A 56,090-nucleotide genomic window follows, 5' to 3' on the forward strand; every position below is an offset into this window, starting at 1 on the left:
ATGCAATTATTCATGGATACGATGGAAATGCAGAAGGTGTTGTTTATATTTCTGTAATTTTGGAAGAAGCAATGGTGAAACTCACGATTCGAGATGAAGGGATTGGCATCTTTGATTTAGATGAAGCAAGACAACCCCTTTTTACAACTAAACCTGAATTAGAGCGTTCCGGAATGGGATTTACTATCATGGAAAATTTTATGGATGAAGTAGAAGTTATTTCAAACGAATCTTTCGGGACAACAATCCATTTGACAAAATACTTATCAAATAGTAACGCTCTATGCAATTAAGGAGAATAGCCTATGGACATAGAGGTCAAAAATGAGAAGAAGAAACCTCAGTTAAAGGACCACGAGCTAAAAGCGTTAATTCAACAAAGTCAAGATGGAGATCAACAAGCGAGAGATACAATCGTTCAAAGTAATATGCGTCTCGTATGGTCGGTTGTGCAGCGTTTTCTTAATCGAGGATACGAACCAGACGATTTATTTCAAATTGGATGTATTGGGCTCTTAAAATCGGTAGATAAATTTGATTTATCTTTCGACGTGAAATTTTCAACATATGCAGTTCCAATGATTATTGGAGAAATACAACGATTTTTACGTGATGATGGATCAGTGAAAGTAAGTAGATCTTTAAAAGAAACAGGAAATAAAATTCGAAAGATGAGAGACGAGCTTTCGAAAGAATTCGGAAGGGCACCAACGATTAACGAAGTAGCCGAAGCGTTAGAACTAACGCCAGAAGAAGTGGTCCTGGCGCAAGAAGCGAGTCGTGCTCCTTCATCTATACATGAAACGGTGTATGAAAACGATGGAGATCCAATCACTATTTTAGATCAAATTGCTGATCAATCTGAAACGAAATGGTTTGATAAAATTGCTTTAAAAGAAGCAATTAGAGAATTAGATGATCGAGAACGTTTAATTGTATATTTACGCTACTATAAAGACCAAACCCAATCAGAAGTAGCGGAGCGCATAGGTATTTCGCAAGTACAAGTTTCAAGACTTGAAAAGAAAATATTAAAACAGATGAAAGATCGAATAGATGAGTAGCTATCTATTCGATTTTTTTTATGACTTTAATTTAGTAGGGATTGTAAACTTTCGTAAAAATTAACAGAATTTATTGATAATTTAGTAAATTTAAAATATAATCCAAGTATGAACTTGTCACAAAGGGGGAAGGAAATATGGAAACGAGGCAACAATGGGGAACGAGGGCCGGATTCATTTTCGCAGCGGTCGGCTCTGCCGTTGGATTAGGAAACATATGGCGTTTTCCTTATACAGCGTATGAAAATGGGGGAGGCGCATTCTTTTTACCGTACTTATTCGCATTATTAACGACTGGTATTTCATTATTGGCGTTTGAATTTGCTCTTGGGCATCGTCACCGTGGTTCCGCGCCACTTACGTTCTTCCGTATTAGTCCGCGTGCTGAATTTATCGGATGGTGGCAAATGTGTGTAACGTTTATCGTTTCAACATATTATGCAGTAATTATTGCTTGGTCTATTTCGTATACGTACTTTGCAATTACTGGAGCATGGGGGAAAGATACGCAATCATTTTTATTTAAAGAGTATTTGCATGTTGCAGATAAGCCTGGACAGTTTGGAGGGCTCGTACCGGAAGTATTAATTCCATTAGCTCTCGTTTGGATTATTGTGCTTGGTGTTGCATTCAAAGGAGTTAAAAAAGGAATTGAAGTGGTTAACCGCATTTTCATCCCTTTACTAGTTGTTATGTTCCTTATTATCGTAGTTCGTGCAGTGACGATGGAAGGTGCGATGCAAGGATTAGATGCATTCTTCAAACCAGATTGGAGTCGTATTTTTGATGGAAAGGTATGGCTTGCAGCTTATGGTCAAATTTTCTTTAGCTTATCTTTAGCATTTGGAATTATGATTACGTATTCTAGTTATTTACCGAAAAACTCAGATACAACAAATAATGCCTTTATTACTGGGTTTGCAAACTCAGGATTTGAATTATTAGCAGGGATTGGGGTCTTTGCAGCTCTTGGATTTATGGCAAACAATATGGGAGTGCCAGTTGATAAAGTAGCAAGTGCTGGTGTAGGACTTGCATTCGTAGTATTCCCGCAAATTATTAATGAATTACCGATGTCACCGTTATTTGGCGTATTATTTTTCTTATCATTAACGGTTGCCGGAATTACATCTCTCATCTCGCTTGCGGAAGTATGTTTTGCTGCCGTATCTGAAAAGTTCAGCTTAAGCCGCCAAAAAACAATTGGAATTATGGGGACGCTTCTCGTACTAGTTTCTCTTGTTTTTGCAACGCGTGGCGGGCTTATGTTCCTAGATGTTGTTGATTATTTCGCTAATAACTTCGGATTAATTTCAATTGCATTAGCGGAAGTAGTTACGATAGGGCTCATTCTACGACGTTTACCAGTTTATCAAAATCACGCAAACTTCGTATCTGATATTAAATTGGGAACGTTTTGGAGAGTGAGTTTACTCGTTATTACCCCGCTTATGTTAGGGTACATGTTAATTGATGGGACAATCCAAAATATTAAAAAGAACTACGGAGATTATCCAACGGAGTTTGTCGTAACGTATGGTTGGTCAATTGCAGCAGCATTCCTTATCGTTGCACTAATCATTAGTATAAAGAAATGGAATGCACAAATACATTCAGATTCTGCTAAGCTTGAAAAAGAATGGAAAGATCGGGGTGTTTCATAATGAGCGGATCAGCGATTATGATGATGGTGATTGGTATAGTAGTTATTTGGGGAGGACTCGCATTAAGTATTGCAAATTTATTTAAGAAAAAGGCATAAAAAAACATCTGTACCGAAACGGTACAGATGTTTTTTTATGAAAAAATTGTATTAGAAAAAAATTCAATAACCATACTACAACTACGAGGAAGAGTGAAGAGGTGAATGGAAATTGGAACAAACAATTTATATTAAAATGCGTAATCGATTAAAAGTTTCTCCTACGTATGAAGTGAAACTGGGTGATGTTGCTCAACTTGCGGGAGATGCTCTGGTAGTTCAGTCGTTACAAGATGAGGTAGTTTACAAAATAACAGCGCATGATAAGACGCATGTCGTAATTGATGTTATGAAAATAATTGAGATCATTAGGAAAAAAGGGGCTCATATACAAATTAATTTACTCGGTTCTGGACAAACTCTTGTTGAAATTATATATGAAAAAAAGAAAGTACATCCGATTTTCTTCGGGCTTGTATGGTTGTTACTTTTTATTGGAGCGGCTCTTGCGATCATTTACTTCCATGAAGATGTAAGCATGCAACAAGTGCACCAGCGGTTATATTACATGATTACGGGAGAATTTAAGGCACAACCACTTCTATTTCAAATTCCTTATTCAGTAGGTCTTGGGTTAGGTATGATCTTATTTTTTAATCATGTATTTCAAAAGCGAATTAATGAAGAGCCGAGTCCGTTAGAAGTGGAGATGTTCCAATATCAGCAGTCACTTGACCAATATGTAATTGTTCATGAAAACAAGGATAATATGAAACAACTTGCCGATGATTGAGTCTGGGCTTGTTATTTTAATTGGTTTAGCGGGAGGAATTGCAGTGGGTAGCGGATATGTCGCATTTTTAGCTGTACTTGGTATAATCCCCCGTCTAGCTCAATTAACGAGAAGTGGAAAGCACATTCAATATTTTGAGTGGGCAGTTATTGCAGGTACGTTAACAGGAGCTTGGTGTAGTTTGAAAAACATTACATTTCAAACGTCGCAATATTGGCTTGTTATATTAGGAATATTTTGTGGCACATTCATTGGAATGCTTGCAGCCGCATTAACAGAAGTTTTAAATGTTTTACCTATTTTAGCGAAACGAGTAGGGGTAGAAGGGAAAATCGTTGTTTTACTCGTTGCTCTTGTACTTGGCAAAGTAATAGGCTCATTGTTTCACTGGATTTATTTCGTAAAGTAGGAGGCAGTATATAAATGACAGGGCGAAAACTAAAGGATGATTACATAAATAAAGTGAAGGAGTACCATCCAAAACCAAACTATTTCCTAAATTGTGTCAAGGCATTTCTTGTAGGTGGATTCATTTGTACTGTCGGAGAAGTATTGATGAAATTTTATATACATTATTTTCATTTCAGTGAACAAGAGGCAGGAAATCCGACAGTTGCAACGCTTGTATTATTATCGGCGATTTTAACAGGTTGTGGTGTATATGATAAAATCGGTCAATTTGCTGGAGCGGGTTCGGCCGTACCTGTTACGGGATTTGCGAATTCTATGGCGAGCGCTGCGCTAGAACATAAGAGTGAAGGAATTGTGCTTGGGGTTGCTACAAATATGTTTAAGCTAGCGGGAAGTGTTATCGTTTTTGGGGTCGTTGGTGCATACGTTATTGGGTTAATAAGATATACTTTTAACATTTTTATGTCGTAAAGGAGGGGCTAGTATGAGGTTGACTGGAAAACAAACGTGGGTATTTCAAAATGATATTTATGTGAATGCAACCGGTACTGCTGTCGGTCCAAAAGAAGCTGAAGGCCCTCTTGGAAAGGATTTTGATATTTCATACGATGATTTACATTGCGGAGAGGAAAACTGGGAACTTGCTGAACGAAGATTAATGTCAGATTCAATTCAACAAGTCTTGCAAAAAGGAAATGTAAAAACATCACAAATTGATTTCTTTTTAGCGGGTGATTTATTAAATCAAACAGTGACAGCAAATTATGTTGCGCGTAAGTGGGGGATTCCCTTTTTAGGGATGTTTAGCGCTTGTGCAACCTCGATGGAGACTTTAGCGGTTGGGTCAGCCTTTATAGATGGTGGATTCGCAAATCGTATTTTAGCGACAGTAAGTAGTCATAATGCGACGGCTGAAAGACAGTTCCGTTATCCAACAGAGTATGGAGGACAAAAACCAGGAACAGCAAATTCCACTGTTTCAGGTGCGGGATCCATATTAATTAGTAAAGAAAAAAGTGCTATTAAAATTACGGCAGCTACGATTGGGAAAGTGCAAGATTTAGGGATTGCAAATCCTTTAGATATGGGATCGGCGATGGCACCTGCTGCTGCTCACACAATTCAACAACATTTTGAAGATTTGAAGAGAAGTGCAGCAGATTATGATTTGATTGTTACCGGTGATTTATCAGCTATTGGGACACCAATCGCGAAACAACTGTTACTGGAAGAAGGTTATGATCTTGGGCATATATATAATGATTGCGGATTAATGATCTATAATTCCGATCAAGAAGAAGTATTTGCCGGTGGTAGTGGCTGTGCTTGTTCAGCTGTTGTCACATATGGTCATTTATTAAGCGAGATGCAAAAAGGGAATTTACAACGGATTTTTGTTGTTGCTACTGGTGCGTTATTAAGCCCGATGATGATGCAGCAGAAAGAAACCATTCCAACAATTGCACATGGTGTTGTATTTGAGAGAGTGAAGGGAGAGTGAATTGTGGATTTTATATATGCATTTCTTGTAGGAGGCGCTATTTGTGTAGTTGGACAAGTATTGTTAGATTTTGCAAAGCTAACACCAGCCCATTTAATGGCTACCTTTGTAGTACTAGGAGCAGTTTTAGATGGATTCGGATTGTACGATAAGCTTATAAAGTTTGCTGGTGCTGGTGCGACAGTTCCTATTACAAGTTTTGGACATTCACTATTACATGGGGCAATGCATGCGGCAGAAAAACATGGATATATTGGGATTGGTATGGGTATGTTTAGTTTAACGTCTGCAGGCATTTCTGCAGCGATATTATTTTCATTTTTTGTAGCACTTATATGTAAACCGAAAGGATAAATCAAATGAGACGAAGGGTTGTTTTGGTCACAGATGGAGATGAATATGCAAAGCGGACAATTGAGCTTTTAACGAAGGAATTTGGGGGAAGGTGTATTTCAGCATCACAAAGTAATCCAACCAAATTGACAGGGAAGAAAGTTGTTGAGCTTATTATGCAAACGCCATATGACCCTGTATTTGTCATGTTTGATGACAGTGGATTTATTGGAGAAGGATCTGGTGAAAAGGCTTTAAAATATGTAGCTACACATAAACAAATTGATGTACTGGGGATTTTGGCAGTAGCGTCTAATACACATCATTGGGAATGGGCACGTGTAGATGTCAGTGTAGATCGGAACGGGAATTTAACCGAATACGGTGTTGATAAATTTGGACTTCCAGATGGTGAAATTGGCAGAATTAGCGGAGATACAATTTATTGTTTAGATGATCTGAATGTTCCTGTCATTGTGGGAGTTGGTGATATTGGTAAAATGTGTGGAAACGATGAATGGGAGAGAGGATCACCTATTACTAGAAAAGCGATTCAATTAATTTTGGAAAGGAGTGGTTTTTATGACCAAACCTAAAAAAGTGGAAATCCCTATTTCATCTTTCATAAGTGATAATGAAAATTACTTAAAGCAAACAGCTGGACTGGGTGTTACATACGACGTTGGCATTCGTAAATTTCAAATTTTAAATAAAGAAATTGGTGTGTTATTTGTAAACGGACTTTGTGATACGAATTATATTATCCCTATTTTAGAAGAAGCTGTGGATACAAATGAGATAAGGGATGTAGAAGAAGATACAGTGAAGCTTTTAGAGAACCGTTTAATCCATCAACAAGTAAGCAAAGTGAAAACGATGGATGAGGTAATGCTTCAAGTATTATCAGGACTCATCGTTATATTTGTGGAAGGTGAAACGGAAGCGTTCGCAATAGATGTTCGTAGTTATCCGGGCCGGACGCCGACAGAACCAGATACAGAAAAGGTAGTACGTGGTGCAAGGGATGGATTTGTTGAAAATATCGTTGTAAATACAGCGTTAATTCGTAGAAGGATACGTGACCCACGTCTTCGAAATGAAATGATTCGAGTAGGAGATAGATCACAAACGGATGTTTGTATTACATATGTACAAGATGTTGCAAATCCGGATTTAGTTAAGATTATAAAACAAGAATTAAATAACATTGAAGTAGACGGGATTACGATGGCGGATAAAACGATAGAGGAATTTGTAGTTAAACAAGGCTATAATCCCTTCCCGCTTATTCGATACACAGAAAGACCAGATGTAGCAGCAAATCATCTACTAGAAGGACATGTGTTAGTACTCGTTGACACATCACCAAGTGCTATGATTACACCGACAACATATTTTCATCATTTACAGCATGCAGAAGAGTTTAGGCAAAATCCAGCTGTAGGTACATTTTTACGTTGGGTACGTTTTTTAGGTGTTATATTTTCACTGTTCTTATTGCCATTTTGGTTAGTGTTTGTTTTTGATCCAACTCTTTTACCGGAAAGTCTTGCTTTCATTGGACCGAACAAGATGACGCATTTACCAATTTTATTACAAATTTTGATGGCCGAAATCGGACTCGAATTTTTAAGGATGGCTGCCATTCATACACCGACATCGTTGTCGTCTGCAGCAGGATTAATTTCTGCCATATTAATTGGTCAAATTGCCATTGATGTAGGTTTGTTTGTACCAGAAGTAATTTTATACGTAGCAGTTTCTATGATCGGAGCATATGCAACACCGAGTTATGAATTAGGGCTTGGGAATAAAGTTGGAAAGCTATTTGTCATTATTTTGACAGGTATATTTCATGAAATGGGATTTGTAGTTGGAATGACGATATTGATTTTATTTTTAACGTCTATAAAAAGTTTACAAACACCGTATTTATGGCCGTTTTTACCATTTGATTGGGGAGCGTTAACAAAAATTCTACTCCGTCCAACGATGTCTAGTTTAAAAGTGCGCCCAAGTATTGTAAAACCTCAAAATGTAAGAAGGCAAAAATAAGCAGGATGAATCTCCTGCTTATTTTTTATCGAAAATTTATTGTTTTTTAACAAAAATCAAACATTTTTTGTGTACACTTAGAGTAGATATTGTGTATGGAAGGGGAAGAGGACATGATTAAATTATTTGTAAGTGATTTAGATGATACGCTCGTTTACAATGTGAATCATATGCAAAAAGAAGATGAACGTGCACTTTGTTGGTTAGCTGAAAAAGGGACAAATATTTGTTTTGCCTCTGGCCGCTTTACTCATCGAATTGATGAAGTCGTAAATAGGTTTGCATTCCCGTATTACACAACTAGTTTAAATGGAGCGATGATGTTACTGCCGGATGGAAAAATATTTCATGAATCAAGTTTTGAAGATGGGATTGCCCAGGAAATATATCGATATATCCATAAAAAGGGACTAGCAGATATTGTTTGTGCAAATGAGCAACGGTATACAAAAAGAAAGAATGAACATCATCACAATTTTGAAACGTATATGGGCGTACATATTGCTGAGATAGAAGCATTAGAAGAGGAATTTGGTAAGACTGTACATCCTGCGAAATTGTTTGTTTTTGGAGAAGAAGAGACAATTGCAGCATTAGATCAAGAGTTACGAGATACATTTCAGAGCGAAGCAGAAGTTTTTATGTCTGGTAAACGATATGTTGATATTATGCCAAGGGGAGTAAGTAAAGGGAGTGCTTTAAGGCGACTAATGGAACATTTACAAATTGAAGCAAATGAAGTTGCATGCATTGGAGATTCTTTCAATGATATTTCTATGTTTGAAGTAACTCCGCATTCATTTACTCTACATCATGCTCATCCATATGTGAAGGAGAAGGCGAATCATGTTGTTCGGTCGGTAGAAGAAGCTATTATGAAATTGCCATTACTTGTATAAAAAAAGAAGTTCGTCATTGACGAGCTTCTTTTTACTTGAATAACGATTTAACAAAATCAATGATACTTGAGAAGAAATCTTTAACTTTATCTAGGAAACCTTGCCCTTCTTCAGATCCTAAAAAGGCAGAGACGTGTTCTTTTGCTTTATTTAACTGACTGCCAACTTGATTCCAATCGATATTAAGATTTTTCATTTTATCAAATAGCGCAACTAAGTTATCTAACTGTTCATCCGTTAATGTAATACCAAGTTGATCCGCAATTTTTTTAATCAATGAACGTAAATCTTCAGTCGTTTTTGGTTGTTCTTTGGCAATTTCTTCTTTAATTTTTGCAACAAGTTGAACTGCTTTTTCTTCACCAATTTTATCGCCGAGCTGGGCTGTTTGCACCATTTCTTCATTGGCTACTTTTTTTACTTCTTCAGGAATTGCTTTGTTCGATGCTGTTTCATAGGCTTTCATTAAACCGGTTAAAGCAGCAGTTCCTGAAACTTTAAATGGTGCAGTAATTTGAATTTCTGCATCTTTCACACCTGCTGTAATAAGTGCGTTTGTGTACATTGCATCTGTTATCGAATTAATGTTTTTTGAACGTACAATGAGACCAGACCCTGGCTTTGTGTATGTAATCATAGAAGAGGAAATTGCTCTCGTACCAATTTGCGCTTTTGGAACAACCCCTTCTAGAAATTTATGTTCTTCCGCATTAGACACAGTAATGATTGTAGCATCTTTTGGTGCTTTCATTTCTTTTAACAGATCTTGTTTTTGTTGTTCAGACAAGTTTTCTCCTAGTGTAACAATTGATTCTCCTTCGATGATGTCTGCAAACGAAGCTGTTGGCATCATAAATACCGTTACAGCCAATAGCAGAGCTAGTAATTTCGTTTTCACGAAAAATCGCTCCCTTTCTCTTTCTAAAATTTTCGGGCAACACAGTTATTATAGTATATATTTATTATTTGTCACCTAGCTTTTTCCACATTTCGAAAAAGAAGTATGTAGATTGTCGGATTCTTTTTGTTTCTAGTCATGAATGTGGTAATATAGTGCTGAGATAGTTGAAAGGAGACATATACGTATGAAAACTTTAGGATACATATTAATGGAAAATGGTGAAAAAATCGATTTAGAATTTTTCCCAGAAGAGGCACCAAAAACAGTAGAAAACTTTAAAAAACTAGCAGAGCAAGGATTTTATGATGGTGTGACATTCCACCGCGTTATTCCTGGCTTCGTAAGCCAAGGTGGAGATCCAACAGGAACAGGTGCAGGTGGCCCAGGTTACTCTATCCCATGTGAAACTGATGGAAATCCTCATAGACACCTTGTAGGTTCACTTTCTATGGCTCATGCTGGCCGTAATACAGGCGGTAGCCAATTCTTTGTTGTTCATGAGCCACAACCGCATTTAGATGGTGTACATACTGTATTCGGTAAAGCAACAAGCGGTATTGAAACAGTATTAAACATGCGTCAAGGCGATGTAATGAAAGAAGTTAAAGTTTGGGAAGAATAAGTTAATGAGAAAAGAGAGCTATTGCTCTCTTTTTTGTTTTTTTAATAGGAATGGGTATTTCGTTTACAGTACATGATACAAGTAGTACTGTAATTGTAGCGAAAATATGGCGCTTATAAGAACAAAATTTTAACAAATCACATAGAATACATTAGATTACATGTTTCAATAAATATTTTTATTACATTAATTTTGCTAGAATTCATTTGCTCTCGGGTGATGAATATTGCAGTGATAATGAGAGATGGATGTTTCTTTTCGCTTTCATATAACAACGTTTCTCCTTCTATCTACTTAGAAAAAATAGTACTGAAACATATATTTGACTTTCTTCTTTTCGCTTTGTATGATTATCAAGTTGTTTTAAGCCCTTCTCACTCTGTTGAAAATATTGTAAAATGAATGTGATATGAAAAGAGTGGTTGAGGGGATTAATAGTTTGTAACTTTTGTAAGAAGGGATAAGGGTTATGTTAATTCGTTTTAAAAAAAGTTATGAAAAGATTGCAATGGGGCTTCTTTCATTTATGCCAACTGAAAAAGATGTGAAAACATTACAATTGACTATGAAAGATTATGAAGCAAAAGATGATTGGCAATTGTATTTGTGGAAGCAAAACGAAGATTTTGTTGGGATAATGGGGATTGTAAAAAAAGAGAATCAAGTGTTGGAAATTCAGCATTTGAGTGTGAACCCGTCTCACCGTCATATGGGTATTGGGACGAAGATGGTTCAAGAGTTAAAGAGTAAATTTCTTGAGTTTACAATTTGCGGAAATGAGCAAACAGCAAGTTTTTGCAAAAAGTGTAAAGGGCTAGAACAAAATATACATTCGTGAAAGCAGAGATAAGTAGTTTATTATCTCTGCTTTCTTTTTTGTAATTGTTCGTTTCGTTCAGCGATGACCTCTGTTCGATCACGTAATGTGTGCTTATGTATTATATATTCATTAGAAGTAGCATTCACGTCTTTCCATGGAAGGTTTTGTTTCTGACATAATTCCATGCAGTGCTTTTCTAATGCTGTATCCGATAACGGTAAAAATAGCGGTGTAAAACTCTCTTCTTTCTGTATAGATTGCAATCTATCCTGGAGTAAGCATAGAAGTTGTGTCTGATTTATTCCTAAACGTAGTAAAGGTGCACTGTTTTTTTCTAAAATCGTTATGGCGCTTTTCATCATCTTCTCTGCGCCATTCCAGTTAGAGCGTCTTTGATGGTATAAAGAAACTGCAATTTGAATAAGACCGACTAAATAATTATCACGATTTTCTCTCGGTTTTGTTTTCCAATATTCTTCCAGTATTTCGTGGCATTCAAAATAATCATAATCTCCGTGAAAATGAATTAAAAATTGGATGTATTCGGTAGGATACATTTTCTTCACCCCTGTTTAACGGTTATAAATACAAGTGTATCATAGAAATATAAACAATAAACGACTAGGGAATTTTCCCTAGCCGTTATTGTTCATATTAGCAGAAGCAAGCTGCCCCTACAATAATTAGTAAAATAAACAATACAACAAGTAATGCGAACCCACCGCTAAAACCGCAATCAACGTGACCCATAGTTTTTTGACCTCCTACATTGTTCTTACTACACTGTTATCATATGAAGCGGTGGGCATGATGATATAGGCATAGGTCTATTTTTAATTAAATTTCTTAAAAAGGTTGGATAGAACATGAGTATGCTCTATACTTATGTTGTTATAGAAAAAATGTGGTGGGATGCTTTGTGCAGTATAATTTTAAAGTAGAGGCTTTTGAAGGGCCTTTAGATTTATTGTTACATTTAATACATCGTTATGAAATTGACATATATAATATTCCTGTAGCGGAAATTACAGAGCAATATTTATCTTATGTTCATACGATGAAAGAACTACAATTAGATGTTGCAAGTGAGTATTTAGTAATGGCTGCGACTTTATTACAAATTAAAAGTAAAATGTTGTTGCCGAAACATGAAGAAGATGTACTTGATAACGGTGATGACTTTATAGATGATCCTCGTCAAGAATTGATGGAGAGGTTAATTGAATATAAGAAATATAAGCAAGTTGCTACTGAGCTAAAAGAAAGAGAACAAGAAAGAGCACAGCTATATACACGTCCGCCAATTGATTTTACATCGTTACAACAAGAAGAGGAGACAAACTTGCCTCTTGATGTTACGTTATATGATATGCTAGCGGCATTTCAAAAATTAATGCGCCGTAAAAAAGCAAAGAAACCTGTAACAACACGTATTACTCGTCAAGAAATACCAATTGAAAAGCGCATGATTGATATTTTAAAACAGTTAGAAATACAAGGTGGTCGTCAAAGTTTTTATGATTTGTTTGTTGATGATGAACGGGAAATAATGGTTGTAACATTTTTAGCGGTTCTTGAGCTTATGAAAAATCAACAAATCATAATTGAACAAGAACATAATTTTGATGAAATTTTCGTATCAAGCTCTACTAAATCTGCATAGATTTAGTATGGAAAATGGGATGGAAATAATATATCTCATGCTAGGTTTGAATGTATCGTTTGGAACAAGAGAAAAAATATTGAACCGAACGCATTGATTGTGATTCGGTTTTTTGATGTGTATTTTTATGGAGAAAATTGGAGGAAGGAGCTCGTAAAATGGATAGAAAAGAACAGAAATCAATCATTGAAGGGCTTTTATTTGTTTCTGGTGATGAAGGGATTTATCCAGAACAAATAGCGAAAGTGCTTGAAATTGAAGGAAATGAAGTAATCGATATTTTAGAAGAAATGCAAAAAGAATGTGAAGGTGCACACCGCGGTTTGCAAATTGTACAGTATGCAAAAGTATATCGTTTTGCTACAAAGAAAGAACATGCTTCGTACTATCAAAAATTAATAGATATCCCAACAGCTGCTTCACTTTCTCAGGCTGCTTTAGAAACGTTAGCGATTGTGGCATATCGTCAACCTATTACAAGGACTGAAATGGAAGAGATTAGAGGGGTGAAAACCGATAAGGCGTTACAAACGTTAGTTTCACACTTACTTATAAAAGAAATGGGAAGAGCAGAAGGGCCAGGGCGTCCTATTTTATATGGAACAACGAAAGAATTTTTGGATACATTTGGATTGAAAACATTAGATGATTTACCGGTACTTTCTGAAGAGAATGAACAAATGAATGAAGCAGATTTATTCTTTGGTTCTTTACAGGAGATATCGAAATAAAAGCTTAGCATTTTGCTAAGCTTTTTTTGTATATCAATTATATACCGTGCCATACTAATTGAAAAAAGGAGACGAGTTATGAGAAGTATGCGAGGTATTTTATTGTTAGTTTCTGTTTTGTTATGCTTTTCTTTAAATAGTGCATCGGCTAAAAGATATATGATGTCTATTCATACCGCGTCTCCTTTACATATGCAGCGGCAACATTTTGGTAAAATGAAAGTGAGTTTTTTAAAAGTTGGACAAGGTGATGCGACACTTATTACATTGCCAAATGGACAAACGATGTTAATTGACGGGGGACCTTATGAAGCAGGTGAGGTTATCATTCAAAAACTAATCGAAAAAGGGATTAACCATTTAGATGCTATCGTCAGTACGCATCCTGATATGGATCACATTGGAGGACTCATTCCGATTGTAGAGCAAATGCCGGTATCACTTATATTAGATAGTGGAAAAACATATAGTTCTTTTACGTATCACACATACCGGAATCATATTAAAAAAAGAGGAATTCCTTTCGTTTCAGTAAAAGAGGGACAATACATACCGCTAGATCCGCATGTTTCCATACAAGTATTAAACAATGGGAAATCAAAAGATGAAAATAATGAATCTTCAATTGTGTTAAAGGTACGATACGGAAAAGCGGATTTTTTACTAATGGGTGATGCTGATGTGCGGACGGAAACTGAAATATTAAAGCAATTTGATGTACATGCAGATGTGTTAAAGGTGGGACATCATGGCTCCTATACTTCAACAAGTGAAATGTTTATAAAGAAAGTAGAACCACAGTTTGCAATTCTTTCATACGGAAGCAGAAATCCGTATGGACATCCGCATCAAAGTGTAGTGAGACGCTTAAAACAGCATGGTATAATGATGTATGGAACAAATAAACGTACAGTAGAAATGGAAACAGACGGCGAGCATATTACAATAGGCTCTAGTGGATTAATGCCATTACTTAAGTGAGTAATATGATAGGGGATATTCTCCCTTTTTGGAAAACTGAATAACATATATTATAATTGCAAGAGACGTACTAAGTTTCCTCTTTGTTAAACAAAGAGGAAATTTTATTCGAATGTCTAGACAACTACTCGTGCATATATTAAGATGGAATTAGGCGAATAAGGTAATAATAACAAGTAGGTATTTCATGGGAAAGGATCGATGAAAATGAAAACGCAAGTTGTCATCAATGCCAAAATTTATACAGGTCAAGAAGTAGTGGAAAACGGATTTATTCGTTACGCAGAAACAATTAAAGAAATTGGTTTGATGGCTCAATATGTATCACAAGAAAATGAAGCGGTTTTAGATGCAGCAGGGAAGATTGTGATTCCAGGTATGATTGATGTTCATATTCATGGTGGATACGATATTGATGCGATGGATGCAAATAGCGATGGATTAGTAACTCTAGGTAAAGAAATGTTAAAAGAAGGAGTTACAACTTACTTTCCAACAACAATGACACAAGCTCCAGAAGCAATTGAAGCGGCACTACATGCTGCGAAGGAAGCGAAAGAAAAAGGAGCACATTTCGAATATATTCACTTAGAAGGACCGTATGTTTCAAAAAAACGTGCAGGTGCACAACCACTTGAACATATTGTTCCTGCCAATATTGAACAATTTAAACAATGGCAGGAAGCAAGCGGGAATCTAATTAAATTAGTAACATATGCACCTGAAGAAGAAGGTGCGTTAGAGTTTGAACAGTATCTTGCTGAAACTGGTGTTGTTGGCACAATGGGGCATACAGATGCAATTGATGCGCAACTAAAAAATAGAAACATTACACATGCAACGCATTTATACAATCAAATGCGTGGATTACATCACCGAGAACCAGGAGTTGTTGGTCATGTGTTATTAAATCCAGATGTAATGGTTGAAGTAATTACAGATGGTATTCATATTCACCCTGATATGGTGAAATTAGCATATAAATTAAAAGGACCGAAAAAAGTAAGTGTTATTACTGACGCAATGCGTGCAAAAGGTCTTGAAGATGGATTATATGAGCTTGGCGGACAGCCAGTACATGTAAAAGATGGTAGTGCTCGATTAGAAGATGGAACGTTAGCTGGTAGTATTCTAAAAATGGATCAAGCTTTCCGAAATGTAATTGAATTTACAGGTTGTTCAATCGAAGATGCAGTACTGATGACATCAGTTAACCAAGCAGAAGAGTTTGGGTTAAATCATAAAGGTGCATTAGCGGTAGGAAAAGATGCAGACTTTGTTGTGATGAATGAAGATTTACATGTATATGATACGGTTCGTTTAGGAATTCATATGAAGGAAGGGAAGTAATTAAATGAATATTCTTGTTGTAAAAACTCCAGAAGAACTAGCAGAAGCAGGTTATAAATTAATTGAAGAAGTTGTAAAAACAAAAGAAAATCCAACATTAGGAATGGCTACAGGAAGCTCTCCATTAGGTATTTATGCAGAAATGCGAAAAAATAAACTTGATACAAGCCGTGTAACCACTGTAAACTTAGATGAGTACGTAAATTTACCACATGAAGATAAAAACAGCTATCACTATTTCATGCAAGAACAGTTGTTTGATCATCTTCCATTTAAACAAACTTATGTACCAAACGGGATGGCAAGTGATTTAGAGGAAGAGTGCAAACGTTACGAGGGCATTCTAGCTGCTAACCCAGTTGACCTACAGATTCTTGGAATCGGTGAAAACGGTCACATCGGATTTAACGAACCAGGAACCCTGTTTAATTCTCCAACAAACATTGTTGAATTAACAGAATCTACACGCCAAGCAAACCTTCGCTTCTTCGAAAAAGAAGAAGATGTGCCAACGCATGCGATTACAATGGGAATTGGAAGCATTATGAAAGCGAAACAAATTCTACTTGTTGCTATGGGTTCTAAAAAGGCAGAAGCTGTGAAAGAATTATTGCAAGGTGAATATAGCGAAGCGTGTCCTGCTACAGTTTTACAACGTCATCCGAATGTAACCGTAATCGCTGATCAAGAAGCTCTATCTTTATGCAGTGAGGCGATTGCTGATGAACATCGACAAGTATTCACCATTTCCGATCTATTATCAGATTCAAGAGTGGGTGAAACAGCTAATTGAGGACGGCGAATGGAAGCCGGGAGATAAAATCCCATCTGAGAATGAACTTTGCGATAAGTTCGAAGTGAGTCGTATGACAATCAGACAGGCGATTAATAATTTAGTGGAACAAGGTTATTTATATCGGAAACGTGGAATCGGTACGTTTGTCCAACTTCCGAAAGTGGAACAAAAATTGCAAGGAATGACGGGATTCACAGAAGATATGATTTCTCGTGGGATGAACCCAAGTAGTCAATTACTTAGTTTCCGCCTAGTTCCAGCTACTGCGAAAATAGCAGACCGGTTGAGAATACAGGAGGGAGAGTCGGTTTATGAAGTGAGGCGTATACGCTTAGCTGATGATGAACCGATTGCTTTTGAGACGACATATTTGTCGCCAGCTCTTGTAAAAGATATTAACGAAGAAATATTGCAACAATCTTTATATGAACATTTAGAGAAAAAACTGGGCTTTAAACTTGTTAGCGCTACTCAATCAATTGAAGCTTCAATTGCAACGGATAATGAAGCTGAACATCTGCATATTCCTAAAAAGGCGCCAGTGCTTGTAATGCGTCAATGGTCATATTCAGAAGGTGAAGTACCGTTAGAGTATGTGAAATGTATTTATCGTGGGGATCGTTATAAGTTTATTACAAACATCGCACGTAACAAATAATATATTTCAGTTCGTGAAGTACAGTTAATGTCAAATTGTTTAACATGTAAAGAAAAAATACGACTCATCCTTACAAGGAGTGAGTCGTATTTTTATTATGAGTAATTACGTGGTTAACAGCATCTTTAACTGTATTTACTACATAGTGAGCGTGTTCTTTTACTGCTTCATCTGCTTGAGACATAGCAAAACTGTGAGGAGTTAAAGAAAACATCGGGATATCATTATAAGAATCCCCTATGCAAGCAACTTCCTCTGGTTGTAGTTGAAACTCTTTTAATAAAACAGAAATAGCAGCCCCTTTACTAATATTAGGTGGCATTACATCTAAACATTGTTCTGCTGAAATGAATGTACTAACTTTTCCGTGGAATTTTTCATCAATTTTTTTCTGAAGGAGTTGTAAGCTTTCCTTTGTTCCACCGACAGAGATTTTATTTGGGAAAATTGTATCATCAATTTTCTGTAATAGATGCGGTTCTTCAACAGAAGTCATCGTTACTTGTTGTTCAAGCTCATGAATGAACGGTGTTTTCTCTTCAATGTAATAATTATGCTCATCACTTACATAACGAAAATAAGGATCTTCATTTGTCATTGCTAACAGATCAGGTAGAATACTCGAATCGAATGTTGCGGATAATAGTTGCTTGTTTTCATGTGTGTACACGAAAACACCATTTACACTAATACGATGGAAATTTGTATTTACAGCTTTCATTAAGTCTGCAATTTCATTATCCAATCGGCCAGAAGCGAAACAAAGAATAACATTTTGCTCAGCAAGACTACGAAGTGCTACAATATCTTGTTCGTCAATTAACCCTCCGTGTTGCATCATTGTACCATCGATATCACTTACAAACATTTTAATCATGTTGTTATCTCCTTTCTATGTACAGTTGCTCTTACATTATACGCATCATATATAAACATGTCTAAAAAATGAATTTTTATGAAATGGTAGATGTTTTACATTGACGACAAAGAAGAATGTTCTGTAACATAAAAGCAGGCTATTTAAGTACGAGGGTGGTGTTATATGAATAATTATCTAGAAATTAAAAAAGTTTTAAATAATAATGTCATCATTGCTAGCCATCCTGAACATGAGGAAGTAGTAGTGATTGGTAAAGGAATTGGATTTGGGAAAAAAGCGAAAGATGTATTGGAGCAAGAACAAATTGAAAAAATGTTTGTTTTAAAAAATGAACGTGATCGTGAACAATATAAACTGTTAGTGCCGCATGTGAGTGAAAAACTAATTGAATTAATGAATGATATTATGTTCTACATTCAAGAAAAAGCAAAATCACCATTGAATGAACATATTCATATCGCTTTAACAGATCATATTTCTTTTGCGATTAAGCGGTTAAAACAAGGACTTACAATTGATAATCCTTTTTTAGTTGAAACGAAAATGCTCTATCCAGAGGAATATGAAATTGCTGAAGGTGTTGTAGACCTTTTAAATTCTCGTTTACAAATTACATTACCAGAAGGAGAAATTGGTTTTATTGCACTCCATATTTACAGTTCGCTTACAAATTCAGATTTATCTTCAGTTAATCAAAACTCCCGTCTCATTGCACAGCTCGTATCTTTAATTGAGACAAACTTACAAATTACATTAGACCAAGAAAGTATCCACTATTTACGCCTTATCCGTCATTTACAATACGCAATTGAACGGGTAAAAAAAGGGGAAAAAGTAGAGGAATCACAAAGTTTTGCTGATTTATTAAAGGCAGAATATCCTGTCTGTTATAATTTAGCTTGGAAGCTAGTTAAGGTCATGCAAAAAGAATTGCAACTTCCTGTGTATGAAGCAGAGAGCATATATTTAACGATGCACCTGCAGCGCTTAGTGAAAGCAGAGCATGTGTAAAAAGACATATATTTTTGTCTAAAATGAAAACGTTAAAAAAAATCATTGAATCGCTTACAATAGTTATGTATAATAACTATTGCAAAGTTATACAAATTTCGACAAACACATTAAGGTAAGTAACGAAAACGTTTGCCTTAATTATAGTGAACTTATACGTAAACCTATTTTTGACACGTGTTACTGATTCGATCAGGCATGAGTGGAGAAAAGCAAGGAATGTAAGCTTGAGAAAGGGATATACTACCCTTTGTATAGCTATCGTTCTATCTTTTTTTCCTCATGTCTTTTTGGCGTTTGTCGGAAGGTATCAATATAGATAAGAGAGGAAGGGTTTCCATGTTTAAGAAGATCTTTGGTGTTCTTCAAAAAGTCGGAAAAGCGTTAATGCTTCCAGTAGCGATTTTACCGGCAGCAGGTATTTTACTTGGATTTGGTAATGCATTTCAAAATCCACAGTTAACAAATGTTATTCCTGCTTTAAAAGCAGATTGGTTCGTAATGGTAGCAAAAATTATGGAACAATCTGGTGATATTATTTTCGCTAACCTTGCATTATTATTCGCAGTTGGGGTAGCGATTGGTTTAGCTGGTGGAGACGGAGTAGCTGGATTAGCAGCGTTCGTCGGCTACTTAATTATGAACAAAACGATGAGTGTGTTCTTAGAAGTAGATAAGCTAGTGAAAGTAACAAGTTCTGGAGCAGACCCAGTAAAAATTGGATTTACAGATCCAGCATATGCAAACGTATTAGGAATTCCAACGCTACAAACGGGAGTGTTTGGTGGTATTATCGTCGGTATAGTAGCGGCATATTGCTACAATAAATACTTCAACATTGAATTACCATCATACTTAGGTTTCTTCGCAGGTAAGCGTTTCGTACCGATCGCAACTGCAACATTCTCTTTAGTAGTAGGTATAATCATGTGTTTCATTTGGCCATACATTCAAGGTGGCTTAAATACGTTCTCACATCAAATGATTGATGCAAATAGAACATTAGCAGCATTCATATTCGGTTTAATTGAACGTTCATTAATTCCATTTGGATTACATCATATTTTCTATTCACCGTTCTGGTTCGAATTCGGTCAGTATACAAATGCAGCTGGCGAATTAATCCGTGGTGACCAAAAAATCTTTATGGCACAGTTAAAAGACGGTGTAGAATTAACAGCAGGTACATTTACAACTGGTAAGTATCCGTTCATGATGTTCGGTCTTCCAGCAGCAGCATTAGCAATGTACCATGAAGCACGTCCAGAAAATAAAAAATTAGCAGCTGGTATTTTAGGTTCTGCTGCATTAACATCTTTCTTAACAGGTATTACAGAACCACTTGAATTTTCATTCTTATTCGTAGCACCAGTACTATTCGGAATTCACGCAGTATTCGCTGGTCTATCATTTATGACAATGCAAATTTTAGGTGTTAAAATTGGTATGACATTCTCTGGTGGTTTAATCGACTTTATGTTATTCGGTGTACTGCCAGGCCGTACAGCATGGTGGTGGGTAATTATTGTTGGTCTTGTACTAGCAGTTATTTACTACTTCGGATTCCGCTTTGCAATCCGTAAATGGGATTTAAAAACACCTGGTCGTGAAGTAGCAAATGCGAATGACGGCGCAGGTAAAACAGAAGCAGGAGAACTTCCACGTGAAGTATTAGTAGCACTTGGTGGTAAAGAAAACATTGCTTCTTTAGACGCTTGTATTACTCGTTTACGTGTTCAAGTTAACGAACAAAAGAATGTAAACAAAGATCGCTTAAAAGAGCTTGGAGCAGCTGGTGTACTTGAAGTTGGAAATAACATTCAAGCTATTTTTGGACCGAAATCTGACACATTAAAATCACAAATTCATGATATTATGTCAGGTCGTACACCTCATGTTGAAAAAGAAGAGCCTGTAAAGGTAGAAGAAACTCCTAAACAAGTTGATGAAAACGAAACAATCGTATCACCAATTGAAGGGAAAATCTTACCGATTACAGAAGTACCTGATCAAGTATTCTCAGGAAAAATGATGGGAGACGGATTTGCAATCGAGCCAACAGAAGGAACAGTAGTTTCTCCAGTTAACGGTGAGATCGTCAACGTATTCCCTACAAAGCATGCGATTGGTATTCAATCTGAAGGCGGAAAAGAAATTTTAATCCACTTCGGTATTGATACTGTAAAATTAAATGGTGAAGGTTTTGAAGCACTTGTAGCACAAGGCGACAAAGTGAAACAAGGACAACCATTATTAAAAGTAGATCTTGCATTTGTAAAAGAAAATGCACCATCTATCATTACACCAATTGTCTTTACGAATTTACAACAAGGACAACAAGTCGAATTGAAAAAAGATGGAAATGTTAAGAAGGGCGAAAACGCTATTATTGACATTCAGTAGGAATTTGACGCAAAATGTTTATAATTATAATAGGCGATGTGGTTGACCGAACATCGCCTATTATATACAATAGATGATGTAGTACTCACGTCTATACAACTAAAAAAATACTGTAATTTAAAGGAGATAAATTATCATGGAAAAAATCTTTAAAGTAACTAGCGACTCAGGAATTCATGCTCGTCCAGCAACTCTACTTGTAAACACTGCAAGCAAATTTGGTTCTGACATTAACTTAGAGTATAACGGAAAAAACGTTAACTTAAAATCAATCATGGGCGTTATGTCTTTAGGCATTCAACAAAACGCAGAAATTAAAATCACTGCAAATGGTGATGATGCAGCTCAAGCACTAGCAGCTATCGAAGAAACTATGAAAAACGAAGGATTAGGAGAATAATGACTCTTAACATTCAAGGGATCGCTGCATCAAGTGGGATTGCTATTGCAAAGGCTTTCAGACTTGAGAATCCTGAATTTAACATCGAAAAGAAATCAATTACAAACGAAGCTGCTGAAATTGCACGCTTAGACGCTGCGCTTGAGAAAGCAAAAACTGAATTAGAAGCAATTAAGGACCATGCTTTTGCTGAGCTGGGTGCTGATAAAGCTGCGATCTTTGAAGCACATTTATTAGTGTTAAATGATCCAGAACTAGTAAACCCAGTAAAAGATAAAGTAAATAGTGAAAAAGTAAATGCTGAATTTGCAATGGATGAAGTTGCATCAATGTTTATTTCTATGTTTGAAAACATGGATAACGAATATATGAAAGAACGTGCTGCGGACATTCGTGACGTAACAAAACGCGTTCTTGCACATTTACTAGGAATTAACTTCTCAAACCCTGGTACAATTTCTGAAGAAGTAATCATCATTGCTGAAGATTTAACACCATCTGATACAGCTCAGTTAAACCGTAAGTATGCAAAAGGTTTTACAACTGATATCGGTGGACGTACATCTCACTCTGCAATTATGGCTCGTTCTATGGAAATTCCTGCAGTTGTTGGTACGAAAGTTGTTATGGAGAAAATCCAAAACGGCGATATCGTAATCATCGACGGTTTAGATGGAGAAGTAATTGTAAATCCATCAGAAGAAACTCTTCGTTCTTTTGAAGAAAAGAAAGCGAAATTTGAAGAGCAAAAAACTGAATGGGCAAAATTAAAAGACCAAGCTACTGTAACAAGTGATGGACATCACGTTGAGCTTGTTGCAAATATCGGAACACCAAATGATGTACAAGGTATTATCGATAATGGCGGAGAAGGCGTTGGTTTATACCGTACAGAATTCTTATACATGGGCCGTGACAATCTTCCAACAGAAGAAGAGCAGTTCGAAGCGTATAAAGCAGTTCTTGAAGGTGTAAAAGAAGGTCAACCTGTTGTTGTTCGTACACTTGACATCGGTGGAGATAAAGAGCTTCCATACTTACATTTACCAAAAGAAATGAACCCATTCTTAGGATACCGTGCAATTCGCTTATGTCTTGATGAGCAAGATGTGTTCCGTACACAACTTCGTGCATTACTTCGTGCTAGCGTATACGGTAACTTAAAAATTATGTTCCCAATGATTGCAACTCTTGATGAGTTCCGTCAAGCGAAAGCAATCTTATTAGAAGAGAAAGCGAAACTTGTAGAAGCGGGTACAACTGTTTCTGATTCTATTGAAGTGGGTATGATGGTTGAAATCCCAGCTTCAGCAGTATTAGCAGATCAATTCGCAAAAGAAGTTGATTTCTTCTCTATCGGAACAAATGACTTAATCCAATACACAATGGCTGCAGACCGTATGAACGAACAAGTAGCTTACTTATACCAACCATATAACCCATCTATTTTACGTCTTGTAAAAATGGTTATCGATGCGGCTCATAAAGAAGGCAAATGGGCTGGTATGTGTGGTGAGATGGCGGGAGATTCACTTGCTATCCCATTATTATTAGGATTAGGTTTAGATGAGTTCAGTATGAGTGCAACATCTATTCTTCCTGCAAGAACACAGCTAAGCAAGTTGTCAAAAGCAGAAATGGAAACATTAGCAGAAAAAGCATTAATGATGTCAACTGCTGAAGAAGTTGTTGAACTAGTTAAAAGCATATAATCAATAAAAAAACCTGAGTCAATTTGAAATCGGTCTCAGGTTTTTTCTATGAGAAAAGTAAATCTTATTTTCTTACTATAGAGGATAAGGAACGGAATTAGATAGCGATAGCAACGATATCAGTTGGGCATACACGTAAAATACCAGTAAAAGTATTTCGATTTTGATTGTTCTTATCGTCTTTATTATTATCTTTATCGTCTTTGTTATTACGAGCTAAAGCAGAGAAAAGAGCAACGCCATTAGCGAAACCTTCAAAAATTACATTGTTGAATGTTCCGTTACCTCTAATGCTTAAAAGAGAAAGTTCTGTTCCAACTGAAATGCTAGCAAGTACGTTACATACAGCTGGTTGTTGTGGTTTTACCTCTCTCTCTTTCTCGCGATGGTCACGATGGTCGCACTCTCTTTCACGATGATGACAGTCTCTAAAGTTATCACAGCATCCAAATGATCCAAACATAATCCTCATCACCCCCTTCACACTTATAATCTATGTAAGTTTGGTAATGAGTGACTGGACAGAGAGTGGAATTTTTTCTGGGGGATTTTCTCATTTTAAAAGACTAGCTGGGTGTTTAGTATGGAATGATGTTTAAAATAGGGGAAATATCACAAAAAAGTGTAAAGACCACCGAAATGAATGAAATAGGTAGGCTTTACACTTTTTTACTTTTATATAAAACGATGATATATACAGGGAGAGCTAAGAGTAGTGGTGCAATGGATCTTGCAGTATGTTTTTCTGCGTCTAATTGGAACGTTTCTTCTTTTGGGAATTGTAACACTGATATGTTTGTAGCATCGCCAATAAAATATAACAGCAGTACAGTTACTATGTAACTTAAAAGTGCGATAAAGCTTCCGTATGAACTCAATGAAAATCCCTCTCTTGTTATCTATTTGTTATCATTGTATCATAATTGTAACAAAAACACACGGTTATATTTCGATACTTTAACAAAAATCGACACGAAACGCCATTTATGTGTATGGGAATAGCATGAAATTTACTATTTTTTTATGTATAGATGTCGAATAATACATTGTAATATTACGGGTGTGTGACAGAAGAAAAAGAAACGAAGGTAATGAAATTACCTTCGTTTCTTTTTTATCCCGTATTAACAGGCAGTAAGCCCCTCACGTTGATTAAAGGTTCACTTTATTATTTTGCCCATTCACTCACTTGTTCTACGCTCATTCGTGGTGCAGGATGACCTTTTAAAGTTGATTCACCAATTGTAATAAGCATAATTGGTACGTAACGAGATGAAACATTGAATTCTTCTGTAAGTGCTTGTGGGTTGAAACCACCAATAGCACAAGTATCCCAGCCAGTTGCTTTAGCCGCAAGCATAAGTTGCATTGCTGCTAAAGAGGCATTTGAAAAGGCTGCATCTCTTGGGAATTGCTCACGAGCATATGCAGACTCAATATTTTTAGCTAAGCGCTCTTTTGCTTCTTCTTTCATAAATCCTTGTTCTACAATTGGACCATAAACTGGTTCAACGTTTTTATAAGCTTCTAGATCACCTAAAATAGCGACTACAGCAGAAGCATCAAGTATTTGTTGCTGGTTATAAGCAATTGGATGCAATCGTTTCTGTACATCTTCACCTTGGAATACAAGGAATTTCCAGTGCTGCAAGTTCCAAGCAGAAGGTGCTTGAGCAGCTCCCTTTAAAATCTCGTGTAACTCTGTAGATGAAATTTCTTTCTCTGGGTTGAATGCACGTGTAGATGTGCGTTCGTATAGAACATTAAAAAAGTTGTCGTTTGTCATTATATATCCTCCAAGTAACATATCAAATTATAAAAAAATACATGTAATAGATTCTACTTACATTTTGTAAGTTGTCGAATTTAAGAATATAATATCTTTATTTTAATTGTCAAGTTTTAAAGAGGAAGCTAGGGCATTCATACAAACGATACAATTCCTATAATCATACACTAAAAAAGGAATTTATAGAGAAAAAGCGAAGAGAGCATTCTCAATTAGCTTGTTAATATGCATCCCTCACTCATTAAAGTATTTAGAGAACAGTCTTTTTATAAAATGTTTGTGAGGAATGCAGTAGAACAAGATATATGAAGTGAGTGAAGACTAGTGATGAACATACTACATTTTTTATTAGAGAATACGGTTTTCCAAAATGTATTACAAGATCTTCAGTTAAATGTCCTTTATATAGAAAATGGATGCACACATCAACAAACGATAGAAAATATTCATCCAAAATGTATGTTTATAGCAAATAGTTTTGAAGAAGGAGAATTATTGTTTCAGAGAACAAAACCACATATTGTAATTATGTATGTAACAGATTTTTCTCAAATAAAATATATAAAGAATATGTATAATCCACAGAGTACATTTATTGTCATTTGGGATCAACAGATAACAAGTGAGTTTGCAGAAGTGCTTACGTTAGGAATACGTAATATTGTGATAGCTCCTGTGACTCCACAAATGGTGTTAGAGGAAGTGAATAAGAGCTTGTATCAGCTTTCTTTAGTGCGGCAAGTAAGTTTGCAACAAGAACTACTTCAAACGATGTTTGATTTTCAAAATGATCTATTATTTATAGTAGAAGACGATGAGATTGTTGATTGTAATATAAATTTTTTAGAGTTTTTCGGATATGAAAATTTATTTGCCTATCGTGAGCAACATTTAGTATTTGCTGAACATTTTATTAGAGAAAACGGATACTATTCAACAACTCATGATATAACATGGTTAGATGATACATTATCATATGATAGAAGAATTAAGATGTCCAATTATGAAGGGGAAGTGTCAACTTTTTTATTGCGTGCGACACCACTGCCAGAAGATTTATCAAGATTTATTGTGAAGTGTACAGAGATTACAGAATTAGATGAAATCTATCAAGAACAAGAAAGGCTTGCTATGATAGATTCGTTAACAGAGATTTATAATCGTTTGAAGTTCCAACAAATACTAGAGGCAGAATGGGATAATGCAATGCGTAACGATGAAAAAATAGCACTTATTTTATTTGACATAGATAATTTTAAAACAGTAAATGACACGTATGGCCATGATTTTGGTGACTTAGCATTAATTCAGCTTGCAGAGCTTATGAAATCTAAAGTGGAGCAGCAACATGTATTTGCAAGGTGGGGAGGAGAAGAATTTATTATATTAGTAACTAATACAGTAGAAAAAGAAGCGTTTCAGGTTGCGGAATCATTACGATTTTTCATTGAAACAAAGCATTTCTCCGGAATTTCGAAATTAACAGCGAGTTTTGGAGTCGCGTTATATGAACAAGGGATTACAAGAGAAGAATTAATGCAACGAGCGGATATTGCATTATATGAAGCGAAAAAAAATGGGAAAAATCAAGTGTGTGTATATAGAAAAGAAAAAAAGTGATTTTTCGCAACAAATTGTTGCGATTTTTTTTTATTGTTTGATAATAGAATGTGGGGGGGATTTTGGACGAACAACATGATAAAAAAAATAATGACGATGGCTTCGCTGTCTGCTGTAGTTTGTGGTGGAGTATACTATTTTCTCTGTAATCCCAATATAAAGGAAAGCACTGTATTAACAACTAAGGTGAATCCTACTATTGAATCAGAAGTACAAGAGAATATAGGAGAAAAAGAAGAACAACAAATTGATTATGCTAGTATATCTCAAAAGTTAGATCAATATTTAATAGGAAAGCAATTTAATGGAACAGTTTTAGTAACAGATAAAGAGCATGTTATATTGAATAAAGGATATGGATATGCTGATGTTCAATATAAGATAGAAAATACGCCTCAAACAAAATATCGTGTCGGTTCTATTACGAAAACAGTCGTGGCCACATCTATTTTACAGCTGCAGGAACAAGGGAAGTTAAATATTCAAGATAATGTAAATAAATATATTCCCTCTTTTCCGGTAGATAAAAATATCACCTTATATCATTTGTTAACACACACATCAGGTTTACCAGAAAGCGGAAAAGGGAAAGTGAATGCAGCTTCTCGTATAAATTTAGTAAATTGGATTGGAAGTCAAAAATTAGAATTTCCACCAGGCACAGGTTGGAGATATACAGATTATAATTATATGGTGCTTGCCTATATTATAGAAAGCATATCAAAAAAACCTTTAGGAGATTACATAAAAGAAAATATATTTACTAAAGCAGAAATGCATGAATCTGGTATGGGAAATATGGCTCAGGGAGATCAGCATTTTACTAAAGGATATGTAAAGAAAGAGAATGTACTTGAACCTGCACAAAAATTGTTAATGGAGTGGTTATACGGATGCGGTGAGATGTATACGACAGTTGGCGATATGAAGAAGTTAGACGAAGCGATTATAAATGGGAAACTTCTTTCTGAACAAAGTAGACAAGCGATGTTTTCACCTTCAACAGAACGAAAATATGCATATAGTTTTTACATATATCCAGATTATTTTCATAATCATGGTGTACTATCTGGTTGGAACACTTTCAATAATTTTAATAAAGAAAAAGGCACTTTTGTTATATTATTTTCAAATGTGAAAAATAGTATAGATGATGATTTTAATAATGAGTTTCGAAAGATGGTAAGTGATTTATTAGAACAAAGGGGATGAGAAAATGGAACGTAAAAATGTATCAATAGGTTTCATCGGTATTGGTGTAATGGGAAAAAGTATGGTGCGTCATTTAATGCAAGACGGCTATCAAGTATATGTATATAATAGAACGAAAACGAAGACAGACTCTTTAGTGCAAGATGGTGCAAATTGGTGTGATACACCGAAAGAGTTAGTGAAGCAAGTTGATGTTGTAATGACTATGGTTGGATATCCACATGATGTAGAAGAAGTGTACTTTGGGATAGATGGAATTTTGGAGAATGCAAATGAAGGTACGATAGCAATTGATTTCACGACATCTACACCAACATTGGCAAAACGTATTAATGAAACCGGTAAAAGTAAGAATGTATATACGTTAGATGCGCCTGTATCTGGAGGAGACGTTGGTGCGAAAGAAGCAAGGCTCGCAATTATGGTCGGTGGTGAAAAAGAAATATATGAAAAATGTTTACCGTTATTTGAAAAACTAGGAACAAACATTCAGTTGCAAGGACCAGCTGGAAGTGGACAACATACAAAAATGTGCAATCAAATTGCGATTGCTTCTAACATGATTGGAGTATGTGAAGCTGTTGCTTATGCAAAAAAAGCTGGACTAGATCCGGATAAAGTATTAGAGAGTATTTCAACGGGAGCAGCAGGTAGTTGGTCATTGAGTAACTTAGCTCCTCGAATGTTAAAGGGAGATTTTGAACCAGGGTTTTATGTAAAGCACTTTATGAAAGATATGAAGATAGCTTTAGATGAGGCTGAAAAATTGCAATTACCAGTACCAGGTTTAAGTTTGGCGAAGCAATTGTATGAAGAGTTAATAAAAGATGGGGAAGAGAATAGCGGAACACAAGTGTTATATAAAAAATACATAAAGGGGTAAATGAGATGGATCTACAAAGATTTGATGAGATGATTGATACTGTACAACGAGCAACTTGTATACAAATTAGTGAAAAACAAAAAGAAGCTTTTAAACAAAAATATGATTTTGGGCCGGAATTCGAATATGGAAGAGATGAGAAGGGGCATTATGTTATTCGAACTTCAAAAAAGATGTTAGAAGAAATGGAGTTTTATTTGGCATTGAAATATGATCGAGATGGGGTTGATCTTTATATGCAAGCAGAGATTGACGGTATATGTCACGTATCTGTTAGCTATAGTGAAGACGCCTTGCACTTACAAGAATTGTTTCAATTTCTAGAAGAAAATAAATAAAAGTCCTCATTTGAGGACTTTTATTTATTTAGGTATATATAATTTTTATAATTATAAGCTAGAAGCTCTGCGGCATCGTTCGATTGGGAATGGAATAACTTGCGCGATGTGATTAGGACCGAATTGTTTTGCACGAGCATGGCGTACTATATAAAATGCACACAGAATTGAAACAGGAATAGCACCGAATAAGCCGAAAAATAAAGCGCTTACACAAGATGCGACAAAACCTAAAACACCAACTTCTAACTCTTCCATAATAGCTCCTAGAATAACAGGAAGTGCTCCACACGTAACCCCTAGTATAAGTGCGATAAGTAAACTCATGATTATCCCCCTCTGTTTGCGATATTCTTTTCCTTTTTATTTAATTGTAGTATATCATAAACAAAACAGAATTTTCAGAAAAAATTCAAAAAAAGTTCAATAAATGTTCAAAAAGTGTTAAAAAATTTGCTTAAAAAATAGAAGGGGAGATTGTTTTGGAATAGAAGGACTCATATGTTTGAGAAAATAAAAAATCAGGCTTATTTCATTTTTTGAAATAAGCCTGTTCCATAGGAGGATGTATATATGTAGAGTGAATAAAAGGTTGGAAAAGGGGATCCAAGTCCTTTTATTCAACTAACTACCTTAATAAATTGGAACCCAGCCTTCAGTTGTAACAAAAATACGAATAGCTACAACTTGACGATCATCTTGCAAGGTAAAATAATGTCTTGCATTTTCAGGAACAGATATGAGATCGCCTGGCTCAAGTTCAACGTCAAAGAATTTCCCATCTTTTCCTTCAATAGCAAAGATGCCATGACCACTAACAATAAAGCGAACTTCATCATCAGTATGATGGTGTTCTTTTTGGAAATTAATTAATAATTCTTCAAGGTTAGGTGTGCTATTTGAAAGTGAAATTACATCATGTGCTTTATAACCTCGGCGCGCTGAAACATCAGCGATTTCTTTTGAAAACACAGCTAATATTTCAGCCTTGTTTTCATCTGTTAACGAATAATTTTCATTTAAATGAGTAGGAAGCTTAGAAATATTCCATTTCTCATATAAAACGCCTTCCTCTTGTAGAAATTTAGATACTTCCACTTCATTTTCGATGCGAGTATTTACTTCATGAATACGAATTTGCGCCATTAGAAACGCCTCCTTGAATTGATAATAGTTTTATATGAAATTGGAATAAAAACTCATAAGCTTCTAATCTTTTCTTTGCATCAAAGCTATCTCGGCCCCATACGGTAATACCGTGGTTACGGATTAATACTGCTCCCGAATCGCCTTGTATATGCTTTCGGAAGTTTTCTCCAAGCGTTGGGATATGGGCATGGTTTTCGATAATAGGAATGTGAATTGTTGCACCTTCTTCCCAAATATCGAGAGCTTTAATAATTTCTTGATTTTGAAGGGTGACTGCATCACTATATAAATTTGTGATGACGTTATTATCAGTTGTATGAACATGAAGTACGCACCCAGCATTCGTATTGTTATAAATATGTGTATGCAATATTGTTTCTGCTGAAGGGCGTAATTCAGTCTCTAATACGGGAAGCCCTAGATGATCTACTAATAGAAAATCATCTGGAGTAGTTTTTGTTTTATCTTTACCACTTGCTGTAATAAGAAAAGTAAGTGGCTCATGACTAACCTTTATAGAAATATTACCACTCGTTGCTGGAAACCAATTTCGTGTTGTTAATTCTTTTTTTATCTCGCTTAAGTCATACCATTGACGAAAAAGTTGTTTCATGATTTCACCTCCAACAAATGTTTTAATTGGGTTTGAACATCGTGAAATGTTTCAAACGGTGTATAAGCAATATAATTCTCTTCACACTTTGTAATAAGGAAGTCGCGAGCAAATACTTTATCTGCTTGTTTCGCAGCTTGTAAATCAGTAATTGAATCTCCAATCACAATATGGAAGTCATTCGTATCACTTAATTTACGGATTAAAGATGATTTGCATAATCCACAATGATTTTGACAATGATGATCACAAGGATGCGGCCACTTAACTGTAATGAATTCACTTGAAAAGTCTGTTTCATTACAGTAAATTTGCTCTTTTGGAATGATTCCTTGTAAGAGTGGATAGACGAAGAAATCCATTCCACCTGATATAACGTAAAAAGAAATGTTATTTTTATTTACAAATTGTATAAATTCATGAAAACCACTACGGATTTCAGCAGTTTTTATTAAAAATTGAATCATATCATCGTGTAGACTAGTAGGTATTAATTGAAATAATTGAGAAACACCTTCTTGAATAGACAGCTCTTGTGATAAAATTCTATTCTTTACTTCTTCGGCTTCTGGTGGTGCGAATTTTTCCATAATGGACATAATGTTATCATTATTTGTAATCGTGCCATCGAAATCACAAAATACTTGAATACTCATAATTTCACCCCATGAGAGGGATTTCCCCATATTTGTAGTGCGCTATGCAAATTTATGTCATCTACTTCATGGAGTGGTGTATTTTGCAAAGTAGCATTAATTGCAGTACGGAAAGCTTTACCGCCCCCTTGCGCCCCACTCGGATGTCCATGTATCCCGCCGCCAGCATTAATAACAACATCTTTACCGAAATCTCGCAAGATAAAGGGAACGAAACCAGGGTGAATACCAGCAGACGGAACAGAAAAACTCTTCTTGAAAAATGCATCGTCTTCAGTTAAATGTTTTGAGATGGCAAGAGCCTCCTCTTTTTCTAGTGCAACACTTCCGTATGGAGATGGGAATAATGAAAAGTCAGCCCCAGCATAACGTAGTAGCTTCCCTAGTAATAATGGAGAGGAAACTCCATATAACTTGGATGCTGAATAAGCACCACTTACAGCAGGGTGTGCCATAATAGGAACTGGGATTTCATCATCTTCTGCAAGTGATTGTAGTACATCTAGTCCGTAAGCAAATACATTAAATAATAGAATATCTGCCCCAGCTTGCACTGCGCGTTTCGCATTTTCTTTTAAATCAAAAGTTCGTCCTGTTAAATTTACGGCATATAACGTTTTATGTCCGTATGTTTCATATACGGATTCTAAAACTTCTTTTCCAGATACAATGCGTTTCGTAAGTGGTGTTAATGTATTCTCAAATAATATTTCATCATCTTTTACTATATCTACACCACCAATTGCTTGATCGCGTAATTGCGTTTTTAAATACCCAATATTTCGTCCAATCATTCCTTTAAAAATACTCATTAAAAGGGGACGCTCATGCACTTGTAAAAGATTTTGAATACCATCTATCCCGAATTTTGGACCAGGGAAATATTGTTTTAACTCGTCTGAAAATGTTAAGTCGATTAATTTCACTTCGCCATCAAGTGATAGCTTTCCGAATGTAGTTGTTAAAATTGCTGGTAAGTCCGGACTAAAGTTTAATAACGGATATTCAATTTTAATAATCCCGCGTTTAACTTTTTTACGTAAATACGAATTGGTATGTTCTTGTTCAGCTAGTTCCTCAACATGAATGACGTTGCCTTTATGCTGTTTTAATTGTTCTTGCAATAAGTGTGGCAAATGAGTCCAAGAGCCAATTGTTAAACCGAGTGCAATTTGCTCGGCTTTTTTTTCTAAGTTATGTGAATCATCATGGATTAAATACGTTGCTATAATTCCGCTCATTGTTAAAACCTCCTAGTTAAATAAAAAAACCTCTCAGCTAAGGAGAGGTTTTTTTACAACCAGCTCCTTATCTGTCAGCATAATGCTGCGAGAATTAGCACCGTGTCTACAATTGTAGATCGGTTGCCGGGTTTCGTCGGGCTCGTCCCTCCACCTGCTCTTGATAAGAAGTATTTAGAAATGTTTAAATTTTTAAGATAACTGAATTTTGTCAGATATTTTTCATGTTGTCAATTACTTTTTGAAAAAATTTAATTTATCAATTCGATTAATGGCTTCTCGTAATCTATCTTCTGTATGCAAGAGACCAACACGGACATATCCTTCGCCATGTTCACCAAATCCAACACCAGGAGCAACTGCAACGTGTGCTTTTTCTAGTAAAATATCAGAAAATTGCTCAGATGTATATCCTTTCGGAACAGGAAGCCATGCAAAGAATGAGCCTGTTGGAATATCTACATTCCAACCAATTGAGTGACAAGCTGAAACAAGAGCGTTTCTTCGAGATTCGTAACTATTTACAAGGTCTATTACGCAAGACTGTGAACTTAATAGTGCTTCGCGGGCAGCATCTTGAACTGCACCAAAAATACTAACATACATATGATCTTGTAATAAGTTAATTGTCTCAATCACACTTTCATTCCCCACAGCAAAAGCGATGCGCCATCCAGCCATATTGAAAGTTTTCGATAGAGTGTAAATTTCAATACCTGTATTTTTAGCACCGTCTGCTTGCAAGAAACTAACAGGTTTTTGACCATCGAATCCAATAGCACCGTAAGCAAAATCATGAACGACTAATATATTATGTTTATTAGCAAAATGAATGGTTTCATCAAAGAAATCTTTTGATGCAGTAGCACCAGTAGGATTATTTGGATAGTTTAAAAACATTAACTTTGCACGCTTAGCGGTAGTGGCATCAATTTTTGTATAATCTGGTAAAAAATTATTTTCTGCAATAAGCGGCATTGTTACAAATGGTGCTTTTGCTAAAGCAACTCCTGATAAATAATCTGGATAGCCTGGATCTGGAACGAGAATAGTATCACCAGGGTTTGTAAAACAAAGTGGTAATTCTACTAATCCAGCTTTTCCACCAAACAAAATAGCAACTTCTGTTTTTGGATTTACTACTACATCATATTCGCGTTGATAGAATGTTGCCACGGCTTCTTTTAAACTTTCGTGTCCGCGAAATGGCGGATATTTATGATGAATGGTCTTTTCAGCAGCATCTTGTAAGGCTTTTACGATATGCTGCGGTGTTGGTTGATCTGGATTACCTTGCCCTAGATTAATAACATCGTGACCAGCTGCAACGACTTTGTTAACTTTTGCAACAAGTGAAGCAAAAAATTGTGTAGGCAATGATGTTACTATCTCAGAAGGTTGAAATAATTTCATACTTTCCACCTCTTTTGAAAGTTGTTACAATTCTAGTGACAAATGATATAATCTTTCCAGTATTTTGTAAAGAAAAAATTAAGAATGGGGCTGACAAAATGAAAGTCGCATGTATTCAAATGGATATTGTCTTTGGAGATGTAGAAAAAAATATTGAGAATGCTAAAAATAAAATAAGCGAAGCGATGAAGGAAAGACCAGATGTGATTGTCTTACCAGAACTATGGACAACGGGATATGATTTAACGAGGCTTACTGAAATTGCAGATAGGGATGGATTGCAAACGAAAGAAAAGCTGAAAGAATGGTCGAAGCAATATGGTGTACATATTGTCGGTGGTTCTATAGCGAAGCAAACAGAGCAAGGTGTTACAAATACAATGTATGTGGTAAACAAGGAAGGAGAACTAGTCAATGAATATAGTAAAGTGCACTTATTTCAGCTTATGGATGAACATAAATATTTAATCGCTGGAAATAGTACAGGTGAATTTAGGCTAGATGATGTAGAGTGCGCCGGCACAATTTGTTATGATATTCGTTTTCCAGAGTGGATGCGCGTTCATACTGCTAAAGGTGCAAAAGTTTTATTTGTTGTAGCAGAATGGCCATTGGTTCGTTTAGCGCATTGGCGTTTGTTACTGCAAGCAAGAGCAGTTGAAAATCAGTGTTATGTTGTTGCATGTAATAGGGCAGGAAAGGATCCGAATAATGAGTTTGCCGGTCATTCTTTAATTGTCGATCCTTGGGGCGAAGTTGTTGTAGAAGCGAATGAAGAAGAATCAATTTTATTTGGAGAGCTTCATTTTGAGAAAATTAAAGAAGTACGCAAAGGAATTCCAGTTTTTGCAGATCGTCGTCCAGAATTATACAAATAAAATGTTGACAAGTGATTTTTATTCTTGGTATAGTCTTCAACATAAAGTTAAAAATTCGAAAAATTATACAACTCTTATCAAGAGCAGGTGGAGGGATTTGGCCCGATGAAGCCCAGCAACCGACCGTAATACCATTGTGAAATGGGGCGTTTATTTACGCCAAAAGGCACGGTGCTAATTCCAGCAGAAAGTAAACCTTTCTGGCAGATAAGAGGGGAGAAGATAAACTTCAAACCTCTTTCTTTGTGGAAAGAGGTTTTTCTACGTCAGAAAAACCTCTGAATTAAAAAAGGGGGAGAAGACGATGGGATATTATTCATTAACTGAAACGACAGCTATACAATATGCGAAAGAACATGGTTATTTTGAAAAGAAAGCAAATGTAGTTTGTCATGAAATTGGAGATGGAAATTTAAATTACGTGTTCAAATTAGATGATGGAGAGAAGTCTATTATAATCAAACAAGCACTGCCATATGCGAAAGTAGTTGGTGAGAGCTGGCCACTGTCTATAAAAAGAGCGACGATTGAAAGTAAAGCATTACAAATTTTTGCGAAGTATGTGCCGGAATATGTGCCGGTAGTGTACAGTCATGATGAAGAGTTAGCAGTAACGGTCATAGAAGACTTATCAAGGCTAACAATTACAAGAAAAGGATTAATAGATGGAGAGGAGTACCCGCTTTTATCCCAACATATTGGTCGTTTTCTAGCACATGTTTTGTTTTATACTTCAGATTTCGGGTTAGAGTCAGAAGAGAAAAGGGTACTAGAAGGTGCATTTGTAAACCCAGACCTTTGCAAAATTACAGAAGATTTAGTGTTTACAGATCCGTTTAGTCATTATGATACGAATGATTATGAACCAGAGTTACAACTAGCGGTGGATGAACTGTGGAGTGACAAAAATTTAAAATTAAAAGTAGCACAGTATAAATATAAGTTCTTAACAAGAAAAGAAGCGCTTATTCATGGTGATTTACATACTGGTAGTATTTTTTCATCACCTGCTGAAACGAAAGTAATCGATCCCGAATTTGCAACATATGGTCCATTTGGATTTGATCTTGGCCAATTTATTGCAAATTTATTATTAAATGCACTATCCCGTGAAGAGGAAAAAAGAAGTGTGCTATTTTTCCATATTGAGAAAACATGGAGTTATTTTGTAGAAGCTTTTACGAAGTTATGGATTGGAGAAGGTGTAGAAGCATATACGAAAGAGAAACAATGGTTGCCAATTATTTTGCAAAATATTTTTACGGATGCCGTTGGATTTGCCGGATGTGAGCTTATCCGTAGAACAATTGGCTTAGCGCATGTAGCTGATTTAGATGGAATAGCAAATAAAGAAACGAGAATTCAAGCTAAGAAACAAGCGTTATCCTTAGGTAAAGAACTAATAAAATATGAATCTAAGAGTGCTGATATTCAACTGTTCCGAACATTATTTCAACAGACAGTTTTTGGAGGGATAAAAGCATGAGTACAATTGTTACTGTTCCGAGATCTGTCAGTTGGAAGGGTGATGCCATTGCAGTATTAAATCAAACAAAGTTGCCGCATAGTACAGAATACAAAACATTAACGACGATTGAAGAGGTATGGAAAAGTATTGTCATGCTAGAAGTACGAGGAGCACCTGCAATTGGAATTGTAGCTGCATTTGGCTTGGCGCTTGCATCAAAAAAATATAATACTGTACATAAGGAAGAATTTCAAAAGAAGTTTAATAGAGATTGTAATTATTTAGGAACGTCACGCCCGACAGCAGTCAATTTATTTTGGGCAATCGATCGTATGAGAGAATCCATTCGAGAAATTACTACAATAAAAGAAGCACAAAAAAAATTAGAAGAAGAAGCGCTTCTCATTCAGCAAGAAGATGAAGCGGTATGCCGGAGTATTGGAGAACATGCATTAACATGCTTTAAAGACGGTGATAACATTTTAACAATTTGTAACGCTGGAAGTATTGCAACTGCTAGATATGGTACTGCATTAGCACCGTTTTATATTGGGAAAGAAAAAGGTGTACGTTTACATGCGTATGCGTGTGAAACGAGACCGGTTTTACAAGGAGGGCGTTTAACGACCTGGGAATTAAAACAGGCAAATATTGATGTAACACTTATTACAGATAATACGGCAGCGCATGCTATTCAAACGAAAGAAATAAACGCGATTATTGTAGGAGCGGACCGGATTGTCGCAAATGGAGATACAGCAAATAAAATCGGAACAATGAATTTAGCTATATTAGCAAAGTATTTCGATATTCCATTTTACGTTGCAGCTCCGTTATCTACGTTTGATATTACGAAACAAACAGGTACAGAAATTGTTATTGAAGAAAGAGATGAAACCGAAGTTACGAAAATTTTTGGAAAACAAGTGGCGCCAATTGGTACTGATGTTTATAATCCTGCATTTGACGTAACACCGAATGAATTAATTACAGGTATTATTACTGAAAAAGGCATCATACACAGAGATTATAAACGGGAAATTGCATCGTTATTTGAAAGACAAGCTAATACATAATAGCTTGTTTTTTTTATCCCGCATTAACGGGCAGTAAGACCCCCACCTCAAAATTCAGCGGAAGCAAAGAAGTTAGGTGGGGGTCAACTGCCCGTAAAAGCCCGATTGGTTCAACTAATAATCAGTGGGGGATGAAGAAAACCCCCACTGATTAAAGTTTCACTTTATGCCTAGATGTTTTCTTTTCTCTTATTTATATAATGGAAGGAGGCGGAAAAGATGGAAGAGTGGATCAGGATGATAGGTAATGTAGGGTTTCCGATTGTTGTAACATTATATTTACTCCATCGTATTGAAAGTAAATTAGATGGGGTAATTGTTGCAATCGAGAAACTTCCTAAACAATTACTAAAGTAGGAAGGTCCTCGCGATAGAAAGTAAAATAAAGTTTGCTCTTCGTGAGCAAACTTTATTTTTATTGAGCAGTATAGCCACCATCGATAACAACTGCTTGACCAGTTATACCTCTTGCTTTTTCACTCGCTAAAAACATAGCATAATCAGAGATTTCTTGTACTTGTAATAGGCGCTTTTGTGGTACAAGTGGATAAATGACATCCTCTAAAACATTTTCAAGTGGAACATTTCGTGTAGTAGCTAAATCTTGTAGTTGATTACGTACAAGAGGGGTATCGACATAACCAGGACAAAGTGCATTAACGGTAATTCCGTGAGTAGCGCCTTCTAAAGCGGCAACTTTTGTTAATCCAATTACGCCATGTTTGGCGCTATTATAGGCAGATTTCCCAGCAAATCCAACGAGGCCATTAATGGAAGCGACATTAATAATTCGGCCATACTTTTGTTTTTTCATGATCGGGAAGGCATGCTTAATTGCGATAAAAGGAGCGATTTGCATAATTTTAATAAGTAGTTCGAACTTTTCGGTTGGAAAATCTTCAATTGGTGAAACGTGCTGCATTCCTGCGTTGTTAATTAATATATGTAATGAACCGAAATGATTAACTGTTTGAGAAATTGCAGCGGTAATTTCTTCTTCAGATGTAACATCACATTTTAAACCGATAGCTTGATAGCCTTCTTTTTGTAATTGTTCAGCAGCTTCTTTTGCACGTTCTTCAAGACGATCGGTAATCACAACTTTTGCACCTTCTTTTGCAAAAGCGTTTCCCATTTCATAACCAATACCGCTTGCAGCACCTGTTAAAAAGACAACTCGATTTGTAACCATGGTGAAAAACATCCCTTCGTAATAAAGTTCTCATATTGCTCTATTTAGAGAGTTGATAATAAAAATCCTGCAAAGATTTGGAAAAATATTGTTAGCTATCTTGTTTTGCAAAATAGTTCCTGCTATACTATTTTGTAAAGCAAGATACTTACGCTTGTCTATCTTGTAAAACAAGATAGTGGGAGGATTTGAGTTATGTCGACAAGTCAAATGCTGAAAGGGATTTTAGAAGGATGCTTACTTGCTATTATTTCTGAAGGTGAAATATACGGTTATGAAATGAGTGAAAAGCTAGCGAAGTATGGCTTTACAATGGCGAGTGAGGGAAGTATTTATCCGTTATTAATACGAATGCAAAAGGAAGGATTAATAACAAGTGTAATGAAGGAATCTCCATCTGGCCCAAAGCGAAAATATTATACATTAACAGAAAAAGGCGAGGAAGCACTTAATGAATTTATGGATCGCTGGGAAGCGATGCAAAGTAGTGTAGAGCGTCTACTTGAGGGGAAGGGGAGAAAAAAATAATGTTATCAAGTGAAGCACGAAATTTTTTATTAGAAATGAGATTATTTTTAGCGGCAAAGAGTGTGAAAGAAAGCGATATTGAAAATTTTATAGAAGATGCGGAACTCCATTTAATTGAGGGTGAGAGTGATGGGAAAAGTGTAGAAGATATTTTCGGAAGCTCACCGAAAGAATATGCAAATGAACTTGTAAAAGTAATGGAAAAGGATAGACAGGAAACGTGGAGACAAATTGGTTTTACAGTAATGAATATCGTATCGTTTTGGATTATTGCTTCTATCCTAATAGTGAATAACGGATTATTACAGATCTCACTTATTCAGTGCGTTGGGTATAGTTTGTCATTGATTTTAGTTGCTATAGGTCCTAATTTTCTACTTCGTAAAATGACCTTCGTAACAAGTTTTACAAAAACGTGGTTTTCTATGTGGTTTTTAGTTATGATCGCGCCAATGTTTTTAATAGGAGTTGTTACGATATTAGATGTGATATATCCTACAAAAATGCTCACATTCACCGAAATGCAAAGTTATATATTAGCTGGAGGTATTTTTATTATCACAATAGGGATAAATATGTATTTTGAAGGATGGTTTAAAAACTTATATTTAATTATTCCACTTTCGATTATGTTACTGTTTAAAACATTTACATCAGAAGATCTCGTGCCAATGTTATTTCAAATTATATGTTTATACGGAAGTTTGTTTATTTTAATTTTCCTTGAAATTATGATGAAGACGAATAGAAGAGAAACGGTTAAATAAGGGAGGGGTTATCATGCAGATTTCTAAAGAAGGAGAAAAGTTTTTAATCGATACGAAAGTGTATTTAATAACAAAAGGAATGAAAGAAGAAGATGTGGACGCTTTTCTAGAAGATGCAGAACTTCATTTAATAGAAGGCGAGAAAGAGGGAAAGACGGTAACGGATATATTCGGTGATTCACCAAAAGAGTATGCGGAAGAATTGGCGAAAGAGATGGAGAAGGATAAAGGTGGGAGTATAAAGAGTATTCTTGCGATGATAATTGGTATTGGCGGGTATTGGATATTAACTCATATTTTATTTAATAATCCGAATCAGCAATTTACACTAACGAATATACAGTTAATTGGCTATCCTATCGTCTTAATCATTACGATTATTGGAACCATTGTTGCGTTTAGAATGTCTTCTTTTAAAAATAAATTTGTAGAGTTCGGGATTATTTACATAATAGTAATGGTTCCCATTTTATTATTAGTATTATTGATGTTTGTTGATAAATGGTACGGTACACCTATTTTGCAATTATCGACAATGCAAACATATATATTAGCAGCAAGTATCTTTTTATTACTTTTCGTTGGAGAAGTGTATGTCCTTGGTTGGATGGGTGTTTTGGTGCTAATTGTTCCTTTAGGGATTATGTTTATATTTAAAGGATTAGAAGAAAAAAATGTATTTTGGGGAATTGCAAAGATATTACTTATGTATGGAAGTATATATGGGTTAATGAGATGGTCTTTAAAAATTGAAGAGAGAAAAAGTGTAAACTAGTATTTCAAAAAAAGCGGCTGCTCTGGATATACAAAAAATTATTTCCAAAGAAATACTATATTTTGATTTTTAGAGGGATTCGTTTTAGGTGTATAGTGTATCCTTTGCAGCCGGTATATCGTTTATTAATTGGAATAAATTGTTTTAAACAGTAACATGACAGTTACTGTTTTTTTCTTTGTAATAAAGAACTTTGTAAAGAGAGCTCTTTTTGTTCGTTCGTTAATAAGGAATGAATATGGACGTTTTCAGGACGAGGTACGATAGGGTACATAAGATTTGTTGGAGAAGGATGGTGCTCCGAGCCAGTTAGGGAATGAGGATCTGCGTGAGTAAGTTTTCCGTGAACACGTCTTGTAAATAAAATATGACCGACTTCGTGAGCGAGCGTATATATATTTTTCATGGGAGCAGCCGAATTTGTTAAAACGATATAACCAGTAAGTTGCTGTTGTTTGGCTAAAGAGTACGCGCAGGCAATTACGGCTGTTTCTTTGAAATAATCACTGCCAATATAACAAATGTAAAGGTCACATTCAGGAGCTTCATTTACACATGTTTGGAAAAAGGATGCTAATTTTTCCTGACTTTGAATAGAATTTTTATAACTAATTTCACGATCAGAAAAACGAAAAAGTTCATTTAAAATAATTACGTCTTTAATTTGAAATGTAATGGGGTGCCAAATTGATTCTGCAACTGCTAAATCTTTTGCGATACGGTCATCAGAAATATCGGCGCCTGGAGTAATGCAAATACATATATTGACGTATGGATCCATAAGGAACACCTCAACTGAAAAAATTCTTTCTATAATATATGTTGGGAAAAGACCCTATGTATGGATAAAAGCCTTGTTTATTACAAGTCGAAAAAATTTCATAGTTCTATAACATGGTGTGGTCATCTTTTTGATATAGTAAAGAAAAGGGGGAGAATATATGTATACATTAAAAATCGTTTCAGACAGAGAAGCACTTTATCAATTTGCGAGTTATGTAAGAGTTGTACAAGGGGTTGAAGATGTATATGTAGAGGTGGGAGAACCTTTATATGAACATCCATTAATGAAGTTTTATGTACATATTAAGCTGGAGGAAACATATGAGCAACATAAAGCGTTACAAGAAATAGCAAGATTAGTAGAATTAGGGCGTTTTACATACGTTCATTATCGTAATGATGAAATTGAAGAAGCTTTTGAAGCTGTAAAATATGAAAGTTTTAAGAAATAAAATTGGAAAAAAGGAAGCGAAAGCTTCCTTTTTTTTCTTTGAAATTACATCAACAAAAGGAGAAAAATTTTGTTATGATAAGGAAGGGTGAGGAAAGGAGAGTTTACATATTGGGGTATATTGAAGAGTTACGCAAAGTCGTTGGGACAAGACCACTTATTCTTGTTGGATCAGCAATAATTATACTAAATGATAATCAAGAAGTATTGCTTCAATATCGGTCAGATACATATGATTGGGGTGTACCTGGCGGCGCGATGGAACTAGGAGAAACGACGGAAGAAACTGCTCGCCGAGAATTATTCGAGGAGACGGGATTAACTGCAAAAATCATGCAATTTCTAGGTGTCTTATCAGGAAAGGAAGTATATTTCCGTTATCCTAATGGGGATGAAATTTTTAATGTTATTCATCTGTATCAGGGGCATCATGTGAGTGGAGAATTAAGGCTTGATCATGAGGGATTGAAGCTTCAATATTTTCCGGTAGATAAGTTACCAAAATTGAATGAAACGACAGAGAAAATTTTACAAAAATTTCTATATGCATTAACAGAATAGAAGGTTAATTCCTTCTATTTTTATTATATTAAATATTTTGATTTTTTAGTATGTTTATAGTATGATAGATGTAGACATACATCTTATGGAATTTCACCTAAAAACTGACTAGGGTACATAAGAGAGGGGCAAGTGCAAAATGCATAATGTTGTTATTACAGCTGCAGTTCGTTCGCCAATTGGAACTTTTGGAGGAGCGCTAAAAAATGTAACGCCAGTAGAATTAGCGGTTCCTGTACTTCAGGAAGCTGTAAAACGAGGCGGGGTAGAACCACACGAAGTTGATGAAGTAATTTTAGGTCATTGTATTCAAAGAACTGATGAAGCAAATACTGCAAGAACAGCTGCATTAGCGGCAGGATTTCCTGACACAGTTACGGGTTATACAATCCAACGTCAATGTTCTTCAGGTATGCAAGCAATTATGTCAGCTGCAATGCAAATTCAATTAGGTGTAAGTGATGTTGTAATTGCAGGTGGAGTAGAAGCAATGAGCTCAAGCCCTTATGCATTAAAACAGCACCGCTGGGGACAACGTCTACAGCACGGAGAAATTCGTGATACGGTGTGGGAAGTACTAGAAGATCCGATTCACCATATTATGATGGGTGAAACGGCTGAAAATTTAGTTGACCAATATGAAATTACAAGAGAGGAACAAGATGAAGTTGCGCTTCGTAGTCATACATTGGCACTGCAAGCAATCGAGTCTGGATATTTTGACGAGCAAATTGTTCCTATTACGATAAAAGAACGTAGAAAAGAAATAGTATTTTCGAAGGATGAACATCCACGTGCAGATATTACAGCGGAAAAATTAGCAGGATTAAAACCAGCTTTCCGTAAAGATGGATCTGTAACGGCAGGGAATGCATCTGGCCTTAATGATGGAAGTGCGGTTCTAGTATTAATGAGCGAAGAAAAAGCGAAAGAAAAAGGCTTACAACCGTTAGCTAGAATTGTTGGATATTCAGTAGCTGGAGTAGATCCGAAAATTATGGGTATTGGACCAGCACCAGCAATTCGTAAAGGGTTAGAAAAAGTAGATTGGTCATTAGAAGATGCTGATTTACTGGAAATTAATGAAGCTTTCGCGGCTCAATACCTAGCTGTAGAGAAAGAATTAGGTTTAGACCGTGAAAAAGTGAATGTAAACGGTAGCGGTGTAGGACTTGGACATCCAATCGGTTGTACAGGAGCTCGTATTACTGTAAGTTTAATTCATGAATTGAAGAGACGCGGTTTAGAAAAAGGAATTGCCTCTCTATGCGTCGGTGGCGGTATTGGGGTAGCATTATTTATAGAAGCACTATAAAAAAGAAGCAGCAATCGCTGCTTCTTTTTTATTAAGAATCAAATAAATGATGAAATAATCGATCACGATTTTCAAAGAAAAGTTTTGTCGTTTGGTAATGCTCTGTTTCTTCTAATGTGGATTCATGAATCCCTTCTTGTGTTAAAGAATATATAGTGGATTCAGGATAAGCCATTAAAATAGGAGAGTGCGTCGCGATAACAAATTGTGAACCTTGTTCCGCTAGTTCGTGCATTCGAATAAGCATGGAAAGTTGCCTCATTGGTGATAGAGCGGCCTCAGGCTCATCTAAAATGTATAAACCTTGTCCTGAAAAACGGTTCATAAATAAGGAAAAGAATGATTCGCCGTGTGATTGTTTGTGTAGTGAGATACCACCATATGAGTCAATAACTGGATTCCCGCGTGCTTCTAGATCAGCATCCATCTCATCAATATAAGAAGCAACGTTATAAAATGATTCAGCACGAAGAAAGAAACCGTCGTTTGGTGTATTGAAACTTTTAGAAATTCGAAGGTATTCATATAAAGATGAATGTGAATCGTTTGTGCTAAAGCGGAAATTCTTCGTTCCACCTTCTGCATTAAATCCTAAAGCGATTGCAATTGCTTCGAGTAATGTTGATTTTCCCGTTCCGTTTTCTCCAATAATGAATGTTACATTTGGATGGAAGGCAAGTGATTGTAAAGTTCGGATAGCGGGTAGACAGTAAGGATATGCGGAAAAACTAGGGATATTTTCTTTTTTTAATGTGACATTTTTTAAAAAGGGTACGTCAATCAATATATAAACCTCAATTCATAACGGATTTTGATTCTAAAAAAGCAGCAAATACAAGGGTAAGACAGCTTGCAAATAGTATTGTATATTGAAGTGCGCCAAAGCCAAGACCTTCCCAGCCTAAAGTCATTCTCTTCCATATGAAAATAAAAAGAACGCTTATAAAACCAACGAGAGCAGGCATATATTTTATAATTTTTAAGTGCTTCCACAGAAAAAAGCCGATGTATGTAAGTACAAAGAAGATAAGCAGAATGAGAAAAAAGGCAAGTGTTAATGACACGTGAACCTCTCCTTATTTTCTGAATATTTTATGTGGATTATAACATGTAAACTATCATATTCCAATGTGAAAATAAATATTGCATCAAGATCAATTCTCTCGTTATGATAGATGGTATTCTATTGAAGATATGAAAAGGAGTTAAAACATGCCGTTTACATTTGCGCATCCAGCAGCAATTCTTCCTTTTGTGAAAAAGCGTTCTCAATATATTTCAGTAACGGCTCTTATATTAGGCAGTATGGCGCCTGATTTTGAATATTTTTTACACTTTAGACCGTATGGTGTTATTGGGCATACATGGCTTGGATTCTTATATTTGAATTTACCACTTGTATTTCTGTTCGCATATATGTATCATTACATTTTAAAAAAGCCGTTTATAACACATTTACCTAAACCGTTTGCTGGCTATTTTGCATATGCAGTAGATGAGAGGTGGGGGCTTCATACATGGAAGGATTTCTTTGTATTTTGCTATTCTGCTTTATTTGGTATGCTCACGCATATCGTTTGGGATGCATTTACTCATAATACAGGCTATTTTGTTACGAAGATACCATTGTTACAAAGAGGATTACATAGTATCCCGGTGTATAAATATATGCAACACGGGAGTACATGTGTTGGTTTCTTATTACTATTATACGTACTATGGAAGTATAAAGATGAAACAGGGAAAGATATTATGATAGCTTCAGAAAAAAGGAAGTATTGGGTTTCGGCAATCATTTTCGCAGCTCTAGTATTTATCGTTTACGCATTCGTAGATCCCTATTTTCATATTTTTCAAATAGGGGGTATAATAGTATCTGGACTGACAAGTTCGTTTTGTGGACTTCTCATTGTTTCTATAGTCTACAAAGCAAAGGACTAATTTAGATTAATGAATGATAGTGTTAGGAGAAATTATATGATGAAAGCATGGAAAAATATTTTTGTTTTATGTAGTTTTCTTCTTATGTTAAGTGGTTGCTTCCATCAAGAAGAAAAGAAAGTTGAACCGAAGAAGAAAGAATCTATTCCTGAAACAAAAGAATATGGTGGGCGTGAGCTGAAAAAAGTAGGACAAAAAGTGAAAGAAACAGGGTGGGGTACTTTTAAGTTAGAACAGATTCAATCTGTAAATCAAACATTTGAAGTAGCACCAATGAAATTTCACATACAAGATGTAAAAGTAATCTCTTTATCGCAGATGAGTAAAGATGCAAAAAATGCATTAAAAGTATTTACGGCATTAACTCCTGAAGAAGTAAAGCGTAGATTAGGAGATAAAGTAAGTCAAGAAGATGCGGAGTTATATGCATCGATAAGTGGTACAGAGATTAGTGATACGATTCGTTACGTTGAAATTACATATAAGGTGGAAAATAGCGGGAATAAAAATATGCAATTTTTCTCTATGAATGATGTTACGATTAATGATAAGCAACATTTTAAAGTAGCAACTCAAAACTTTTTATATGATGAAGATACGCTCGTTGGTACAAAAAATGTATCAAGGGAAGACTATAAGCCTGGTGAAACAAGAGATGGTATTATCGGCTTAATACTTGATGATGGAAAAGAAAAGGTAAAGGATATTAAGTTTACAACAGATAATGTAGTCGCAGCAGATACAGAAACGCAAGATGTTGTAAAAGAGGCAGAAACTTTTAATATCTCACTTTCTGAGTAGGGGATTTTTAAAAACAGAAAAGAAAAAACAGTCAGCGTTAAAAATATTATGCTGACTGTTTTTTCTTTTCTTTTATGTATGAATCTACATTTTGAAAAGGTACCTTAATTTTAAATGCATCTTTTTGTTCATTAAATTGCTTTTCATTATAAGGGCCAAAACGTTTATTATGCTTTACGTCAATAATCCAATAATGCTCACTTTTTTTATTTGCAATTGCTCCGTCAGGGTTATTCGGATCTGACTTTTCCTCAATTTGTTTTGCAATAATGTATTTATCATCCCAAGCTATGTCTGTAATTTTTGCAGGAATGTATTGTGTGGCATATACAGCATCTTGCGATGGGAAAAGTTCAAATGCATTTCCAGAAGTACGTATGAGTTCGTATTCATCGTTAATCGTATAAGTTATATGATTTGTATTTCCAGCACAACCGGCTAATAGGAATGCGACGAATAGGATTATCCATTTTTTCAATATGGGAACCTCCTTTACAATGCTGTTGTAACACATTGTACAAGAAAAGTAAGAGAAACGCTAGTTTACAATGTTTTTTAGAAGTGGTACGATGAGACGGGTAAAGAAGGATATGAAGGAGTCGACATAAAATGAAGTTAAAGATGCATCGTCCAGCGCTTGTAATGAATCGCATAGGTGCTTCCCTAATTGACATGTTTTTAATCTCGGTTATGTATGGTGCAGTAGTAGCTATTACGACCGGAAATTATAGTGCTATTTTTAATCGCTTTAATATTAGTTTTGGTGATTATAGATATGATCTCGCAGTAGTTTTTATATTAATGGCGATATATTTTATTTTGGTACCCTTTATTTGGAACGGTGTTACAGTTGGTAAAAAGGTAACGAGAATAAAATTAATTTCATTGAAGAGTGAAAAGTTAACATTACAAACATTAATTATAAGGTTTTTTGTATTGTTATTACCGAACATATTGCTACTTGGAATTCCGATATTATGTAACGTATATATGATGTTATTCCGCAAAGATAATTGTGGTTTTCAAGATTTAATTACAAAAACAAAAGTGATAAGTCTTGTATAATAAAACAGAGACCTTTTTATACATAAAATAAGAAGGTCTTTTTTAATTATATAAATATATTTTAAAGGATATATAATAAGAAAAAGTTAATCCATATCATTTTTGATTTTAATAGATTGAAAATTAAGAAAATGTTATAATGATTAAAATAATATCTTTATATAATAAGGGGGAAATTGAAATGACTGGGGGTAGCGTAATCTTTTGGGGGATTTTAATTTTCATCGGTTTAGTTTTCGATCAGCGTAATAGTAAGAAAAAAGAAGGAGCAAAAAAGTAATCGCTTACAAATTAATAAGCAACTTTTCTTGCTTGCAGACTAATCTCATAAAGGAGTATACTGAATGACGGTAAGACTTATAGAAGGGGTAATGAAAATGAAGCTTGCAGGAAAAGTTGCTATCGTAACTGGCGGTGGCATCGGTATTGGACGTAATACAGCTCTTTTGTTGGCTAAACAAGGCGCAAAAGTAATTGTGACGGACATTGATCAAGAAAGTGGACAAGCAACAGTGGAGGAAATTACGAATCTAGGCGGAGAAGCACTTTTTGTATCCTATGATATGGGAAAGCAAGGAGATTGGCAACGCGTTATCAGTATTACTTTGAATGCATTTAGTCGCATTGATATGCTTTTTCAAAATGCTGGTTTATATAAAATAGATTCTATTTTTTCTCGCCAACAAGAGAACGATTCCAATGTACTTTGTATTAATGACGTTTGGATAGAGATAAAACAATTAACGTCATCTTTTATGAAACAGCAAGAAGAAGTGGTGCTGAGTGACTTACCGATTTTCGGTATTATTGGCACGAAAGGACAATCATTTCATACAGTAGAAGCCCTCGTATAATAATGAAAACCGCCCTCAAAGTATGTGGACGGTTTTTTTGTATGTTATACAGAGGAAAATTATTTTTTAACGAATACGTTGTTCAGTTTGACTATCAAAGAAATGTGCTTTATTCATATCAAATGCTAGTTTAATTTGATCTCCAGGTGAAAATGTATGTCTTGCATCAACACGTGCTGCAAAATCCTGATCTCCAAGTTTCATATATAAAATAGATTCAGCACCTAGTAACTCAGCAACTTCGATTTTTGTTGTGAAGGCAGTAGATTGTGAAGCTTCTAAAAATAATAGTTCATCATGAATGTCTTCAGGACGAATACCTAAAACAATTTCCTTATTTACATAGCCTTGTTCACGTAACATCTTCATTTTTCCTTCAGTTACTTTGACTTTTAATGAATTATCTATAACGAAATCGGTTTCAGTCAATTTACCACGGAAGAAATTCATTGCTGGAGAGCCAATAAATCCACCAACGAAAATATTTTCAGGTGTTTCATATACTTCTTTTGGAGTTCCGATTTGTTGAATCTTTCCGTCTTTCATAACAACGAGACGTGAAGCCATTGTCATTGCTTCTGTTTGATCATGTGTTACGTAAATTGTTGTCGTTCCAAGACGGTGATGTAATTTAGAAATTTCTGAGCGCATTGCAACACGTAATTTAGCGTCTAAGTTGGATAAAGGTTCATCCATTAAGAACACTTTCGCGTCTCGAACAATTGCTCTCCCTAACGCAACACGTTGACGTTGTCCACCAGATAACGCTTTCGGTTTTCTATCTAAATATTGTTCCAGTCCTAAAATTTTTGCTGCATCTTTCACACGACGATCGATTTCATCTTTTGGTATTTTTCTAAGTTTTAATCCAAATGCCATATTATCATACACACTCATATGTGGATATAAAGCATAGTTTTGGAAGACCATTGCGATATCGCGATCTTTTGGAGGGACATCATTCATTAGCTTACCATCAATTGAAAACTCTCCTTTTGAAATATCTTCAAGTCCAGCCACCATTCGTAATGTTGTAGATTTCCCGCATCCAGAAGGACCGACAAATACGATAAACTCTTTATCTTGAATGTGTAAATTAAAATCTGTTACAGCTGTTACATTATTATCATATATTTTATAAATGTTTTCTAATTTCAATTCTGCCATGGTATTGCCCCCTAGAAAAAATTATGCAAACGTTTTCTTTGAGTTCATTATAAACTAATAGATTCAAAAAATAAACAAAAAAATAAAACGTTTTCATTTATTAGAGGAATATTAGTAATTTGCGTATGTTTTCTTAGAAAAATAAGAATAAAAGTTGTAAGCGCTATTTTAAATTAAGATAGAATCTGTTATCATTCATTAATGAAAACGTTTGCGCCTTAAAAAGAGAAAATCGAATTATTAATGAAATGGGGTAGCATAATGGAAAAACAGTGGTGGAAAGAAAGTGTAGTATATCAAATTTATCCTCGTAGCTTTATGGATAGTAACGGTGATGGTATTGGGGATCTTCGTGGGATTATTTCAAAGCTAGATTACTTAAAAGAATTAGGGATTGATGTCATTTGGTTATCACCGGTCTATGAATCTCCAAATGATGATAATGGTTATGATATAAGTGATTATTGTAAAATTATGAATGAGTTCGGAACAATGGAAGATTGGGATGAGCTATTACATGAAATGCATGAACGTAATATGAAACTTATGATGGACTTAGTTGTTAACCATACTTCTGATGAACATAATTGGTTTATTGAATCACGTAAATCAAAAGATAATAAATATAGAGATTACTATATATGGCGTCCTGGAAAAGAAGGGAAAGAGCCGAACAACTGGGGAGCAGCTTTTAGTGGATCTGCATGGAAGTATGATGAAATGACAGATGAATATTATTTACATCTGTTTTCTAAAAAACAGCCGGATTTAAATTGGGATAATGAAAAGGTAAGACAAGATGTTTATGAAATGATGAAGTTTTGGTTAGAAAAAGGAATTGATGGCTTCCGTATGGATGTTATTAATTTTATTTCTAAAGATGAGGGATTACCAGCTGTTGAAACCGAAGAAGAGGGGTATGTTTCAGGTCATAAGCATTTTATGAACGGTCCAAACATTCATAAATATTTACATGAAATGAATGAAGAAGTATTGTCTCATTATGATATTATGACGGTTGGTGAAATGCCTGGTGTAACGACAGAAGAAGCGAAAATGTATACTGGGGAAGAACGAAAAGAACTGCAGATGGTATTCCAATTTGAACATATGGATTTAGATTCGGGAGAAGGCGGAAAATGGGATGTAAAACCATGCTCACTTCTTACTTTAAAAGAGAATTTAACGAAGTGGCAAAAAGCATTAGAGCATACAGGGTGGAATAGTCTGTATTGGAATAACCATGATCAGCCACGCGTTGTATCTCGTTTTGGTAATGATGGAATGTATCGCATTGAATCTGCGAAAATGTTAGCGACGGTGCTTCATATGATGAAAGGAACACCGTATATTTATCAAGGAGAAGAAATCGGAATGACGAACGTTCGATTTGAATCGATTGATGAATATCGAGATATTGAAACATTAAATATGTATAAGGAAAAAGTGATAGAGCACGGTGAAGATATAGATAAAGTAATGCAGTCTATTTATATAAAAGGCCGAGATAATGCTAGAACACCGATGCAGTGGGATGATAAAGATCATGCTGGATTCACAACAGGTGAGCCTTGGATTACGGTAAACCCTAATTACAAAGAAATCAATGTGAAACAAGCGATCCAAAATAAAGATTCAATTTTTTATTACTATAAAAAATTAATTGACCTACGCAAAAATAATGAAATAGTTGTGTACGGATCATATGATTTAATATTAGATAATAATCCTTCTATTTTTGCATACGTAAGAACATATGAAGAAGAAAAACTTCTTGTTATTGCAAACTTTACGGCGGAAGAATGTGTATTTGAATTGCCTAAGGACATTAGTTATAGTGAATCAGAGTTATTAATACACAATTACGACGTAGAGAGTGGATCGATAGATAACATTGTATTACGTCCATATGAAGCGATGGTATTTAAATTAAAATAAGAAAAATCCTTATGCCACACCTTGGCATAAGGATTTTTTATTACCATTTTAAGATTGAGAATCCATATGGAGGAAGTGTAACTTGTAATACACTTGCTTCCGCTGAAAATTCTTCATTTGTATAAATGTTAATGATTTTCTTTCCAGTAACATGGAGAGGGAGTGAAGCTGTAACATCACTATTATTCGGATTTAAAACGAAAAAGATAGTTTCATCTTCATATGTTTTCGTATAAGAAATATAATTATGTTCATCATTTGCTTCGATGAATTGGAAAGTACCATGTCCTCCGAATGCTTTATATTGCTTTCGTAATGAAATTAATATTTGTATATGTGTAAATAATAGATGATCTTGTTCTTTCGTATCCCAAACCATACATTTGCGACAATCTGGGTCCATACCGCCGTCCATACCAATTTCGTCTCCATAATAAATACAAGGAGAGCCGATGAAGGAAAGATGGAATACATAAAGTAACTGTAACTTATTTTTATCTCCATTACATGTTGTCAATATTCTTGGTGTATCATGACTGTCTAATAAATGAAACGCTGCTTCATTTACATTCATAGAGTAGGAATGTAGAGATTCTGTAATTTGTTTCATAAATTCATTTGCTTTAATGGAATCATTAGCAAAGTAAGACAGTAGAGCGTTTGTAACAGGGTAGCTCATTACAGCATCAAATTGATCTCCTTGTAGCCATGGAAGTGCATCGTGCCAAATTTCTCCTAAAATATATACTTCAGGATTTAATGCCTTTATCTCGCTTCGGAATTCTCTCCAAAAGCTGTGGTCTACTTCATTTGCTACATCAAGGCGCCAACCGTCTATATTGAATTCTCTTACCCAATAACGCCCTACTTCAAGTAAGTATTCTTTTACATCTGGGTGTGCTGTATTTAATTTAGGCATATACGGTGTAAACGCGAAAGTATCATAATTCGGGAGTGGATCCGTTACAATTGGAAATTCATGAATATGGAACCACTCTTTATAAGCAGACTTCTCACCGTTTTCTAGTACGTCTTGGAATTTATCGAAAAAGTATCCACTATGATTAAACACGGCATCGAGCATTACTTTTATACCGTGTGTATGACATGCTTGAACGAGTTCTTTGAACGTTTCTTTCGTCCCGAATTGCGGATCGATTTCCATGTAGTCAATTGTGTCATATTTATGGTTTGAATGTGCTTTGAAAATAGGTGTGAAGTATATTCCCGAAATTCCAAGCTTAACAAGGTAATCGAGGTTTTGAATAATACCAGCAAAATCTCCGCCGAAAAAATTAGTTGGAGTTGGCTCAGCGCTTCCCCAAGGAAGAGTGTTTTCTGGATTTAGTGCACGATCTCCGTTAGCGAACCGTTCTGGGAAAATTTGATACCAAACAGTGTCTTTAATCCAAGAAGGTGCTTGAAACACATCATTTGCATGAATAAATGGCAAACAGAAAAAGTTACCAACGTCATCATTTGGAATACTGGAAAAAAATCCTCGCTCTGCATAAATAAGCATTTCTGTATCATTTTTTAATTCGAATCCATAACGTAAGCGCTTAAATTTTGGCTCGATGGAAATGGACCAATAATCAAACAATGCAGTAGAACCAGTTTTTTTCATCGGTATACTTGATGTAATCCATTTCCCTTCTTTCCATTCATAAGGATCACCGTAAATAAGAGTGGCGCTTTGAACATCTTCTCTTTTCGTACGTATTCGGATGTGAATCGTTTTTTCATCGTAAGCGTATGCGTAATTATCTTTTGGCCTATGATAAATAGCTTCTTTAAGCATATAGAAAATCCCCCTTTAATATCTCCATGCATATTGTTCCCTTACGTATAATAATAAAGTATATGTTGCAAACGATTGCTTTTTGCATAGCTTTAATATTGCTTATAAGAGTAGTATTCATTTCATATAAAGTCAATGTATAAAGAGTGTAGTAATAATATTTTAAAATTAATATTTGCAAAATGAATAAAAGAATGTATAATGATAGACAAATAGCGCAAACGTTTTCATAGATTGAGATATTGTTTGTGCTTCTATTAAACCATTTAATGCAAACGTTTTCAATTAGTAAGGTACATATACAATTTAGGGAGGTTTTTGGGATGAAGAAAGCATTATCATTATTAACGGTTTCAGCATTATCAATTGGTATGTTATCTGCATGTGGACCGAAAGATTCAGGGAAGAAAGAAGAAAGTAAAGCGAAGAAAGATTACGATCTTCTCGTTTGGGAAGATGATAAAAAAGGTGTTGGTTTAGAACCAGCAGTGAAAAGTTTTGAGGAAAAATATAAAGTAAAAGTAAAAGTCGTTGAAATGCAAATGACAGATCAAGTGAAGAAGTTACGCCTTGATGGACCAGCGGGGACGGGACCAGATGTTGTAACATTGCCACATGATCAAATTGGAAACGCAGTAACAGAAGGTTTACTTTCTGAAGTGAAAGCTGATGATGCTGTGAAGAGTAGATTTACTGAATCATCAATAGAAGCACAGACATATAACGGAAAATTATATGGTTTACCAAAAGCAATTGAGACACCAGTCTTTATTTACAATAAAAAATTAATGCCAAAAGCACCAGAAACGATGGAAGAGCTGTTTAACTTCTCGAAAGAATTTACGAAGGATGGCAAGTATGGATTTTTAACACTAGGAGATAACTTCTACTTTGCTAATGCATTCATGGCAGGTATGGGTGGTTATGTGTTTGGTGAAAAAGATGGAAAGCCAAATGCAAGTGATGTTGGATTAAATAATAGTGGGGCAGTACAAGGTGCTGAATATCTTCAAAAATGGTACAAAGAAAAGTTATTCCCGAAAGGTATTATCGGTGAATCTGGTGGACCTGCTGCTGATGGACTATTTAACGAAGGAAAAGCAGCATCTATCATGAATGGTCCATGGGCGTTCCAAGCAATGGAAAAGAACGGAATTGATTATGGCGTTGCTCCAATGCCGAAATTACCAAACGGTCAACCAATGAAAACATTTGTTGGGGTTAAAGGGTGGCATGTAACAAGTTTCTCTAAACAAAATGATTTAGCTACAAAGTTCACTGAATGGGTAACAAATGAAGAGAACGCAAAAATTCGATTTGAGAAAACAAAAGAAATTCCTCCAGTAAAAGCAGTAATGGAAGATCCAATCATTAAAGATAATGAAGCTGCAAAAGCAGTTGCAACACAATCTGAAAATGGAATTCCAATGCCGAACATTCCAGAAATGCAAGAAGTATGGAAACCAGCTGGAGATGCGCTTCAATTAGTTGTTACGGAAAAAGAGGCACCAAAAGCAGCACTTGACAATGCAGTGAAGCAAATTAAAGGTAATATTGAGGCAAATCATAGTAAGAAAAAATAAGGTGAAATTCGTGCCTCTCATATGAGGGGCATGAATTCTCTCCCAGAAAAAAGGGGGAAGGAACATGCAAACATCTATGGAACCAGCAAACGGTTTAAACGGTTCAAAGCATAGGAAAATGGCAACCATGTTATCTATCATTCCAGGCGTGGGCCAAATGTATAATAAGCAATTTGTAAAAGGTCTTATTTTTCTAGTATTAACAGGTTCATTTATTGTAGCCTTTGCTGATTTATTAAATATGGGATTATGGGGAATTGTAACGCTAGGTACAGAAGTTCCACGTGATCATTCTGTCTTTCTATTAGTAGAAGGAATCTTGGCACTCATCGTCATCGTTTTTGGACTCGGAATATATGCATTTAATTTATATGATGCATACCAAAACGGGAAGAAACGTGATATAGGAACACCTTTAAACTCTGTAAAAGAGCAATACCGTAATTTACTAGATCAAGGTTTTCCATATTTAATGGTTTCACCAGGTTTTCTATTACTTATCTTTGTAGTTGTATTTCCAATCATCTTCGTAATTTTAATTGGATT

Annotated in this window: 67 protein-coding genes, 1 pseudogene and 2 riboswitches (2 of these 70 only partly in view); of the genes and pseudogenes, 48 read left to right on the top strand and 20 right to left on the bottom strand. The window is 35.4% G+C overall.

The features are described from left to right. The 12 genes from spoIIAB to QEP67_RS07035 form a co-directional block, all read left to right on the top strand. Positions 1-293, top strand: the 3' portion of a protein-coding gene (spoIIAB, locus tag QEP67_RS06980) for an anti-sigma F factor (protein ID WP_048546248.1). Its footprint begins 148 nt before the window's first position; only the last 293 of its 441 coding nucleotides appear in the window; its start codon lies beyond the left edge, outside the window; it ends in the stop codon at positions 291-293. A 12-nt stretch (positions 294-305) separates the two neighbouring features. Beyond that, a complete protein-coding gene (gene sigF / locus QEP67_RS06985; protein WP_000350733.1) occupies positions 306-1,064 on the top strand; it encodes an RNA polymerase sporulation sigma factor SigF in 759 nt (252 codons plus the stop codon). A gap of 137 nt (positions 1,065-1,201) precedes the next feature. Then, positions 1,202-2,728 carry a sodium-dependent transporter gene (locus tag QEP67_RS06990; protein WP_000450092.1) on the top strand — a complete coding sequence of 509 codons (1,527 nt, stop codon included), beginning with the start codon at positions 1,202-1,204 and terminating at the stop codon, positions 2,726-2,728. Beyond that, positions 2,728-2,826 (top strand): methionine/alanine import family NSS transporter small subunit, encoded by a 99-nt coding sequence (locus QEP67_RS06995; RefSeq protein ID WP_000016826.1) that lies wholly within the window; start codon positions 2,728-2,730, stop codon positions 2,824-2,826. Before QEP67_RS06990 ends, QEP67_RS06995 begins: the two co-directional genes overlap by 1 nt. 136 nt (positions 2,827-2,962) lie before the next feature. Continuing rightward, positions 2,963-3,559, top strand: coding sequence for a stage V sporulation protein SpoVAA (spoVAA, locus tag QEP67_RS07000; RefSeq protein WP_239661014.1), 597 nt, complete (start codon positions 2,963-2,965; stop codon positions 3,557-3,559). Then, positions 3,552-3,968, top strand: a complete 417-nt coding sequence (gene spoVAB, locus QEP67_RS07005) for a stage V sporulation protein SpoVAB (protein ID WP_000572948.1) — start codon at positions 3,552-3,554, stop codon at positions 3,966-3,968. The genes spoVAA and spoVAB overlap by 8 nt, the downstream gene beginning before the upstream one ends. Before the next feature lie 14 nt (positions 3,969-3,982). After that, the gene (gene spoVAC / locus QEP67_RS07010; RefSeq protein ID WP_000147730.1) at positions 3,983-4,441 is read left to right on the top strand and encodes a stage V sporulation protein AC; all 459 of its coding nucleotides are present in this window, start codon (positions 3,983-3,985) and stop codon (positions 4,439-4,441) included. Positions 4,442-4,454: 13 nt separating this feature from the next. Continuing rightward, complete coding sequence (gene spoVAD / locus QEP67_RS07015; RefSeq protein ID WP_064056457.1) at positions 4,455-5,471, top strand: stage V sporulation protein AD; 1,017 nt, start codon at positions 4,455-4,457, stop codon at positions 5,469-5,471. A 3-nt stretch (positions 5,472-5,474) separates the two neighbouring features. After that, positions 5,475-5,825, top strand: a complete 351-nt coding sequence (gene spoVAE / locus QEP67_RS07020) for a stage V sporulation protein AE (RefSeq protein WP_048565672.1) — start codon at positions 5,475-5,477, stop codon at positions 5,823-5,825. Positions 5,826-5,830: 5 nt separating this feature from the next. Further along, entirely contained in the window at positions 5,831-6,400 is a 570-nt protein-coding gene (locus QEP67_RS07025) for a stage V sporulation protein AE (protein WP_064056456.1), read from the top strand. Beyond that, positions 6,387-7,859: a spore germination protein SpoVAF gene (gene spoVAF, locus QEP67_RS07030; RefSeq protein ID WP_048562394.1), complete on the top strand. Its 1,473-nt coding sequence runs from the start codon at positions 6,387-6,389 to the stop codon at positions 7,857-7,859. The genes QEP67_RS07025 and spoVAF overlap by 14 nt, the downstream gene beginning before the upstream one ends. Before the next feature lie 95 nt (positions 7,860-7,954). Then, the gene (locus tag QEP67_RS07035) at positions 7,955-8,758 is read left to right on the top strand and encodes a Cof-type HAD-IIB family hydrolase (protein WP_353706550.1); all 804 of its coding nucleotides are present in this window, start codon (positions 7,955-7,957) and stop codon (positions 8,756-8,758) included. A gap of 31 nt (positions 8,759-8,789) precedes the next feature. Here QEP67_RS07035 and QEP67_RS07040 read toward each other — a convergent pair whose 3' ends face one another. Next, complete coding sequence (locus QEP67_RS07040) at positions 8,790-9,656, bottom strand: DUF1002 domain-containing protein (RefSeq protein WP_000850517.1); 867 nt, start codon at positions 9,654-9,656, stop codon at positions 8,790-8,792. 187 nt (positions 9,657-9,843) lie between these two features. On the opposite strand from QEP67_RS07040, the gene QEP67_RS07045 reads away from it, so the two are divergent. The 3 genes from QEP67_RS07045 (at position 9,844) to ribT (ending at position 11,119) form a co-directional block, all read left to right on the top strand. Continuing rightward, complete coding sequence (locus QEP67_RS07045) at positions 9,844-10,281, top strand: peptidylprolyl isomerase (RefSeq protein WP_000853785.1); 438 nt, start codon at positions 9,844-9,846, stop codon at positions 10,279-10,281. Positions 10,282-10,500: 219 nt separating this feature from the next. After that, on the top strand, positions 10,501-10,683 hold the full coding sequence (locus QEP67_RS07050) for a hypothetical protein (protein ID WP_048565670.1): 183 nt from the start codon (positions 10,501-10,503) through the stop codon (positions 10,681-10,683). Between the two features lie 67 nt (positions 10,684-10,750). Next, positions 10,751-11,119: a GNAT family N-acetyltransferase RibT gene (gene ribT / locus QEP67_RS07055; RefSeq protein ID WP_000908397.1), complete on the top strand. Its 369-nt coding sequence runs from the start codon at positions 10,751-10,753 to the stop codon at positions 11,117-11,119. Positions 11,120-11,139: 20 nt separating this feature from the next. On the opposite strand, the gene QEP67_RS07060 is transcribed toward ribT, so the two are convergent. After that, positions 11,140-11,658, bottom strand: a complete 519-nt coding sequence (locus QEP67_RS07060) for a DUF309 domain-containing protein (protein ID WP_048565669.1) — start codon at positions 11,656-11,658, stop codon at positions 11,140-11,142. 97 nt (positions 11,659-11,755) lie between these two features. Next, positions 11,756-11,851 (bottom strand): YjcZ family sporulation protein, encoded by a 96-nt coding sequence (locus tag QEP67_RS07065; protein ID WP_000510194.1) that lies wholly within the window; start codon positions 11,849-11,851, stop codon positions 11,756-11,758. A gap of 169 nt (positions 11,852-12,020) precedes the next feature. Here QEP67_RS07065 and scpA point away from each other — a divergent pair, with 169 nt between their 5' ends. The 6 genes from scpA to phnF all read left to right on the top strand — a co-directional run bounded on the left by scpA (position 12,021) and on the right by phnF (position 17,280). Continuing rightward, positions 12,021-12,764 carry a segregation/condensation protein A gene (scpA, locus tag QEP67_RS07070; protein ID WP_001199757.1) on the top strand — a complete coding sequence of 248 codons (744 nt, stop codon included), beginning with the start codon at positions 12,021-12,023 and terminating at the stop codon, positions 12,762-12,764. Between the two features lie 158 nt (positions 12,765-12,922). Beyond that, positions 12,923-13,495, top strand: a complete 573-nt coding sequence (gene scpB / locus QEP67_RS07075) for a segregation/condensation protein ScpB (protein ID WP_000375163.1) — start codon at positions 12,923-12,925, stop codon at positions 13,493-13,495. A 78-nt stretch (positions 13,496-13,573) separates the two neighbouring features. Next, complete coding sequence (locus QEP67_RS07080; RefSeq protein ID WP_001257287.1) at positions 13,574-14,476, top strand: MBL fold metallo-hydrolase; 903 nt, start codon at positions 13,574-13,576, stop codon at positions 14,474-14,476. Positions 14,477-14,683: 207 nt separating this feature from the next. Next, the gene (nagA, locus tag QEP67_RS07085; protein ID WP_002107769.1) at positions 14,684-15,826 is read left to right on the top strand and encodes an N-acetylglucosamine-6-phosphate deacetylase; all 1,143 of its coding nucleotides are present in this window, start codon (positions 14,684-14,686) and stop codon (positions 15,824-15,826) included. Between the two features lie 4 nt (positions 15,827-15,830). Then, positions 15,831-16,619 carry a glucosamine-6-phosphate deaminase gene (gene nagB / locus QEP67_RS07090; protein ID WP_001024205.1) on the top strand — a complete coding sequence of 263 codons (789 nt, stop codon included), beginning with the start codon at positions 15,831-15,833 and terminating at the stop codon, positions 16,617-16,619. Continuing rightward, positions 16,549-17,280 (top strand): phosphonate metabolism transcriptional regulator PhnF, encoded by a 732-nt coding sequence (gene phnF, locus QEP67_RS07095; protein ID WP_002194085.1) that lies wholly within the window; start codon positions 16,549-16,551, stop codon positions 17,278-17,280. Before nagB ends, phnF begins: the two co-directional genes overlap by 71 nt. A 70-nt stretch (positions 17,281-17,350) precedes the next feature. Here the strand turns inward: phnF and QEP67_RS07100 are convergent, their stop codons facing one another. After that, positions 17,351-18,157, bottom strand: a complete 807-nt coding sequence (locus QEP67_RS07100) for a Cof-type HAD-IIB family hydrolase (RefSeq protein WP_046956417.1) — start codon at positions 18,155-18,157, stop codon at positions 17,351-17,353. Between the two features lie 165 nt (positions 18,158-18,322). Here QEP67_RS07100 and glcT point away from each other — a divergent pair, with 165 nt between their 5' ends. From glcT to ptsP, 4 genes are all read left to right on the top strand, one after another. Continuing rightward, on the top strand, positions 18,323-19,171 hold the full coding sequence (gene glcT, locus QEP67_RS07105; RefSeq protein ID WP_001067321.1) for a ptsGHI operon transcription antiterminator GlcT: 849 nt from the start codon (positions 18,323-18,325) through the stop codon (positions 19,169-19,171). Positions 19,172-19,510: 339 nt separating this feature from the next. Next, entirely contained in the window at positions 19,511-21,574 is a 2,064-nt protein-coding gene (gene ptsG, locus QEP67_RS07110; RefSeq protein ID WP_000473194.1) for a PTS glucose transporter subunit IIABC, read from the top strand. A 136-nt stretch (positions 21,575-21,710) separates the two neighbouring features. Further along, positions 21,711-21,974: a phosphocarrier protein HPr gene (ptsH, locus tag QEP67_RS07115; RefSeq protein WP_000411080.1), complete on the top strand. Its 264-nt coding sequence runs from the start codon at positions 21,711-21,713 to the stop codon at positions 21,972-21,974. Continuing rightward, positions 21,974-23,686 carry a phosphoenolpyruvate--protein phosphotransferase gene (gene ptsP / locus QEP67_RS07120; protein ID WP_000174214.1) on the top strand — a complete coding sequence of 571 codons (1,713 nt, stop codon included), beginning with the start codon at positions 21,974-21,976 and terminating at the stop codon, positions 23,684-23,686. Before ptsH ends, ptsP begins: the two co-directional genes overlap by 1 nt. Positions 23,687-23,783: 97 nt before the next feature. Here the strand turns inward: ptsP and QEP67_RS07125 are convergent, their stop codons facing one another. The 3 genes from QEP67_RS07125 to QEP67_RS07135 form a co-directional block, all read right to left on the bottom strand. Continuing rightward, on the bottom strand, positions 23,784-24,149 hold the full coding sequence (locus QEP67_RS07125) for a DUF3915 family protein (RefSeq protein WP_000468033.1): 366 nt from the start codon (positions 24,147-24,149) through the stop codon (positions 23,784-23,786). A 196-nt stretch (positions 24,150-24,345) separates the two neighbouring features. Next, positions 24,346-24,564, bottom strand: a complete 219-nt coding sequence (locus QEP67_RS07130; RefSeq protein ID WP_000100492.1) for a hypothetical protein — start codon at positions 24,562-24,564, stop codon at positions 24,346-24,348. Between the two features lie 290 nt (positions 24,565-24,854). Beyond that, positions 24,855-25,472, bottom strand: a complete 618-nt coding sequence (locus QEP67_RS07135) for a nitroreductase family protein (RefSeq protein WP_000180385.1) — start codon at positions 25,470-25,472, stop codon at positions 24,855-24,857. A 330-nt stretch (positions 25,473-25,802) separates the two neighbouring features. Here QEP67_RS07135 and QEP67_RS07140 point away from each other — a divergent pair, with 330 nt between their 5' ends. The 4 genes from QEP67_RS07140 (at position 25,803) to QEP67_RS07155 (ending at position 29,528) form a co-directional block, all read left to right on the top strand. Next, entirely contained in the window at positions 25,803-27,095 is a 1,293-nt protein-coding gene (locus QEP67_RS07140; RefSeq protein ID WP_001023198.1) for a GGDEF domain-containing protein, read from the top strand. A gap of 75 nt (positions 27,096-27,170) precedes the next feature. After that, the gene (locus tag QEP67_RS07145) at positions 27,171-28,307 is read left to right on the top strand and encodes a serine hydrolase domain-containing protein (RefSeq protein ID WP_002107772.1); all 1,137 of its coding nucleotides are present in this window, start codon (positions 27,171-27,173) and stop codon (positions 28,305-28,307) included. Positions 28,308-28,311: 4 nt separating this feature from the next. Then, entirely contained in the window at positions 28,312-29,190 is an 879-nt protein-coding gene (locus QEP67_RS07150; RefSeq protein WP_000440181.1) for an NAD(P)-dependent oxidoreductase, read from the top strand. A 5-nt stretch (positions 29,191-29,195) separates the two neighbouring features. Then, positions 29,196-29,528 (top strand): DUF3909 family protein, encoded by a 333-nt coding sequence (locus QEP67_RS07155; RefSeq protein WP_000365719.1) that lies wholly within the window; start codon positions 29,196-29,198, stop codon positions 29,526-29,528. Positions 29,529-29,579: 51 nt separating this feature from the next. Here QEP67_RS07155 and QEP67_RS07160 read toward each other — a convergent pair whose 3' ends face one another. From QEP67_RS07160 to QEP67_RS07185, 6 genes are all read right to left on the bottom strand, one after another. After that, a complete protein-coding gene (locus tag QEP67_RS07160; RefSeq protein WP_000054671.1) occupies positions 29,580-29,855 on the bottom strand; it encodes a hypothetical protein in 276 nt (91 codons plus the stop codon). Between the two features lie 306 nt (positions 29,856-30,161). Beyond that, positions 30,162-30,674 (bottom strand): cupin domain-containing protein, encoded by a 513-nt coding sequence (locus QEP67_RS07165; protein WP_000057319.1) that lies wholly within the window; start codon positions 30,672-30,674, stop codon positions 30,162-30,164. Further along, positions 30,652-31,290 (bottom strand): methylthioribulose 1-phosphate dehydratase, encoded by a 639-nt coding sequence (locus QEP67_RS07170; RefSeq protein ID WP_000811321.1) that lies wholly within the window; start codon positions 31,288-31,290, stop codon positions 30,652-30,654. Before QEP67_RS07170 ends, QEP67_RS07165 begins: the two co-directional genes overlap by 23 nt. Then, positions 31,287-31,946, bottom strand: a complete 660-nt coding sequence (locus tag QEP67_RS07175; protein WP_000027485.1) for a 2-hydroxy-3-keto-5-methylthiopentenyl-1-phosphate phosphatase — start codon at positions 31,944-31,946, stop codon at positions 31,287-31,289. The genes QEP67_RS07170 and QEP67_RS07175 overlap by 4 nt, the downstream gene beginning before the upstream one ends. After that, positions 31,943-33,187 (bottom strand): 2,3-diketo-5-methylthiopentyl-1-phosphate enolase, encoded by a 1,245-nt coding sequence (gene mtnW, locus QEP67_RS07180; RefSeq protein ID WP_000014194.1) that lies wholly within the window; start codon positions 33,185-33,187, stop codon positions 31,943-31,945. Before mtnW ends, QEP67_RS07175 begins: the two co-directional genes overlap by 4 nt. 64 nt (positions 33,188-33,251) lie before the next feature. Continuing rightward, positions 33,252-33,357, bottom strand: a riboswitch (SAM riboswitch). Between the two features lie 64 nt (positions 33,358-33,421). Beyond that, complete coding sequence (locus QEP67_RS07185) at positions 33,422-34,600, bottom strand: pyridoxal phosphate-dependent aminotransferase (protein ID WP_353706551.1); 1,179 nt, start codon at positions 34,598-34,600, stop codon at positions 33,422-33,424. Positions 34,601-34,614: 14 nt separating this feature from the next. Here QEP67_RS07185 and QEP67_RS07190 point away from each other — a divergent pair, with 14 nt between their 5' ends. The 4 genes from QEP67_RS07190 to QEP67_RS07205 all read left to right on the top strand — a co-directional run bounded on the left by QEP67_RS07190 (position 34,615) and on the right by QEP67_RS07205 (position 38,379). After that, a complete protein-coding gene (locus QEP67_RS07190) occupies positions 34,615-35,478 on the top strand; it encodes a carbon-nitrogen family hydrolase (RefSeq protein ID WP_002107779.1) in 864 nt (287 codons plus the stop codon). A 71-nt stretch (positions 35,479-35,549) separates the two neighbouring features. Continuing rightward, positions 35,550-35,692, top strand: a riboswitch (SAM riboswitch). 90 nt (positions 35,693-35,782) lie between these two features. Continuing rightward, positions 35,783-36,964 (top strand): S-methyl-5-thioribose kinase, encoded by a 1,182-nt coding sequence (mtnK, locus tag QEP67_RS07195; protein WP_048565667.1) that lies wholly within the window; start codon positions 35,783-35,785, stop codon positions 36,962-36,964. Further along, positions 36,961-38,022, top strand: a complete 1,062-nt coding sequence (mtnA, locus tag QEP67_RS07200; RefSeq protein WP_000104619.1) for an S-methyl-5-thioribose-1-phosphate isomerase — start codon at positions 36,961-36,963, stop codon at positions 38,020-38,022. Before mtnK ends, mtnA begins: the two co-directional genes overlap by 4 nt. 219 nt (positions 38,023-38,241) lie before the next feature. Beyond that, complete coding sequence (locus QEP67_RS07205) at positions 38,242-38,379, top strand: YvrJ family protein (protein WP_000393342.1); 138 nt, start codon at positions 38,242-38,244, stop codon at positions 38,377-38,379. A gap of 58 nt (positions 38,380-38,437) precedes the next feature. Here the strand turns inward: QEP67_RS07205 and QEP67_RS07210 are convergent, their stop codons facing one another. Beyond that, on the bottom strand, positions 38,438-39,214 hold the full coding sequence (locus QEP67_RS07210; RefSeq protein WP_000258442.1) for a 3-hydroxybutyrate dehydrogenase: 777 nt from the start codon (positions 39,212-39,214) through the stop codon (positions 38,438-38,440). A gap of 195 nt (positions 39,215-39,409) precedes the next feature. Here QEP67_RS07210 and QEP67_RS07215 point away from each other — a divergent pair, with 195 nt between their 5' ends. From QEP67_RS07215 to QEP67_RS07230, 4 genes and pseudogenes are all read left to right on the top strand, one after another. Beyond that, positions 39,410-39,742 carry a PadR family transcriptional regulator gene (locus tag QEP67_RS07215; protein WP_000107987.1) on the top strand — a complete coding sequence of 111 codons (333 nt, stop codon included), beginning with the start codon at positions 39,410-39,412 and terminating at the stop codon, positions 39,740-39,742. Further along, a complete protein-coding gene (locus QEP67_RS07220; RefSeq protein WP_000952898.1) occupies positions 39,742-40,509 on the top strand; it encodes a DUF1129 domain-containing protein in 768 nt (255 codons plus the stop codon). The genes QEP67_RS07215 and QEP67_RS07220 overlap by 1 nt, the downstream gene beginning before the upstream one ends. A 13-nt stretch (positions 40,510-40,522) precedes the next feature. Beyond that, positions 40,523-41,284 carry a DUF1129 domain-containing protein gene (locus QEP67_RS07225; protein WP_001167276.1) on the top strand — a complete coding sequence of 254 codons (762 nt, stop codon included), beginning with the start codon at positions 40,523-40,525 and terminating at the stop codon, positions 41,282-41,284. 11 nt (positions 41,285-41,295) lie between these two features. Continuing rightward, positions 41,296-41,432, top strand: a pseudogene (locus QEP67_RS07230) (DNA-binding protein); the annotation flags it as partial. A 15-nt stretch (positions 41,433-41,447) separates the two neighbouring features. Here the strand turns inward: QEP67_RS07230 and QEP67_RS07235 are convergent. After that, positions 41,448-42,065 (bottom strand): hypothetical protein, encoded by a 618-nt coding sequence (locus QEP67_RS07235; protein ID WP_000371600.1) that lies wholly within the window; start codon positions 42,063-42,065, stop codon positions 41,448-41,450. A gap of 160 nt (positions 42,066-42,225) precedes the next feature. Here QEP67_RS07235 and QEP67_RS07240 point away from each other — a divergent pair, with 160 nt between their 5' ends. The 3 genes from QEP67_RS07240 (at position 42,226) to QEP67_RS07250 (ending at position 44,394) form a co-directional block, all read left to right on the top strand. Then, positions 42,226-42,519: a DUF3928 family protein gene (locus tag QEP67_RS07240; protein WP_000288327.1), complete on the top strand. Its 294-nt coding sequence runs from the start codon at positions 42,226-42,228 to the stop codon at positions 42,517-42,519. 110 nt (positions 42,520-42,629) lie between these two features. Further along, a complete protein-coding gene (locus QEP67_RS07245; protein ID WP_000540530.1) occupies positions 42,630-43,079 on the top strand; it encodes an NUDIX hydrolase in 450 nt (149 codons plus the stop codon). 139 nt (positions 43,080-43,218) lie between these two features. Continuing rightward, positions 43,219-44,394, top strand: coding sequence for an acetyl-CoA C-acetyltransferase (locus QEP67_RS07250; RefSeq protein WP_000552069.1), 1,176 nt, complete (start codon positions 43,219-43,221; stop codon positions 44,392-44,394). Between the two features lie 31 nt (positions 44,395-44,425). Here QEP67_RS07250 and QEP67_RS07255 read toward each other — a convergent pair whose 3' ends face one another. Both QEP67_RS07255 and QEP67_RS07260 read right to left on the bottom strand, forming a co-directional pair. Then, the gene (locus QEP67_RS07255; RefSeq protein ID WP_000567981.1) at positions 44,426-45,178 is read right to left on the bottom strand and encodes an AAA family ATPase; all 753 of its coding nucleotides are present in this window, start codon (positions 45,176-45,178) and stop codon (positions 44,426-44,428) included. Positions 45,179-45,188: 10 nt separating this feature from the next. After that, complete coding sequence (locus QEP67_RS07260; RefSeq protein ID WP_000059857.1) at positions 45,189-45,458, bottom strand: hypothetical protein; 270 nt, start codon at positions 45,456-45,458, stop codon at positions 45,189-45,191. Between the two features lie 148 nt (positions 45,459-45,606). Here QEP67_RS07260 and QEP67_RS07265 point away from each other — a divergent pair, with 148 nt between their 5' ends. Continuing rightward, the gene (locus tag QEP67_RS07265; RefSeq protein ID WP_001116841.1) at positions 45,607-46,335 is read left to right on the top strand and encodes a DUF4184 family protein; all 729 of its coding nucleotides are present in this window, start codon (positions 45,607-45,609) and stop codon (positions 46,333-46,335) included. Between the two features lie 36 nt (positions 46,336-46,371). Then, entirely contained in the window at positions 46,372-47,136 is a 765-nt protein-coding gene (locus QEP67_RS07270; protein ID WP_000973879.1) for a hypothetical protein, read from the top strand. A gap of 46 nt (positions 47,137-47,182) precedes the next feature. Here the strand turns inward: QEP67_RS07270 and QEP67_RS07275 are convergent, their stop codons facing one another. Continuing rightward, positions 47,183-47,614 carry a DUF3997 domain-containing protein gene (locus QEP67_RS07275; protein ID WP_000758773.1) on the bottom strand — a complete coding sequence of 144 codons (432 nt, stop codon included), beginning with the start codon at positions 47,612-47,614 and terminating at the stop codon, positions 47,183-47,185. Positions 47,615-47,745: 131 nt separating this feature from the next. Here QEP67_RS07275 and QEP67_RS07280 point away from each other — a divergent pair, with 131 nt between their 5' ends. The 3 genes from QEP67_RS07280 to QEP67_RS07290 all read left to right on the top strand — a co-directional run bounded on the left by QEP67_RS07280 (position 47,746) and on the right by QEP67_RS07290 (position 49,055). Continuing rightward, a complete protein-coding gene (locus QEP67_RS07280; RefSeq protein WP_000769084.1) occupies positions 47,746-48,201 on the top strand; it encodes an RDD family protein in 456 nt (151 codons plus the stop codon). A 181-nt stretch (positions 48,202-48,382) separates the two neighbouring features. Next, positions 48,383-48,481, top strand: a complete 99-nt coding sequence (locus QEP67_RS07285; protein ID WP_000145654.1) for a hypothetical protein — start codon at positions 48,383-48,385, stop codon at positions 48,479-48,481. A gap of 64 nt (positions 48,482-48,545) precedes the next feature. Further along, complete coding sequence (locus QEP67_RS07290) at positions 48,546-49,055, top strand: SDR family NAD(P)-dependent oxidoreductase (protein ID WP_000218424.1); 510 nt, start codon at positions 48,546-48,548, stop codon at positions 49,053-49,055. A gap of 66 nt (positions 49,056-49,121) precedes the next feature. On the opposite strand, the gene ugpC is transcribed toward QEP67_RS07290, so the two are convergent. Then, entirely contained in the window at positions 49,122-50,222 is a 1,101-nt protein-coding gene (gene ugpC, locus QEP67_RS07295) for a sn-glycerol-3-phosphate ABC transporter ATP-binding protein UgpC (protein WP_000818929.1), read from the bottom strand. A gap of 261 nt (positions 50,223-50,483) precedes the next feature. Between ugpC and malL the strand changes: the two genes are divergently transcribed. Continuing rightward, positions 50,484-52,160 carry an oligo-1,6-glucosidase gene (gene malL / locus QEP67_RS07300; RefSeq protein ID WP_000415185.1) on the top strand — a complete coding sequence of 559 codons (1,677 nt, stop codon included), beginning with the start codon at positions 50,484-50,486 and terminating at the stop codon, positions 52,158-52,160. Between the two features lie 40 nt (positions 52,161-52,200). Here the strand turns inward: malL and QEP67_RS07305 are convergent, their stop codons facing one another. Further along, the gene (locus tag QEP67_RS07305; RefSeq protein WP_353706552.1) at positions 52,201-53,961 is read right to left on the bottom strand and encodes an alpha-glycosidase; all 1,761 of its coding nucleotides are present in this window, start codon (positions 53,959-53,961) and stop codon (positions 52,201-52,203) included. 323 nt (positions 53,962-54,284) lie between these two features. On the opposite strand from QEP67_RS07305, the gene QEP67_RS07310 reads away from it, so the two are divergent. Together QEP67_RS07310 and malC are read left to right on the top strand one after the other, a co-directional pair. Continuing rightward, positions 54,285-55,544, top strand: coding sequence for an extracellular solute-binding protein (locus tag QEP67_RS07310; RefSeq protein WP_000709926.1), 1,260 nt, complete (start codon positions 54,285-54,287; stop codon positions 55,542-55,544). A gap of 64 nt (positions 55,545-55,608) precedes the next feature. Then, positions 55,609-56,090, top strand: partial view of a maltosaccharide ABC transporter permease MalC gene (gene malC, locus QEP67_RS07315; protein ID WP_001194989.1) — the start only. It continues 820 nt past the right edge of the window; only the first 482 of its 1,302 coding nucleotides appear in the window; the start codon lies at positions 55,609-55,611; its stop codon lies off the right edge, out of view.

Origin of the sequence: Bacillus cereus group sp. MS39, from assembly GCF_040448665.1 — a bacterium.
GTDB classification, from domain to species: Bacteria; Bacillota; Bacilli; order Bacillales; family Bacillaceae_G; genus Bacillus_A; species Bacillus_A wiedmannii.

What these genes read in the sequence shown, in the direction of transcription:
- sigF (WP_000350733.1), top strand. Translation starts at nt 306, where the DNA reads ATGGACATAGAGGTCAAAAATGAGAAGAAGAAACCTCAGTTAAAGGAC.
- QEP67_RS06990 (WP_000450092.1), top strand. Translation starts at nt 1,202, where the DNA reads ATGGAAACGAGGCAACAATGGGGAACGAGGGCCGGATTCATTTTCGCA.
- QEP67_RS06995 (WP_000016826.1), top strand. Translation starts at nt 2,728, where the DNA reads ATGAGCGGATCAGCGATTATGATGATGGTGATTGGTATAGTAGTTATT.
- spoVAA (WP_239661014.1), top strand. Translation starts at nt 2,963, where the DNA reads ATGCGTAATCGATTAAAAGTTTCTCCTACGTATGAAGTGAAACTGGGT.
- spoVAB (WP_000572948.1), top strand. Translation starts at nt 3,552, where the DNA reads ATGATTGAGTCTGGGCTTGTTATTTTAATTGGTTTAGCGGGAGGAATT.
- spoVAC (WP_000147730.1), top strand. Translation starts at nt 3,983, where the DNA reads ATGACAGGGCGAAAACTAAAGGATGATTACATAAATAAAGTGAAGGAG.
- spoVAD (WP_064056457.1), top strand. Translation starts at nt 4,455, where the DNA reads ATGAGGTTGACTGGAAAACAAACGTGGGTATTTCAAAATGATATTTAT.
- QEP67_RS07025 (WP_064056456.1), top strand. Translation starts at nt 5,831, where the DNA reads ATGAGACGAAGGGTTGTTTTGGTCACAGATGGAGATGAATATGCAAAG.
- spoVAF (WP_048562394.1), top strand. Translation starts at nt 6,387, where the DNA reads ATGACCAAACCTAAAAAAGTGGAAATCCCTATTTCATCTTTCATAAGT.
- QEP67_RS07035 (WP_353706550.1), top strand. Translation starts at nt 7,955, where the DNA reads ATGGAAGGGGAAGAGGACATGATTAAATTATTTGTAAGTGATTTAGAT.
- QEP67_RS07045 (WP_000853785.1), top strand. Translation starts at nt 9,844, where the DNA reads ATGAAAACTTTAGGATACATATTAATGGAAAATGGTGAAAAAATCGAT.
- QEP67_RS07050 (WP_048565670.1), top strand. Translation starts at nt 10,501, where the DNA reads ATGAATATTGCAGTGATAATGAGAGATGGATGTTTCTTTTCGCTTTCA.
- ribT (WP_000908397.1), top strand. Translation starts at nt 10,751, where the DNA reads ATGTTAATTCGTTTTAAAAAAAGTTATGAAAAGATTGCAATGGGGCTT.
- QEP67_RS07060 (WP_048565669.1), bottom strand. Translation starts at nt 11,658, where the DNA reads ATGTATCCTACCGAATACATCCAATTTTTAATTCATTTTCACGGAGAT.
- QEP67_RS07065 (WP_000510194.1), bottom strand. Translation starts at nt 11,851, where the DNA reads ATGGGTCACGTTGATTGCGGTTTTAGCGGTGGGTTCGCATTACTTGTT.
- scpB (WP_000375163.1), top strand. Translation starts at nt 12,923, where the DNA reads ATGGATAGAAAAGAACAGAAATCAATCATTGAAGGGCTTTTATTTGTT.
- QEP67_RS07080 (WP_001257287.1), top strand. Translation starts at nt 13,574, where the DNA reads ATGAGAAGTATGCGAGGTATTTTATTGTTAGTTTCTGTTTTGTTATGC.
- nagA (WP_002107769.1), top strand. Translation starts at nt 14,684, where the DNA reads ATGAAAACGCAAGTTGTCATCAATGCCAAAATTTATACAGGTCAAGAA.
- nagB (WP_001024205.1), top strand. Translation starts at nt 15,831, where the DNA reads ATGAATATTCTTGTTGTAAAAACTCCAGAAGAACTAGCAGAAGCAGGT.
- phnF (WP_002194085.1), top strand. Translation starts at nt 16,549, where the DNA reads ATGAACATCGACAAGTATTCACCATTTCCGATCTATTATCAGATTCAA.
- QEP67_RS07100 (WP_046956417.1), bottom strand. Translation starts at nt 18,157, where the DNA reads ATGATTAAAATGTTTGTAAGTGATATCGATGGTACAATGATGCAACAC.
- glcT (WP_001067321.1), top strand. Translation starts at nt 18,323, where the DNA reads ATGAATAATTATCTAGAAATTAAAAAAGTTTTAAATAATAATGTCATC.
- ptsG (WP_000473194.1), top strand. Translation starts at nt 19,511, where the DNA reads ATGTTTAAGAAGATCTTTGGTGTTCTTCAAAAAGTCGGAAAAGCGTTA.
- ptsH (WP_000411080.1), top strand. Translation starts at nt 21,711, where the DNA reads ATGGAAAAAATCTTTAAAGTAACTAGCGACTCAGGAATTCATGCTCGT.
- ptsP (WP_000174214.1), top strand. Translation starts at nt 21,974, where the DNA reads ATGACTCTTAACATTCAAGGGATCGCTGCATCAAGTGGGATTGCTATT.
- QEP67_RS07125 (WP_000468033.1), bottom strand. Translation starts at nt 24,149, where the DNA reads ATGTTTGGATCATTTGGATGCTGTGATAACTTTAGAGACTGTCATCAT.
- QEP67_RS07135 (WP_000180385.1), bottom strand. Translation starts at nt 25,472, where the DNA reads ATGACAAACGACAACTTTTTTAATGTTCTATACGAACGCACATCTACA.
- QEP67_RS07140 (WP_001023198.1), top strand. Translation starts at nt 25,803, where the DNA reads ATGAACATACTACATTTTTTATTAGAGAATACGGTTTTCCAAAATGTA.
- QEP67_RS07145 (WP_002107772.1), top strand. Translation starts at nt 27,171, where the DNA reads ATGATAAAAAAAATAATGACGATGGCTTCGCTGTCTGCTGTAGTTTGT.
- QEP67_RS07150 (WP_000440181.1), top strand. Translation starts at nt 28,312, where the DNA reads ATGGAACGTAAAAATGTATCAATAGGTTTCATCGGTATTGGTGTAATG.
- QEP67_RS07155 (WP_000365719.1), top strand. Translation starts at nt 29,196, where the DNA reads ATGGATCTACAAAGATTTGATGAGATGATTGATACTGTACAACGAGCA.
- QEP67_RS07160 (WP_000054671.1), bottom strand. Translation starts at nt 29,855, where the DNA reads ATGAGTTTACTTATCGCACTTATACTAGGGGTTACGTGTGGAGCACTT.
- QEP67_RS07165 (WP_000057319.1), bottom strand. Translation starts at nt 30,674, where the DNA reads ATGGCGCAAATTCGTATTCATGAAGTAAATACTCGCATCGAAAATGAA.
- QEP67_RS07170 (WP_000811321.1), bottom strand. Translation starts at nt 31,290, where the DNA reads ATGAAACAACTTTTTCGTCAATGGTATGACTTAAGCGAGATAAAAAAA.
- QEP67_RS07175 (WP_000027485.1), bottom strand. Translation starts at nt 31,946, where the DNA reads ATGAGTATTCAAGTATTTTGTGATTTCGATGGCACGATTACAAATAAT.
- mtnW (WP_000014194.1), bottom strand. Translation starts at nt 33,187, where the DNA reads ATGAGCGGAATTATAGCAACGTATTTAATCCATGATGATTCACATAAC.
- QEP67_RS07185 (WP_353706551.1), bottom strand. Translation starts at nt 34,600, where the DNA reads ATGAAATTATTTCAACCTTCTGAGATAGTAACATCATTGCCTACACAA.
- mtnK (WP_048565667.1), top strand. Translation starts at nt 35,783, where the DNA reads ATGGGATATTATTCATTAACTGAAACGACAGCTATACAATATGCGAAA.
- mtnA (WP_000104619.1), top strand. Translation starts at nt 36,961, where the DNA reads ATGAGTACAATTGTTACTGTTCCGAGATCTGTCAGTTGGAAGGGTGAT.
- QEP67_RS07205 (WP_000393342.1), top strand. Translation starts at nt 38,242, where the DNA reads ATGGAAGAGTGGATCAGGATGATAGGTAATGTAGGGTTTCCGATTGTT.
- QEP67_RS07210 (WP_000258442.1), bottom strand. Translation starts at nt 39,214, where the DNA reads ATGGTTACAAATCGAGTTGTCTTTTTAACAGGTGCTGCAAGCGGTATT.
- QEP67_RS07215 (WP_000107987.1), top strand. Translation starts at nt 39,410, where the DNA reads ATGTCGACAAGTCAAATGCTGAAAGGGATTTTAGAAGGATGCTTACTT.
- QEP67_RS07220 (WP_000952898.1), top strand. Translation starts at nt 39,742, where the DNA reads ATGTTATCAAGTGAAGCACGAAATTTTTTATTAGAAATGAGATTATTT.
- QEP67_RS07225 (WP_001167276.1), top strand. Translation starts at nt 40,523, where the DNA reads ATGCAGATTTCTAAAGAAGGAGAAAAGTTTTTAATCGATACGAAAGTG.
- QEP67_RS07235 (WP_000371600.1), bottom strand. Translation starts at nt 42,065, where the DNA reads ATGGATCCATACGTCAATATATGTATTTGCATTACTCCAGGCGCCGAT.
- QEP67_RS07240 (WP_000288327.1), top strand. Translation starts at nt 42,226, where the DNA reads ATGTATACATTAAAAATCGTTTCAGACAGAGAAGCACTTTATCAATTT.
- QEP67_RS07250 (WP_000552069.1), top strand. Translation starts at nt 43,219, where the DNA reads ATGCATAATGTTGTTATTACAGCTGCAGTTCGTTCGCCAATTGGAACT.
- QEP67_RS07265 (WP_001116841.1), top strand. Translation starts at nt 45,607, where the DNA reads ATGCCGTTTACATTTGCGCATCCAGCAGCAATTCTTCCTTTTGTGAAA.
- QEP67_RS07270 (WP_000973879.1), top strand. Translation starts at nt 46,372, where the DNA reads ATGATGAAAGCATGGAAAAATATTTTTGTTTTATGTAGTTTTCTTCTT.
- QEP67_RS07280 (WP_000769084.1), top strand. Translation starts at nt 47,746, where the DNA reads ATGAAGTTAAAGATGCATCGTCCAGCGCTTGTAATGAATCGCATAGGT.
- QEP67_RS07285 (WP_000145654.1), top strand. Translation starts at nt 48,383, where the DNA reads ATGACTGGGGGTAGCGTAATCTTTTGGGGGATTTTAATTTTCATCGGT.
- QEP67_RS07290 (WP_000218424.1), top strand. Translation starts at nt 48,546, where the DNA reads ATGACGGTAAGACTTATAGAAGGGGTAATGAAAATGAAGCTTGCAGGA.
- ugpC (WP_000818929.1), bottom strand. Translation starts at nt 50,222, where the DNA reads ATGGCAGAATTGAAATTAGAAAACATTTATAAAATATATGATAATAAT.
- malL (WP_000415185.1), top strand. Translation starts at nt 50,484, where the DNA reads ATGGAAAAACAGTGGTGGAAAGAAAGTGTAGTATATCAAATTTATCCT.
- QEP67_RS07305 (WP_353706552.1), bottom strand. Translation starts at nt 53,961, where the DNA reads ATGCTTAAAGAAGCTATTTATCATAGGCCAAAAGATAATTACGCATAC.
- QEP67_RS07310 (WP_000709926.1), top strand. Translation starts at nt 54,285, where the DNA reads ATGAAGAAAGCATTATCATTATTAACGGTTTCAGCATTATCAATTGGT.